This is a genomic window from Sinisalibacter aestuarii (assembly GCF_027923545.1).
In the GTDB taxonomy this organism is placed as follows: Bacteria; Pseudomonadota; Alphaproteobacteria; order Rhodobacterales; family Rhodobacteraceae; genus Sinisalibacter; species Sinisalibacter aestuarii.
Genome location: NZ_BROH01000005.1, coordinates 1 through 57,671, shown reverse-complemented (window position 1 = coordinate 57,671; position 57,671 = coordinate 1). Strand labels below are relative to the sequence as shown.

Below are 57,671 nucleotides of genomic sequence, written 5' to 3'. Positions count from 1 at the left end.
CCAATGTCCGGTGCCTGGCAGTTTGGCCTGTTTGGCATTGGGAAACAGCGCTTTGATCCGGGGCCGGTGCTCGGGGCGGACATAGTCGCTCTCGGCCCCGGCGAGAAACAGGGCGGGGCCGTCGAATTGCCCGCCGATCTCGGGGAAAGAGAGCACGGTGTCGAGTTCGCGGTCGAGCACCTCGAGGTTCAGCTTCCAGCGTTTGGCCTTCACGTCGAGCGATTGCAGCAGGAAGGCGCGGATCGCCTCGGTGGGGATATCGGCGGCAAGCGCGCGGTCGGCTTCGCCGCGCGTGGTAATCGCCGCAAGATCCAGCCCGCGCATCGCCGCGATCAGCCCCCGGTGGCTGTCGCCATGAGTGTAGGGCACCGGCGCGATATCGGCCACCAGCAGCCGGCGCACCAGCGCGGGCCGGGTTAGCGCCAGCACCATCGCCGATTTGCCGCCCATCGAATGCCCGATCACATCGGCTTCGCCGCCGATGGCGCCGATCACCCCGGCCAGATCCTCGGCCATTTCGGGGTAGGTCTGGCTTTCGGCGCGGGGCGAATCGCCATGGTTGCGCAGATCGGCGGTGACCACGCGCCGCGTTTCCGACAGGCGCTTGGCGATCACGCCCCAGTTGCGGCCGGAGCCAAACAGGCCGTGGACGATGAGGATGGGCGGGCGGCTGGCATCGGTGCCGAAGGATTGTGTCGCAAGCATGGGCGCAAGATGGGGGCAGAGCCGTTGAGCCGCAAGCCGCGATCGCTTAGTCTCGCAGCGTTCGGGGGAACGGTAATGGATTTGCAGGCGCGCGCCGACCGTTTGGCGCACTTGATCGAAGAGCGGCTCGACATCCGCGGCACGGGGCTTTCGGCCAAGCTTGGCCGAGGTGGGCGGCGCTTGCCGCGCGCGGTGCGCGACGCGGGCGAACAGCTCTTGCTTGCGCAGCGCATGGCCGCCACGCCGAAGCTGGCCCGCCAGATCGACTATGACCGGATCGCCGCCGCCTGCGACGTGGCCGAGCGTATGCTGGGCCGGATCGACCCCTGGGAGCGGCGCACCACCTTTGCGGTCAACTGGCTTGCGGGCAATGCCTTCAACCTGATCGTGGTGGCGGCACTGGCGCTGGCGGTGATTGTCTGGCGCGGGCTGATGTAAGCGCGCCGCCGCCTCAGCCTTTCGGCAGGGTCGGCGCGCTCCTGTCGAGTGCCAGTTCCGCCTCGGAAAAGCGCCACGGTCCGCGCACGCCGGGCACACCTTCGGGCATGATCTTCAGCCCCCGCGCCACCACCTGCGGGTCGGCGAAGGTATCGGCGATCTCGTTGATCGGGCCGCCGGGCACGCCGGCCTGTTCCAGCGCGGCGAGCAGTGGCGCGCGCTGCCATGCCGCCGTGGCTTCCGCGATGATCCCCATCAGCATCTCGCGGTTTTCGATCCGCAGGGCGTTGCTGGCGAAGAGCGGGTTGCCGGCAAGGCTCTCCATGCCGAGCAGGGTGGCGAGCGCGCGGAATTGCCTGTCGTTTCCCACCGCGACGATCACGTGGCCATCGGCCACCGGCACCACCTCATAGGGCACCAGATTGGGGTGGGCGTTGCCCATCCGGCCGGGGCTCTGGCCGGTTGCGAGGTAGTTCATCGCCTGGTTGGCCAGAAGCGCGGTGGCGCTGTCGAGCAATGACAGATCGACGCGCTGCCCGCGCCCGGTGCGGTGGCGTTGCTCGACGGCGGCGAGAATGCCGATGGTGGCGTAAAGCCCGGTGACCACATCCGTCACCGCCACGCCCACCTTCATCGGCTGGCCCCCGGCCTCGCCGGTGATCGACATCAGCCCCGACAGGCCCTGAATGATGAAGTCGTAGCCCGGCTGGTTGGCGCGCGGCCCGTCCTGCCCGAAGCCGGTGATCGAGCAATAGATCAGCCGCGGGTTCAGCGCCTTCAGGCTGTCGTAATCCAGCCCGTATTTCACCAGCCCGCCGACCTTGAAATTTTCGATCAGGATATCCGCATCCGCCACCAGCGCGCGCACTTTCTCCTGCCCTTCGGGGGTGGAAAAATCGGCCACCACGGCGCTTTTGCCCCGGTTCGCGGCGTAGAAATAGGCGGCGGTCCTGTCGCCCTCGCGCTCGATCCAGGGCGGACCCCAGCGGCGGGTATCGTCGCCCTCGGGGCTTTCGACCTTCACCACCTCGGCGCCCAGATCGGCCAGCGCCTGCCCGGCCCACGGCCCGGCGAGGATGCGGGCGAGTTCGACCACCTTGAGGCCTTCGAGCGGTTTCATGGGCGTTTCCTCACAGATAGGGCGGCGTGCAGGCCGAGATGATGCGGGCCGGCGTATCGCCGATATTGCGGAAGCGGTGCGGCGCGCGGCTGTCGAACAGATAGGCATCGCCGGGGCCGAGCACGGCGCGCTCGCCGCCCACACTCACCTCGATCTCGCCCGCCACCACGATGCCGCCCTCATTGGCCTCGTGGTCGAGCATCGCCTCGCCGGTATCGGCCCCCGGCGCATAGGTCTCCGACAGGATCTGCAGCCCGTGCGCCAGCGCATCGCCGACCTGCGCGATGGCCACCCCGTCGCCAAGCTGGCCGGTCAGGTCGGTCAACTCCCCGGCGCGGAAGAAGACCCGCTGCGCCGGCGCCTCGTCGGGGGCGAAAAAGGCCGACATGGTGATGCCAAGTCCGCCGAGAATGCGCCGGAGCGAGGCGACCGAGGGCGAGGAGCGCCCGGTTTCGATCATCGAGATCTGCCCGTGCGGCACGCCCGCCCGCTCGGCCAGCTGGCGCTGGCTCAGCCCGGCCTGCTGGCGCAGCGTCTTCAGCCGCCCGCCCACGTCGAATTCGTCGTTCATCCCGCGCCTCGCCTCGATGTTGCGCAAATTTCTCCTAGCATTGCTCAGAATATTGCGCAATACCGGGGGCGACACAGGCGACGGAGATTCACATGACCCACGAGCTACCTGCCAGGAGCCGCCCCGAACTGTCCGGTTTCGACTGGGAAGATCCGTTCCGGCTCGACAGCCAGCTTGCGGAAGACGAGCGCATGATCCGCGACTCGGCCCGCGCCTATGCGCAGGAAAAGCTGGCCCCCCGCGTGATCTCGGCCTTCGAGAACGAAGAGACCGACCCGGCGATCTTCCGCGAAATGGGCGGGATGGGCCTGCTCGGCGTGACCGTGCCGGAGGAATATGGCGGGCTCGGAGGCTCTTACGTGAGTTACGGGTTGGTGGCGCGAGAGGTCGAGCGCGTCGATTCGGGCTACCGCTCGATGATGTCGGTACAGTCGAGCCTGGTGATGTATCCGATCTATGCCTATGGCTCGGAAGAGCAGCGCCGCAAATACCTGCCCGGCCTCGCCTCGGGCGAACTCATCGGCTGCTTCGGCCTGACCGAGCCGGATGCCGGCTCCGATCCCGGCGGCATGAAGACCCGCGCCGAGAAAACCGCCACCGGCTACCGGCTCACCGGCACCAAGATGTGGATTTCCAACGCGCCGATCGCGGATGTGTTCGTGGTCTGGGCCAGGTCAGACGCGCATGGCGGCAAGATCCGTGGCTTCGTGCTGGAAAAGGGCATGGCGGGCCTGTCGGCGCCGAAGATCCAGAACAAGCTTTCGCTGCGGGCCTCGGTCACTGGCGAGATCGTGATGGAGGGAGTCGAGCTGGGAGAGGACGCGCTTCTGCCCAATGTCGAAGGGCTGAAAGGCCCCTTCGGCTGCCTCAACCGCGCCCGCTACGGCATCTCCTGGGGCGTGCTCGGGGCGGCCGAATTCTGCTGGCATGCCGCCCGGCAATACGGACTCGACCGGCACCAGTTCGGCAAACCGCTGGCGGGCACGCAGCTGTTCCAGAAAAAGCTCGCCGATATGCAGACCGAGATCGCGCTGGGCCTGCAAGGCTCGCTCCGCGTGGGCCGCCTGATGGACGAGGGCAATGCCGCGCCCGAGATGATCAGCCTGATGAAGCGCAACAACTGCGGCAAGGCGCTCGACGTGGCCCGCAACGCCCGCGACATGCACGGCGGCAACGGCATTTCCGGCGAGTTCCAGGTGATCCGCCACATGATCAACCTCGAAACGGTCAACACCTACGAGGGCACCCACGACGTGCACGCGCTGATCCTCGGCCGGGCACAGACCGGGCTGCAGGCGTTCTTCTGATCCTTGTCGGATTCACGCATTTTCCGTAGCGGGCGGGCCTGATCCGCGGGTCCGCCTTGCCTTTTTCCGGCAATCACTCCTGCCCCGGCACGCCCCAATAGGCGGCAAGCTCGACCATCAGCGCATATTCGCTGCGCAGCTTGTAGCCGTCTTCCGTGCCCGCGACATAGGCGATGAAATCGAGCTTGTCGTCACGCACCGCCTGCGCCGCCACATCGTCGGGCATCACCACGGTCTGGCCATAGACCTCGCGGTGGGTGAAGCCGAGTTCCGGCATCCCGTAATCCACAAGCCCGGTGCAGGCGAAGCTCTCGGCGGTCGGGTCGATCCCGAGCGTGAAGTTGAAGGGCTTGCCCATCACCGAGAACATCCGCGCGAAAGCCGCGCGCTTCTCGCTGGCCGAAAGCCTGGGCCGCATCAGCAGAACCTGATCCGTCTCGAACGCCTTGTGCGGCTCGATCAGGTGCACGTCGGGCCAGGCGGCCTCCATCAGCGTCTTGCCGGCACGGATATCGTCGCGATAGGGGACGAGCGCGGGGTGGCTCCACAGCCCGGCGGCGCGCAACTCGCCCTCGGTGCCGATATAGACCAGCGAATGCGAGAACCGCCCGGGCATCAGCCGCCCGATCTGATAGGAATGGTTGGAGATGAGCAGGATGTCGAACGGATCGAGCCGGCGCACGATATCGGCATGGGCCGCCGTCTTGCCCGTGAGCAGGCCGGGATATTCGCTTTCCTCGTAATCGCCATAGACGAGTTGCGAGGCGGTGGGGCCGAGCGCATTGCCGAGGGTGAGCGCAAGCTCGGTCAGGCCCGGCGGATAGAACTTTTCCGGATCGGCGCAGCATTCGAACGTGGCCGGGTCCATATTCTTGGCCGCGGTGGTGAAATCGGGCGTCACATAGGCGTAGGAACAGGCCGAAAGCGCGCCGAAGGCGAGCAATACAGCCGCCCGGCGCGGCCCGTGACCGATCTGTCTGGCAAATGCCATTCCCGTTGTCCCCTGCAACGCACCTCACCACCAAGTCTAGCGGTTTGCGCCGCCTCTGCCAACAATCAGACGGGTGGTGGCCCCCAGAAGGCGGCGATGTCCTGCATCGCGCCGCGTGGCCCTTCGACCACGTAGCCGCCGCCCTCGACGCCGCGCACATGCTCGACGAAGCTCAGCCCCTCGCCGCGGATACCTTGCGCCACCATGCTGTCGGGCATCACCGCCGGGCGGCCGTAGGACACGGTTTCCTCGAATTGGATCCAGGGCATCGCATAGGCGATCAGCTCGGTGCAGGCGAGGGTATCGGTAGTGCGGCTGTCGAACCAGTAATCGAAGGGTACGCCCAGCTTCGACACGCCCCGCCGCGCCGCCTCGCGGCGCTGGCCGGGGCTGAGCCTGGGCCGCAGGATCGCCACCGAGTCGGTCTGCAAAAGCGTGGCCGGGTCGATCAGGCGGACCTCGGGGCGGAAAGCTTCGAGAAAGATCTGGCCCGCCCGGATCTGGTCATGCAGCGGCACGAAGGCGGGATCGTTCCACAGCCCCGCCGCGCGCAGCTCGCGCTCGGTGCCGAGATAGATCGCCGAATGGGTGAAGCGGCCGGGCACGAAGCGGCCGCCGATATAGGTCTTGTTGGCGAAGAGCAGCAGATCGAGCGGGCGGGCGGTGTCGACGATATGCTGGTGCGCCTCGGTCTTGCCGGTGAGCGTGCCGGGAATGTCGCCATCGTCGAGCGGGTTCAGCTCCAGCGCCACCGGGGCGATGGCGAGGCTCAGATTGGCGACGGCCTCGGGCCAGCGCTCGGGATCGTGACAACAGGTGAAGCTCTTCGGATCGGCATCCGCGGGCAAGCCGGCGAAATCGCGATGCACCTGCGGCAGCCCGAGATTGCTGCACCCGGCCAGCAGCACGCCGGCGAGCAGGGCGGCGGCCGCGCGCCGGATGCCGGGCAGACGGTCGACGCCTGCGCGCCACGCGCCGAGCCCGGCGGGATCGCGGGAGCGCAGTGCCCTGGTACTCAGCTCCACCTCTGCGATGGTCTGAGAGCGGGTTGCGGTGTGTGGCGGCACCCGGTCGGGGGGCGGAACAGCGGGCATGGATCGGTCCTCGTGATCTGGCCTATCTCAACAAAGCCCCGGCGCGGGCGCAATCGGGAAATGGCTCGACAAGCTTTCATGCCTTCGGCGAGAGTATTTTCGCCAAGAAAAAGGAGCGGCGCGATGAAACCGGAAAAACCCGAGCACGCGGCGCCCGCCGATGCCGAGGCGCGCCGCGCCATGGCGCCGGTGATCGTCTACCCGCCCGAAACCCTCCCCGCGCCCGATCTCGCACTTTACCGTGCCGCGCGGGCAGGGGCGGCGAAGCGGGGCGAGGTGCTGGTGCCGCCGCGCGATGCGCGCGCCTTCGAGGTGGCGGCGGGGCAGTTTGCGCGCATCAGCGCGGTCGGGGGGCCGCAGGTGGGCGATCTCAACCTGTGGAGCGCCCATGACCTTTCGGAGCGGTTCTATTCCGGCAAGACCCGCGCCCTTCACGGCACGCATCTGTCCACCGGCGACCGGATGTGGTCGTCCTTCCCGCATCTGCGCCCGATGGCGACCATCGTGGCCGATACGCTGGACTGGTACGGGATCGACGCAGATGGCGGCTCGGTGCATGATGTGATCGGCACCCGTTGCGATCCCTATACAAACTGCCTGCTCACCGGCGATCCCTACCATTATTGCTGCCATTCGAACCTGACCCGGGCGCTCGCCGATCACCGGCACCTGCCGCTCGCCGAGGCGGAGGCGCAGGTGCATGACGTGCTGAACGTGTTCATGTGCACCGGCTTCACCCGCGATACGGGGCAGTATTTCATGAAGGCGAGCCCGGTCAGGTCCGGCGATTATCTGGAGATCTTCGCCGAGATCGACCTGATCGGCGCGCTGTCCGCCTGCCCGGGCGGCGATTGCTCGGCGGGGCATTCGTCGGACGCGGCGGCCTGCTATCCGCTGCTGGTGGAGATCTTCGCGCCGCGGGCCGGGGCGCTCGATGGCTGGGAACCGCCGAAGCCGAACGGCTACGACCGCTCACATGGCCGCTGACCCTTCCTCTTCTCTGTTCGGGAAATACCTTCGGGGGGTCCGGGGGGCAGACAGCCCCCCGGCGGGTCGGATTGCCGACAGGCAATCCGAAATCAGCAATACCGCTCGATCCCGACGAGTTGCTGGTAGGCATAGCGGTCGCCCATCGCCCAGCCCACCGGAAGGATACGTTCCAGCTCGGCGCGGTCGTCGTCGCTGAAGACGATCTCGTCGGCCCCGGCCCAGGCGGCGAGGTGCGCCGGCGCGCGGGTGGCGGGGATCGGGATCAGGTGGTCGCCCTGTTGCAGCGTCCAGGCAATCGCCGTGGCCGCCGTGGTCCAGCCCCGTTCGGCGGAGAAGGCGCGCAGCTCGCGGACATACTCCATGTTGTGGCGGAAGTTGCGGCCCGAGAAGCGCGGGTTGGCCCTGCGGAAATCCTTGTCGCCGAAGGTGCCCGGGTCGAGGTCGACATCCGAGAATATCCCGCGCCCGAGCGGCGAGAAGGGCACGAAGGCGGTGCCCAGTTCGGCGCAGGCCTGAATCATCCCGAGCTCGGGCAGGCGGGTCCAGAGCGAGTATTCCGACTGCACCGCGTCGACATGGCCGACAGCCGCGGCGAGCCGCAGCGAGGCGGGCGAGATCTCCGAATAGCCGATGGCGCCGATCAGCCCTTCCTTCTTCAGCTTCAGCAATGTCTCGGTGACCGTCTCGATCGGGATCGACCAGTCGCGGCGGTGAATGTAGTAGAGCGCCACATTGTCGACGCCAAGCCGCTTCATCGACGCTTCCAGCTCGCCGCGCAGATAGGCCTCGGAATTGTCCGCGGTGCCGCGGGGCGCGCCGATCACGATGCCGCCTTTGGTGGCGATCTTGAAGCGCTTGCCGCGGTCGGCCTGCCATGCACCGATCACCTCTTCCGAGATATGGGGGCCGTAGATGTTGGAGGTGTCGAGAAAGTCGATCCCCAGCGCCCAGGCGGCATCGAGCGTGGCGAAGCTTTCTTCCTGCCCGGTCGCGCCGTAGAAGCCGCCGAAGCTCATGCATCCGAGGCCGATAGCCGAGACCTCCGGGCCGTTGCGGCCCAGCTTGCGTTTTTTCATTGAGTTTCTCCTCAGATGACGAATTCGCCGTCTTTCATGATCGGGTGGCGGCTGCCATCGGCGCCGAGGCCGGTTACGGATATGTCCGGGCCGCCGATCATCACATCGTGGTGGATCTTGCTCGCGTTCATCCCCGCCGCCTCACGGTCGGCGCCCGGGGCGAGGTTCATCGCATAGGCGTTGCCGAAGGCGATGTGGCAGGCGGCGTTCTCGTCGAACAGCGTGTTGAAATAGAGCACGCCCGAGCGGGCGATGGGCGAGCTTTCGGGCACCAGCGCCACTTCGCCAAGGCGGCTCGCGCCCTCGTCGGTGGTGAACCAGGTACGGGCGACCTCGGCATTCGTCTCGGCCTCGATCTTCACCGCCTTGCCGCCGGCAAACTCCACCACCAGCCCTTCGACGATGGTGCCATTGATCACCGAGGGTTTGGTGAAGACGGCGCGGCCATCGGCCCGGCCCCGGTCGGGCATCGAGAAGATCTCTTCGGTTGGCAGGTTCGGCGCATAGGCGGTGCCGTTGTCCAGCGCCAGCCCGCCGCCGGCCCAGACATGGCCTTTCGCAAGGCCGAGGGTGAGATCGGTGCCGCCGCCTTCGAAATGCAGCGCGTCGAGGCTGAGCCCCTGCAGATGCGCCTTGCGGGCGTCGAGCGTTTCGAACGCCTTGCGCCAGGCGGCTTCCGGATCGTCATGGTCGAGCCGCAGCGCGGTGAAGACATGGCCCCAGAGCTTGTCCACCGCCTCGGCCTCGGGCAAATCGGGGAAGACCTGCCTGGCCCAGCCGGGGGTGACGAAGGGGACGATGTTCCAGTTCGTCACGCCGGAGGTGATCGCGTCGATGAACGGCTTGGCGGCCCGGGAGGTGGCGGTGTTGACCCGGGCGACGTGATCGGGGTTCTGCCCGGCAAGCAGGCCGGGCGTGGCGCCGGCGATGGCGAGCCGGGCGGCGCCGTTGGTCAGCGCCTTGCCCATCGCCTCGTAGAGCCAGCCGGGGGCATAGTCGAAGGCGGCCTCGGTGCCGTGGGTGTAGCGCGCCAGCGTGCTGGCATCGTCGGCATAGAGCGCGAGCACGTTGGAGGCCCCGGCCTCGTAGGCGGCGCGGGTGATCCGGCGCACGAGGTCGATCGCGCCGATATCGGCGGTGAGCACCAGTTCCTGCCCCGGCTTCAGGCCGAGCCCGAAGGCGACGGAAAGCTGGGCGAGACGGTCGAGTTGGGTTTCGAAGGTCATGGAATCCTCAGGTGAAGGCGGCGTGGAGCGCGATGTCGATCATGTCGCCGAAGCTTTGTTCGCGCTGGTCGCTGGGCAGGCTTTCGTGGGTGATGAGATGGTCGGAGATGGTGAGCACGGCAAGCGCGCGCACGCCATGGCGGGCGGCGAGGATGTAAAGCTCGGCGGCCTCCATCTCGACGGCAAGCACGCCGTGGCGGATCATCTGTTCGTCGAGATCGGGGCGCTCGGCGTAGAATACGTCTGACGAATAGATCCCGCCCACATGGGTCGGTACGCCCTTGGCCCGCGCGGCGTCATGGGCGGCGGCGAGCAGCCCGTAATCGGCCACCGGCGCATAGTTCAACTCGCGGAAGAACCCCGTCGACGGGGTGGCGATGGTGGACGAGGTCATGGCCAGCACCACGTCGCGCACCTTGATGTGTTCCTGCATCGCGCCCGCCGAGCCGACGCGGATCAGCGTTTTCGCGCCGTAATCGCGGATCAGTTCGTTGGCGTAGATCGACAGGCTCGGCATCCCCATGCCCGATCCCTGAATGGTGACGCGGTTGCCCTTCCAGCTGCCGGTAAAGCCCAGCATCCCCCGGGTTTCATTCACCAGTTCGGCATCGTCGAGGAATGTCTCGGCGGCCCATTTCGCGCGGTAGGGATCGCCCGGCATCAGCACGGTTTCGGCGATCTGGCCGGGTTTCGCTCCGATATGAATGGTCATGGGATGCCCCTCTCCTGTTGCTGTCCCGGCTCTTTATCGCGCCAGCGTCGGGCGGAGGGCAAGGGGGGGCTGACAAACGGAATGGGCGCGGCGCGTTGAATTCCGCGCTGCGCCCATATTTTCCTGCTCCGGGACAGGATCAGATTTTCAGATCGTCCTTCACGCCGCCGGCCTCGATATGCGCGACCATCCAGTTTGGCGCCCGGCCCCGGCCCGACCAGGTATCACCGGCATTGTCGGGGTTGCGGTATTTCGGCGCGACCTTGGCGCGGCCATCGCCGTTATTCGCGGCTTTTGCCTTTGCCGGTTTTTTCGGTGCGGCCGGTTTTTTCGGCGCGGCGGGGGCGCTGGCTTTCGCGGTCAGCTCGTCGAGAGAATATCCGTGCGCCTTGGCCGCTTTTTCCGCCGCTTTCAGGGCTTCTTTTTTCTCGGTCTCGGTGAGGCGGTCCAACGCCTTGTCGATATCCGCGCGCAGGCGTTCAAGCTGGCGGCGGTTAAGCCCTTTGAGGTCGACTTTCATGTTGGCTCCATGGTGATGGCTGCTGAATAACATCTTTTTTGCGTCGCCACTTTATCAAAACTAAAAATTATTTGAAAGGGATTCAGGTAATCCGGAATCAGAATTGAAATAAACCGCGCATCGTGATTGCCCGAAAACTCCGGCGGGGTTGTGGACCCGTTCAGTAGATCACGCGAAAATCCGGCGGCGCTTCGGCCGGGTCGGCGCGTTCGGTGGTCACACGGGTCACGCGCGCATGGATCGGACCGTCATGCAGGGCGCGCACCATCTGCGCCACGCTCTCGGTATCGCCCGCGATAAGCGCGCTCACCGAGCCATCGGCCTCGTTGCGCACCCAGCCCGTCAGGCCAAGCGCGCGGGCGCGGCCTTTCGTCCAGGCGCGAAACGCCACGCCCTGCACCCGGCCCTCGACGTGGGCGCGCAGGGCGGTATCGGCCAGCCCCTCCATTATTCCGCCGCCTTTGCCCTCGGATCGGCGAGGGCGACGATATCGGCCATGATCGTGTTCAGCTCGAAATCCTTGGGCGTGTATACTTTCGCCACACCCATCGCCACGAGCCGCGCGGCGTCGTCTTCGGGAATAATCCCGCCCGCGACCACCGGAACATGGCCCAGCCCCGCCGCGCGCATCCGCTCCATCAGCTCTTCGATCAGCGGAATATGCGAGCCGGACAGGATCGACAGGCCCACCACATGCGCGCCGTCGCGCCTGGCGCTTTCCACGATTTCTTCCGGCGTGAGGCGGATACCCTCATAGGTGATGTCCATTCCGCAATCGCGGGCGCGGGCGGCGATCTGTTCGGCGCCGTTGGAATGGCCGTCGAGCCCCGGCTTGCCGACAACGAATTTGAGCCGCCGCCCCAGCGCATCCGAGACGGCATCGACGCGGGCGCGAATATCGTCGAGCCCCTCGGTGCGGTTCGACGGGTTCTTGCTGACGCCGGTGGGGCCGCGATACTGGCCGAAGGTGGCGCGCACCGCATCGCCCCATTCGCCGGTGGTGGCCCCGGCCCTGGCGGCGGCAATCGAGGCGGGCATGACATTCCCGCCCGATTGCGCCACGCGGCGCAACTCGTCGAGCGCGGCCTGAACGGCCGCCTCGTCGCGCGCGGCCCGCCAGGCTTCGAGCCGGGCGATCTGATCGGCCTCGGCCTGCGGGTCGGCGACCATGATCGCTTCGGGGCCGGAGGTGAGCGGCGAGGGGGCGTGTTCGGTCCATTTATTCACACCGACCACGGTGGTCTGCCCGGCTTCGATCCGGGCAATCCGCTCGGCATTCGATTCCACCAGGCGCGATTTCATATATTCAATCGCGTCCATCGCCCCGCCCATCGCGTCGATCTGGGCCAGCTCGGCGCGGGCGCCGGCTTTCAGCTCTTCGACCTTGCGCTCGATGGCCGGGTTGCCGTCGAAGATATCGTCGTATTCCAGCAGGTCGGTCTCGAAGGCGAGGATCTGCTGCATCCGAAGCGACCATTGCTGGTCCCACGGGCGCGGCAGGCCGAGCGCCTCGTTCCAGGCGGGCAATTGCACCGCGCGGGCGCGGGCGTTCTTGCTGAGCGTCACCGCCAGCATCTCCAGCAGAATACGATAAACGTTATTCTCCGGCTGCTGTTCGGTGAGGCCAAGCGAGTTGACCTGCACGCCATAGCGGAAGCGGCGGAATTTCGGGTCTTCCACGCCGTAGCGTTCGGCGGTGATCTCGTCCCACAACTCGACGAAAGCGCGCATCTTGCTCATTTCGGTGATGAAACGGATGCCGGCATTCACGAAGAACGAAATCCGCCCGACCATTTCGGGGAAATGCTCGGCGGGCACCTTTTGGCGCAGATCGTCGAGCACGGTCGTGGCGGTGGCCAGCGCGAAGGCCAGCTCTTCCTCCGGCGTCGCGCCCGCTTCCTGCAAATGGTAGGAACAGATATTCATCGGGTTCCATTTCGGCAGGTGCTCGCGGGTATAGGCCGCGACATCGGTGATCATCCGCAGCGAGGGCTGCGGCGGGCAGACATAGGTGCCGCGCGACAGGTATTCCTTGATCAGATCGTTCTGCACCGTGCCTTGCAGCCCTGAGATATCCGCTCCCTGCTCCTCGGCCACCGCGATATAGAGCGCCAGCAACCAGGGGGCGGTGGCGTTGATCGTCATCGAGGTATTCATCCGGTCGAGCGGAATATCCTCGAACAGCATCCGCATATCGCCCAGATGCGCCACCGGTACGCCGACCTTGCCCACCTCGCCGCGCGCGAGCGTGTGGTCGCTGTCATAGCCGGTCTGCGTCGGCAGGTCGAAGGCGACCGAAAGGCCGGTCTGCCCTTTGGCAAGGTTGGTGCGGTAGAGCGCGTTGGAGGCCCTGGCCGTGGAATGGCCCGCATAGGTGCGGAAGAGCCACGGCCGATCGGCTTGGCGATCGGCCCCGGAGGCAAGCCGATCGGCTTGGCGATCGGCCCCGGAGGCAAGCCGGTCGGCTTGGCGATCGGCCCCTGATACATGCCGATCGGCTTGGCGGTCGCGGGGCGGGGTCTCGGAAGGCATGGCGCACTCGGTTTATGTTGCAGTGCAGCATTTCTGCCGGAAGCAACAAAATTACGCAAGGCCGAATTGATCGGGAATTTCCTTGCGCCGCCGCTTGCCGAGACCCCGCGCGATCTTATTCGCTATAGGTCCAGGTGATGCCGCCGCAGACATCGACGCCGAATTTTTCCAGCACGTCGCCGTCGATGAACTCGGCGCGGAAATCGAAGAAGCAGCCATTGCCCGCGCCGTCGAGGTTGATCGTCGAGGTATAGCCCGAGGGGATCTGCTTGGAGACCAGCCGGTCGGGCCCCCAGGAATTGGTGTTGGTCGGCGAGGCATACCAGCGGTAGAGGATCACCGAGGTCTGGTTGCGGATCTTGACCCACTTGTCGGCGCTGGCCGCGCCGGTGGACGAAACCAGCGCCACGGCGAAGACGGCGGCGGCGATCAGGCTGTTGAACAGGTTTTTCATCTTGTCCCTCTTGAATATTTTTTTGAATTCGGGTGCCGGGGCGCGGCCCACCGCGCTGTATCCGGCGTTTGTCTCAGGTGTATGACGGCGCGGGGCCGCCCTCAATTGTAGGTGAATGTGCCGATCTCGCAGACATTCACGCCGAATTTTTCCAGCACGTCGCCATCGTCGAATTCCGCGCGCAGGTCGAAGATGCAATAGCCGGTGCCGTCATCGAAATTGACCGTCACCGAATTGCCCGAGGGCAAGACGCTGTTGCCGAGAATATCTTCCTGCCAGCTATTGGCATCGGTATGCGAGCCGTAGAAATGAATGATCGTGTAGCCGGTGTTGTTCACGATCCGAACCCGTCGGTCGAGGTTGTCGGCGCTGGCCGCGCCGGCCAGGCCAAATATCACCAGCGCGATGGCGAGCACCGCACGAACCTTTGAATAAACCATTGAAATCCCTTTCCCCTATTCATTCGAATCAAGTTTAGCCCAAGCTCATGAGAAGGCGAAACATTTTCCTGATTGCACCGCCTGCATCACCGCTTTGGCTGGACGCGGCGCGGATTTGGTGAGACGTTGCGCGGCATGAACCGCATGGTGTCCCTCCCGCTCTGGGCGCTTGTCCTGATCCTCGCTTTCGCGGCCGTCACCTTCGCGTCGCATTTCCTGTTCCCCTCGGTGCGCTGGTTTTTCCGCAAACGGGCCGAGCGGGCGGTGGCCGAGCTCAACCGGCGGCTCACCCGGCCCATCGAGCCGTTCAAGCTCGCGCGCCGGCACGACATGATCCAGCGGCTGATCTACGATCCGAAAGTGGCCGAGGCGATTTCGGCCTATGCCCGCGACGAGGGCGTGCCGGAAGAGGTGGGCTTCGAACAGGCCCGCCGCTATGCCCGCGAGATCGTGCCGCGCTTTTCGGCCTTTGCCTATTTCGGCTTCGCGATCTGGCTCGCCAAGCGTATCTCGCGCGGGTTCTACCGGGTGCGCCTGGGCGCTTTCGACGAGGCGGGGCTGGAAAAGATCGACCCCGAAGCCACCGTGGTTTTCGTCATGAACCACCGCTCGAATATCGACTATGTGCTCGTCACCTGGCTGGCGGCCGAGCGGTCGCACCTGTCCTACGCGGTGGGGGAATGGGCGCGGGCCTGGCCGCTCTCGGCGCTGATCCGGGCAATGGGGGCCTATTTCATCCGCCGCCGGTCGAAGAACGCGCTCTATCGCCGGGTGCTGTCGCGCTATGTCCAGATCGCCACGGCGGGCGGGACGACACAGGCGATGTTTCCCGAGGGCGGGCTCAGCCTTAACGGCGCGGTCGGCGTGCCGCGCATGGGCCTGCTCAACTACATGGTCGACGGTTTCGTGCCGGGGCAGGGGCGCGATGTGGTCTTCATTCCCGTTGCGCTCAACTATGACCGGGTGATCGAAGACCGGGTGCTGGTGGCCGCCGATATTTCGGGCGAGCGCAAATTCCGGCTGCGCTGGCGCGATGCGGCGCGGCATATCGGCAAGCATCTGTGGCAGCGCCTCACCGGCAAGTTTCACCGCTTCGGCTATGCCAGCGTGAGCTTCGGCCAGCCGCTCTCGCTTGCCGACTTTCTCACCGGCAATCCACAGGTGGCCGGGGCGCCGACGGGGCTGCTCGCGCGCACGCTGATGGCGCGCATCCGGGCGGTGGTGCCGGTGCTGCCCGTGCCGGTCGTGGCGGCGGTTCTGCTGGAGCAGGATGGCCGCACACACGCCGAAATCGCCGACCGCTTCGCCGCGCTGGTGGCCGACATGGAGGCGCATGGCGCCCATATTCACATGCCGCGCGGTGATCTCGATTATGCCGTCGAGGTGGGGCTGCGCCTGCTGGAGCTGCGCCGGATCATCTCCGGCGATGACGGGCAGTACCGCATCAACCCGCCGGACAGGGCGCTGCTGACCTTCTACGCCAATTCCATCGCCCATCTGTCGGAGGCGATCCCGACGCCGGAGGCCGTGGTTTCGCCGGAGACGGAGGTATTGCCTGACGTTACGTCAAGCACGACATAAAGTTTCAAAATCTTCGCAACTACTGTTGCAATCTTGCGGGCTCGTTCGTAATGCTGCAGTAGCAGCCGCGATTCTGCATCGCGGCAAATGACTCGGACCAGCATGAGGAATCCCCCGATGGCCCTCGATACGACCCCGGCGAACGCCGATTACGACGCGCCCAAGAAAGACCTCTACGAGATCGGTGAAATGCCGCCGATGGGCCATGTGCCGAAGCAGATGTATGCCTGGGCGATCCGCCGCGAACGCCACGGCGAGCCGGATAAGGCGATGCAGGTCGAGGTGGTGGACGTGCCCGAGATCGACACCCACGAGGTGCTGGTGCTGGTGATGGCCGCGGGCGTCAACTACAACGGCATCTGGGCTGCGCTGGGCGAGCCGGTATCGACCTTCGACGTGCACAAGGCGCCCTATCATATCGCCGGCTCCGATGCGTCGGGGATCGTCTGGAAGGTCGGCTCCAAGGTGAAAAGCTGGAAGGTGGGCGACGAGGTGGTCATCCACTGCAACCAGGACGATGGCGACGACGAGGAAACCAATGGCGGCGACCCGATGTTCTCGCCCACCCAGCGGATCTGGGGCTACGAAACCCCCGACGGATCCTTCGCCCAGTTCACCCGGGTGCAGGCCCAGCAGCTTCTGCCGCGCCCCAAACACCTGACCTGGGAGGAAAGCGCCTGCTACACGCTCACGCTGGCCACCGCCTACCGGATGCTCTTCGGCCACCACCCGCATGAGCTGAAGCCGGGGCAAAACGTGCTGGTCTGGGGCGCCTCGGGCGGGCTTGGCTCCTTCGCCATCCAGCTTATCAACACGGCGGGCGGCAACGCCATCGGCGTGATCTCGGACGAGTCGAAACGCGATTTCGTCATGGGTCTGGGCGCGAAGGGCGTGATCAACCGCAACGATTTCAAATGCTGGGGCCAATTGCCCAAGGTCAATTCGCAGGAATACAAGGACTGGTTCGGCGAGGTGCGCAAGTTCGGCAAGGCGATCTGGGATATCACCGGCAAGGGTGTGAACGTCGATATGGTGTTCGAGCATCCGGGCGAGGCCACCTTCCCGGTTTCCACATTCATCGTGAAGCGCGGTGGCATGGTGGTGATCTGCGCCGGCACCTCGGGCTTCAACCTGACGATGGACGCCCGCTATGTCTGGATGCACCAGAAGCGCATTCAGGGCTCGCATTTCGCCCATCTCAAGCAGGCGGCGGCGGCCAACCGGCTGATGGTGGAACGGCGGATCGACCCGGCGATGTCGGAGGTCTTTACATGGGAGGACATCCCCGAGGCCCATATGCGGATGCGGCGCAACCAGCACAAGCCCGGCAACATGGCGGTGCTGGTGCAGGCCCCCACCACCGGCCTGCGCACGCTGGACGACGTGCTGGAGGCCGGCCCCGCCGCCTGATCCGGCAAAGACACCGCATTGCGATTGGGGGCTCCGCCATGCGGGGCCCCTTTTCGTTCCGGTTTTCATCAAATTTTAATTGGTTCGCCTTCTGGTTGTTCCTGTCCTGTTCTGCCCCGGTATGCGCCGGGCCGATGCGCGGATCCGGGCCTGTCAGGGCTGGGAGTCCGCGAATGGGGCGACAAGGGGATACATGCTATGGTTGTATTCTGCTGTGGAGAAGGGGGAGCCTCATATGGCGCAGGATTGGATCGTTGATGTCTTGGCCGATCTCAGGGCCTATGCCGAGATGGGCGGGCTGCCCGCCACCGCCGCCAGCCTGGAGGATGCCATGCTCATCGCATTGGCCGAAACCGCGTCAATCGCCCCGGCAGGCGAGGCCGACGAGGGCACCGCCCCGCGCGATCCCGGCACGAACAAGGTGACCTGGCTGTTTACCGGCCGGGGCTGACCGATCGGGCGTGAAGCGCCTTTCCCCCGGCCTGCGCGCAGGCTAGGGTCGCGCGCATGACTGCCCCTGCGCTGACCTTTTCCGAAGACCAGGCCGAGGCCCATGACCGCCTGGCCGAGTTGCTGCGCGGCGCGGGCGTCGATATCGACGAGGGCACGCTGCTGCCCGCCGCCGACAGGCGCGAACAGGTGATGGCTGTGGTCGGCAAGGCGGGGTCGGGCAAGACGCTGCTTCTGGCCGAGTTCACCAAGGCGCTGACCGAGGCGGGTGTCGATATCGTGTCGGGCGACTGGGAGGGCAAGCGGCGCAAGGACCGGCGCACGCTGGCCATTCTCGCGCCGACCAACAAGGCAGCGAGCGTGCTGCGCAACCGTGGCGTGCCGGCGACCACGATTCACCGCATCCTCTACACCCCGGTCTATGCGCCGGAATATGAAGCGCTTGCCGAATGGCTCGCCGGACAGGGCGAGAAGCCCGAGGTCGAGGGGCTGACCGATCTGGCGCTGGAGCGCGCCTATGCCTTCTATCAGGCGCAGAAGTCGATCCCGGGCGCGCTCGCGGCGGCGGGGTTGCGCGGCTCGGATTTCATCGCCGGCTGGAAGCGGCGCGAAGATCCGCTCGATATCGGTTTCGTCGACGAAAGCTCGATGCTCGATGAAAAGCAGTTCGACGATCTGAAGGAGATCTTTCCCACGCTGGTTCTGTTCGGCGACCCGGCGCAGCTTGCCCCCGTCGGCCAGTCCGGCGAGATGGTGTTCGACAGCTTCCCCGATCCGCGCAAATGCGAGCTGCACCGTATCCACCGGCAAGAGACCGACAGCCCGATCCTGGACCTCGCCCATGCTTTGGGCGACGAAAGTCTGACCTTCGATACCTTCGAACGGATGATCGAAGACGCCGCCCGGCGCGATGACCGGGTGGTGGTCGCGCCGCGCGCCGATGCCGATCTGATGGCGCGCTCGCCGGTGCTGGTCTGGCGCAACGTCACCCGCATTCGCCTGATCCATGCCTTCCGCGCCGCCCATGGCGCGCCGGAGCATGAGCTCTTGCCCGGTGAGCCGCTGATCTGTGACGGCATCGAGCTGCCGCTCAAGCACCGCAAGCGGCGCATCGAACTGGAGGCGAAGGGTCTGATCAAGGGCGCGCAAGTGGTCTATCTCGGGCCGGGCCGCAAGCCGGGCTTTTCGCGGCTGCATGTCGTCGGGGCGGAAGATCCGCGCATCTCGGTGGCCTCCATCGTCAAGATCGAGAAGCCGGGAGAGGAAGAGCCGTTCATTCCCTTCGCGGCCACGATGGGCGCCGCCTTCCTGCATGGTGCGGCGGTGACGATCCACAAGGCGCAGGGCTCGCAATGGCCCGAGGTGCAGGTATTCGCGCCCGATCTCTATGCCGCTGCCCGGGCGGGCCGGATCGAGGCGGGCATTCCGCTGTGGAAGCGGCTCGCCTATGTGGCGATCACCCGGGCGGAAACGCGGCTGCATTGGGTCACCCGCTATGCCCTTGCCCGCCCGCAGGCGGTGCTGGGCACCTCCGACCTCGTGGTCGCCGCCGCGCCGCTGGAACTGGAGCGCCAGAGCGATGGCGCATAGCATCCTCATCACCGGCGCCAGCGCCGGGATCGGCCGCGCGGTGGCCGAACGGTTTCTCGCCGAGGGCTGGTGGGTGGGCCTCGTCGCCCGCCGCGCGGCCCTGCTCGAAGAGGTGGCGGCGGGCCACGCGCGCGCCGTGGTGCTGCCGGCGGATGTGACCGATGCGGCGGCGGTCGATCGGGTCTTCGCGGCGTTTGCGGCGCGGGCAGGGCGGCTTGACGTGGTGTTCAACAATGCCGGCATCTTCACCCCCGCCGCGCCGATTGATGAAATCCCGCTGGAGGATTGGCGCAGGGCGCTGGCGGTGAATCTCGACGCGATGTTCCTCTGCGCCCGCGCCGCCTTCGGCCAGATGCGGCGGCAGAACCCGCAGGGCGGGCGGATCATCAACAACGGTTCGCTCTCGGCCCATTCGCCGCGCGAAGGCTCGGCCAGCTACACGACGACGAAACATGCGATCACCGGGCTGACCAAGACCCTGTCGCTCGATGGCCGCCCGTTCGGCATCGCTGCGGGCCAGATCGACATCGGCAATGCCCGCACTGAACTGTTGCAGGGCATCATCGACCGCGCCGTGGCGGCGGGCGAGACGCCGCCGCCGGTGATGGACGTGAAAGAGGTGGTCGACGCGGTCTGGCTGATGGCGACCCTGCCACCGGAGGCCAACGTGCCCTTCATGACGATCATGGCGACGACGATGCCCTATATCGGGCGCGGCTAGGGCGCGGGTGGCCCTGCCCGCAGATGCAGGCCCGACGCGGGAGGCGGGCAGCGTTAAGCAAATGTAAACGTCCAGGAGGGCCTGGGAATTTCCCTTTGTTTTTCCGTGCGCTACGGGGGCTCTCCATATCCACTTATCCGGATAAGTGGAGGCGGGGCCGGTTGGTGGCGGATACCGGCATGACCGGCGGTGACCAGGCCTTGTATCGGGCGGGGACAGGCGCGGTTGGCTCCGCTTGCGGACGCTCGTCCGGCAGGCGAAATGCGTTAATCAAATGTGAACGTCCACGTGAATGCGCGAATTTCCTTATGGATTTCGGTGCTTTATGGATGCGCTCCATATCCACTTATCCGGATAAGTGGAGACATGGCCGGTTGATGACGGATACCCGGATGACCGGCGGCGACAAAATCCACTTCTCCGGATAAGTGGACCTCCGCTCAGGCGCTTCGGCAGCCCTGCCGCCCGGCAGGTCTCGCCCTAGATCGCCCGCAACCCCGGTGCGCCCGCCGTGAACCGACCGATTGCCGCCGCGTCGTGCCCGGCTGCCCGCAGCGCCGCGACGAGCGCGCCGGCCTCTGCCGCCGCCACCGCCGCGAGAAAGCCCCCGGCGGTCTGCGGATCGTGCAGCAGCGCCCCGCGCGCGCCCTCCGCCCCGGCCACGGGCGCGGCGGCGCGGTTGGCCTCCCAGATCGACGAGCGGTGCCCGGCCTCGGCCAGCGCCAGCGCGCCGGGGTAGAGCGGCACGGCGTCTGCCTCGATCTCGCCCGCCACGCCCGAGGCTGTGCAGATCGCCCACATATGCCCGGCGAGGCCAAAGCCGGTCACGTCGGTCATCGCATGGGCATGGGGGGCGAGCAGCGCGGCGGCGTCGCCTTGGGGGCGTGCCATCGCGGTGAGCATTGCCGCCACGTCGCGCCCGTCGGCCTGGCCCAGCATCTCGGCGGCGAGGAGCGTGCCGGTGCCGATCGGGCGGGTCAGGATCGCAACGTCTCCCGGCCTTGCGCCCGCATTGGTGATCGCGGCGCCCGTGACCAGCCCGGTGATGGTAAAGCCCAGCGTCATCTCGGCCCCCATCGTGGAATGGCCGCCGACGATTTCGGCCCCGGCGGCGCCGAACACCTCCTGCGCCGCGCGCATCACCTCGCCCATGCTGCGCGCCTGCAGCGGCTGGGCCATGCGCGGCAGGATCACGCTCGCCAGCGCGGCCTGCGGCGCGGCGCCCATCGCCCAGACATCGCCAAGCGCGTGCACGGCGGCGATCTTCGCCAGCAGATAGGGATCATCGGTGAAGGCGCGCAGATGATCGGTGGTGATCACCTGCTTCGCCCCGCCCAAAGCCAGCACCGCCGCATCGTCGCCCGGCCCGGTCAGTACATCCGCCCGGCCGATGGCGGGCAGCCCGGCCAGCGCGGCGCTCAGCGTGCCCGGCCCGACCTTCGAGCCGCAACCGGCGCAGAGCGGTTTGTGCTCGCCGGCCAGCTCCGCCGCCACCCCATCGGTCAGCGCGCGCGGCAGCTTATCGGGCGTCATCTGCGGCAGTTCCTGAAACATCCTCATGAACTTCGTGTCGATCCGGTTTTTCCAGCGCCAGAGCAGCGGGCCAGAGATCGTCCGGCCCCATTTTTCCGCCAGAGCCGATTTTTGCCCGAGCGAGACCAGCTTCAGGTAATCCTTCTGCGGGCGATAGGCCTTGGTCTTGCCGCTGCCGGCGAGCACCGCGCGCAGGTTGTGCAGCAAAACCGGCGCTTCCCGCACGGCATAGACCCCGGCCTTCGGGCGCGGCGCATGGGTGAGATGGGCACAGTCGCCGGCGGCGAACAGATCCCAATGCCCGTCCACGCGCAGATGGCTGTCGACCGTCACGAAACCCTCTTCGGTGAGCGGCAGGGGGCTGCCGGCAAGCCAGCCATGGGCGTTGGCCCCGGCGGTGCCCAGCGTGAAGCGCGAGCGGATCACCTCGCCATCGGCCAGCTCCACCCCGTCCGCATGGATGCGCACCACCTCCGCCCGGGTGTGGATCGCCACGCCATATTCTGCCATCGCCGTGCGCAGCCGCCGCGTGGTTTCGGGGTTTCTGCCGGCAATCTCCGGCCCGGCCTCGATGATCGCCACCCGCGCCGCCGGGCCGACCGCCGCGCGCAAGGCATGGGCCGAGGCCAGCGCCAGCTCCACCCCGGCCACGCCCGCGCCGATCACCGCCACGTCCGGCGCCACCTCGCCTGCCTGCGCCGCGGCGAGAAAATCGCGCCAGCGGCTTGTATACGTGTCGAGCGGCTTGGCCCCGAGCGCGTGCTCGGTGAAACCGGGGATCACGGGCATCTCGGTATGAATGCCGATATTGATCGAGGCCACGTCATAGCCGATCTCGCCATGGCCAGCGACGGTGACCACCTTCGCCACCGGGTCGATCGCCGTGGCCGCGCCCAGCACCAGCCGGGCGCCGGCGAAGCGGGTGAGCTTCACCAGGTCGATATCCAGCGCCTCGCGGCTGTAATGCCCCGCGATATGGCCCGGCAACATGCCCGAATAGGGCGCGGTGGGACCGGGGTTGATCAGCGTCACCCGCGTGCCTTCGAGCGGCGTCATCCCCCACATCCGCGCCACCAGCGCGTGGGTATGGCCGCCGCCGATCAGCACCAGGTCGCGGGTGAGGGGGAGGGGCATCTGCATCATGGCCTTCTCAGACTGTATCTGCTTGTTCGCGTCAGCAAGTAGCGTAGTTTGGGCGGAAATTGCATGTTTGCGACTGCCATATTGCGAAAATGGTTCCGATGATGGTTGGTCTACATCACGGCGCGGAGTGGCAACATGAAAGGAGCCACAGTTCGTTGCCAAAGAAATGGGGATAAAACGACAGATATGTCCAGAACGTTGTACTTGCATATCGGGGCCCACAAGACAGGCACGACCGCCGTTCAAATGGCATGCCACGAATCCTTGTCGGCTCTGCGGCGAAGTGGGTGGGATTTCGCCTTTCGGCCCGGTTCCCCTCTGAATTGGGGATTTGTATTCCGCTTCGATCAACACGCTGATTGCCCGTTTAGTATTCGACCGCAAGGATTGAAGGATATGCGCGCGGCGCTGGACTCCAAATACGAGAACGTGATTCTTTCCGCTGAAGACTTGTTTTTTCTGGACGAGCCGGAAATCCGACCATTCGCTGGGATAGTTTATGATCTATTTGATAATATCGTTATCGTTGCCTATCTGCGGCGCCAAGATGAACTGGCGGCTTCGCACAAGGCGCAGGGTGCGAAGACGATCCAGTCGGCGTGGGTATTTGGGTTTGAGGCAGATCCGCTCCCTGCGCTCAATTCCCAAGTCATTGGATATCTAGATTTTGACTCAAAGCTTGCAGCATGGGCTTCAGCGTTTCCAAATGCTCAACTGCGCGTACATGAGTATCGTCGTGACCGCCTTGTGAATGGAGATATTGTTGCCGATTTTGCTGAGATTCTGAACATCGATCTTTGTCACACGCAGGATGATGTAAACGCAGCACTCGGTGCCAACCAGATCAAATTGATCTATAATCTCCGCCAACGGGGAGTAGGCCAGCGTTTTGTCAAACGAATCCATCGGGACGGCGTGCTTACCGCAGACCATCACAAGTTTTTGCCCACACACAACCAGGCGCGCGAATTCTATGCGGCGTTCAAGAACTCTAATCAGGCGCTAGAAGAAAGACTGCAAGGATTTGAATTTCACGACGATTTCTCGCGCTATCCAGATGTGCTTGTGAATACAGGTTTTGGTGAGTACGAGCGAGAGAACCTGTACCGCATATTGTCGAGCATATCGAAGACAAACCCTGAAGACCTTGCCCGTAGGCTGATTGAACTGGAGGGCCGGGTTAGAAAGAGATCGCTATTTGCGATGTTGAAACCCGAAATTCTCGGCGCCGATTTGGCTGATGAGCTGATTTCGATAGCGTCTGATTTGGATCCCCGCGCGCACGATGTGGAGCGGGCCAAGCGCAAAGCCAAGGCCAGACATTCCGGATTTCTTTCGCGTATCAAGACTAAGGTGCAACATATCAAAGCGCGCTGGTCGTGAATCTCGCCAGCGCGGGTTGAACGTGACGGTTGCCATGCAGCAGCCGGGCTGTACCGCCGTTCAATTCGTTCAGTCTGTATTGAACGTACCGATAGAATCGTCTATCGGGTGCGCCATGAGCAGCGCGCGCGAACTATTCATCGAACAGATGGGATTGTTTTCCCAGACCGAGGGCGCCCCCCGTATCGCGGGGCAGATCCTCGGCTATCTGATCGTCGAGGGCGCGCCGCGCACACTGACCCAGATGACACAGGCGCTGAAGATTTCCAAGGGCTCGGCCAGCACGAATGCCCGGCTGCTGGAACAGCGCGGGCTTGTGCACAGGGTTTCGGCGCTGGGCCAGCGTCAGGATGGGTTTGCGGCCGTGGATGAGCCGGGGCTGCACACGCTGAGCATCATGGCCGAGCGCTTTCGCGCCAGTGCCGATGCGATCGAGACGATTGCGGTCGATTTCCCCGACGACGAGGCCGCCGCGCGCGGCCGGGTCGAAAACCTGGCGCGGTTCCACCGTGAAAGTGCCCAGTTTCTGGATGAATGGAGGGCAAGGCTCTGCGGCAGACGCAAGCCCGCCCACAACATATACAAAGAAGAGTGACCAGATGAGCAAGGATGAGGCCAAGCCCGATTGGGCGATGAGCAAGCGCGAACGCGAAAATGCCGCCCGTGTGGCCGCGGGCCAGCCGCCGAAAAAGCGGCGGCGCTGGATTTTCTGGCTGATCGTGCTGGTGGTGCTTGTCGCCGGGGCCGGCTGGTTCGTGCAGAGCGGCCAGTTTGCCGAGATGCAGGCCCAGCGTGCCGCCGCCGAGGCCGAGGCGCAGGCCGAAGCCGATGCCCGCGCGGCGCGTGCCGCGATCATCCAGCTTGCGCCTTTCGAGGTGACCGCGGTCGCCCCCTCGACGCTGGTGGAGACGCTGAAGATCACCGGCTCGCTCGCGCCGGCGCGGCAGGTGCATATCTCGTCGGAGGTGACGGCGCGGGTTGAATCCGTGGCGGTGCGCGAGGGCGAGCGGGTGGAGCTTGGCGATGTGCTGGTGCGCTTCGACACCGAGGCGCTCGACATCGCGCTCACCCAGGCCAGGGCAAATGCCGAGGCGACGCGGGTGCAGCTTGAGAAGGCCCGCACCGATTTCGAACGGACGCAGGATCTCGTCGAGCGTGGTCTTTCGGCGAGCAACACGCTGACCGCCGTCCGCTCGGCGCTCGATCAGCTCACCGCCACCCTGGCGGCGCAGGATACGCTCGTCGCCTCGGCTCAGCGCTCGCGCGACAATGCGCTGGTGCGTGCACCGTTCAGCGGCGTGGTTTCGGTCCGCGCGGTCGATCCCGGCGAATTCGCCGCCACCGGGTCGGCGCTGGTGACGCTGGTCGATCTCACCTCGCTCGAAGTCGAAGCCAATGCGCCGGTGGCCTATGCCCCCGACCTTGCGCCGGGGCTCGATGTGGACCTGACGGTGGAAGGCTTCGGTGATCGCGTGTTCAGGGGCAAGGTCGAGCGGGTGAGCCCGGTCGCGCTCGAAGGCAGCCGGATGCTGCCCGTCTATGTGGCGCTGGAGAACGAAACCGGCGAGCTGCGCGGCGGCATGTTCGCCTCGGGCCGGATCGTGCTGGAGGCCCGCGCCGACGGGATCGGCGTACCGGCGGGTGCGCTGCGCCACGATGCCGAGGGCGCCCATGTGATCGTGGTGGCCGGAGACAAGGTTGAGCGGCGCGCCGTCGAGGTGGGGCGCAGCTGGGACGCGGGCGCGGTGATCGAGATCGCCTCCGGCCTTGAGCCGGGCGATATGGTGGTCACCGAGCCGCTGCCGGAACTGCAGCCGGGCGACACGGTGGAACTTGTGGAGATCGGCCAATGATCCTTACCCGTATTTCCGTCAGCCAGCCCGTTTTTGCCACCATGGTGATGATCGCCATGGTGGTGATCGGCGCCTTCTCCTATTCCCGTCTGCCGATCGAGCAATTGCCCGATGTGGATTTTCCGGTCGTGGCCGTGGTCACCTCCTACCCCGGCGCGTCGCCCGAGGCGGTGGAAAGCGACATCATCGAACCGATCGAGGATGCGGTATCGACGCTCGCCGGGATCGACTCGATCGAGAGCACGGCGCTCACCGGCTCGTCGATCGTGATCATCATTTTCGACCTTGAGGTCGAATCCGCCCAGGCCGCCCAGGAAGTGCGCGACAAGGTCGCCCAGATTTCCGGGACGCTGCCCGACAATGCCGACGATCCGCAGATCCTGCGCTTCGATCCGGGCGAATTGCCGGTGATGTCGGTCGGCATCAGTTCGGATACGCTCGATATCGGCGCGCTCACCGAGATCACCGAAGACGTGATCGCCAAGCGCCTCGCCAATATCAAGGGCGTCGGGCGGGCCTCGGTCGTCGGCGGACGATCCGGCGAAGTGCATGTGGATATCGACCCGGACCGGCTGACCGCCCTGGCTGTCGGTGTGTCGGAGGTGACCACGGCGCTGGCCTCGGAAAACCAGGACTTGCCCGCAGGCGCGATCACCGACGAGCGCGAGAGCACCTCGGTGCAGGTCGAAGGCAAGATCGCGAGCATCCGCGACTTTCAGGACGTGATCGTCACCCGCCGGGGCGGCCAGCCGATCCGGCTGGGCGATATCGCCGCCGTCGAGGCGCGGCTGGCGGAGCGCAGCTCCGTCGCCATGCTCAACGGCGAAGACGCGCTGGCCATCGACGTGGTCAAGACGCAAGGCGCCAACACCGTCTCGGTGGCTGAAGACATCGAGGCGGTGATCGCCGAAATGAACGATGACGATGCGCTGGCCGATATCAAGATCGAGATCCTGCGCAACAATGCCGAGCCGGTGGTCGAAAGCTTCCATTCGGTTCAGAGCATGATCCTCGAAGGGGCGGCGCTGGCGACCTTTATCGTGTTCCTGTTCCTCAATTCCTGGCGTTCCACGGTCATCACCGGGCTCACGCTGCCGATTTCGATCATCGGCACGATGACGGCGATCTACTTCCTCGGCTTCACGCTCAACATGATGAGCCTCATGGCGCTTTCGCTGGCCGTCGGCATCTTGATCGACGATGCGATCGTGGTGCGCGAAAACATCATGCGGCACCTGCATATGGGCAAGAGCCACCGGCGCGCGGCGCTGGAAGGCACCAACGAAATCGGCCTTGCCGTGCTTGCCACCACCTTGTCCATCGTCGCCGTGTTCCTGCCGGTGGCCTTCATGGAGGGCATCCTCGGGCGGTTCTTCCTGCAATTCGGCGTCACCGTCTCGGTTGCGGTGCTGATTTCGCTCTTCGTGTCCTTCACGCTGGACCCGATGATGTCGTCGGTCTGGTACGATCCCTCGGTGGATCCGAAGGTGAAGCGCGGGCCGATCGGGCGCGCGGTCGAGAAGTTCGACGAATTCTTCGTCTGGCTCGGCAACCGCTACGTTGCGCTTCTGAAAGTCGCGCTGCGGTTCCGCAAATCGACCCTGCTCGTGGCCTTCCTCGCCTTCGCGGGTGGCATAGGCATCTTCTCGCAGGTCGGCGGCGAGTTCGTTCCGCCCGCCGATACCGGTGAGTTCCAGGTCGAAATGTCGACCCCGGTCGGCACCTCCATCGAACGCACGGCGGAGAAGATCGCCCAGGTCGACGCGCTGCTGCGCTCCGAGCTGCCGGAGGTGCTGGGCACCTATGCGACGATCAACTCCGGCACCACCAGCGGCGACAACAATGCCACTATCGTGGTGCGCCTCGTGCCCTCGGATGAACGCGAGCGCACCCCGAACGAGCTGACCGCGCCCGCCCGCCAGGTGCTCAAGTCGATCCCCGGCGCGACCTTCGTCATCGGCTCGTCGAACGGCATGGGTCCGGCGATGCAGCCGGTCGACGTGGCGATCTACGGGCCGAACCTCGATGTGCTCGCCCAGCTTGCGGCGGAGCTGAAGGCGAAGCTCAGCGAAGTCGAGGGGCTGGCCGATGTCGCGACCACGCTCGACGATCCGCAGCCCACGCTCGGCATCCGCATCGACCGCGATACGGCGTCGGACCTTGGCGTCTCGCTTGCCTCGGTGGGCAATACGCTGAAGCCGATGCTCGGCGGCCAGACCGTTTCGGAATGGACCTCGCCGCAGGGCGACAGCCTTGACGTGGTGGTCCGCCTGCCGGCCGCCGCGCGCAATGACGCCACCGCGCTCGGCGCGCTGCCCATCGCCCAGGCGGGCGGCGGCACGATCCGGCTCGATCAGGTGGCCGAAGTGGTGCAATCGGAAGGCCCCGGCGAGATCAACCGCATCGACCGCGACCGCGCGGTGCGGGTGACCGCGAGCCTCGACGGCGTGACCATCGGCGCGGTCACCGCGCAGGTGCAGGCGGCGATGGATGCGTTGGACGTGCCGCTGGGCTACCGCGTGGCAACCGGCGGCGAGGGGCAGGATATGGCGGATTCGCTGGTGGCCGCCGCCGCCGCGCTCGGGCTTGCGGTGATCTTCATCTATCTCGTGCTCGCCTCGCAATTCGGCTCGTTCCTGCAGCCCTTCGCGATCATGTCGTCGTTGCCGCTGGCGCTGATCGGGGTGGCGATCGGCCTGCTGATCTTCGGCTCGACGATCAACATCTTCTCGATCATCGGTTTCATCATGCTGATGGGTCTGGTGACCAAGAACGCGATCCTGCTGGTGGACAATGCCAATCACCATGTGAAGGCGGGCGACAATCTGTGGAACGCGCTGGTGATCGCCGGGCGCACCCGCTTCCGCCCCATCGTGATGACCACGCTGGCGATGATCTTCGGGATGTTGCCGCTGGCGCTCAACCTGCATGGCGGCTCGGGGCAGAACGCCTCGATGGCCCATGCGGTGATCGGCGGGCTGATCTCGTCGTCGTTGCTGACGCTGGTGGTGGTGCCGGTGCTGCTGACCTATGTCGACGGTTTCGGCAAGAGGGTCTCGCGGCTGATGCCGGCGGCGCCCGACGAAGGCCACGGCGAGCAGCCGGCGGAATAACCGGCGCGGCCCGGCTCAGGCCGGGCTGCCCAGCATTCTGGCGATGGCGGTCAGGATCACCCCGTTGGTGTTGACATCGCTGTAGCCCGGCGTCGGCGCGTCGGTGGCGGTGTAGACGCCGCTGGCAAAGCCCGTGGGCAGCGCGCCATGCGCCCGGATATAGGCCAGCAACCGGTCGCTGTAGGGATGCGGATGGGCGGCGGCCCAGAGAAAGGCGGCCTTGCCCGTCACCATCCATACCGCGTCGCGAAAGTTCGCCGTGTGTTCGGCGCCGCCCGGATCGAGCGAGATCACATCCCAGCGTTTCGGCCCGGTGTGATCCACCCGCAGGCCCTGATAGGTGAACCAGGGCGGCCGCTCCATCGGCCCCTCGGACGGCGCGCAGAGCTGGCCGGTTTCGCCGGTGCGCGCGATCTGGGCGGCGAAGAGCACGTCGCGCAGCACCTGCGAGGGCCGGTCGAGCCCCAGCTCCACCGCTTCGAGCAACAGCGGTTCGGCCCCGAACGGCCCGATTTCGCCCACACGGGTGAGCAGATGCATCCAGGCATCGGCCTCGGTCGTGCCGTCGCGGTAGATGTCGTATTGCGAGGCGACGGAATAGCCCCAGAGCCCGAGCGCGTGCTTGATGTAGCTCGTGCAATGCGTGTCATCGACCGGGACCGGCACGCCGCGCCCGATGGAATGGGCCACGCCATCGGCCAGCACCGCCCCGAACTCCCAGCCCGCGACCAGCGCGCGCAGCTCGCTGTCGCCATCGGGCGAGAGCCGGTCGAGCGCCTTCAGCGCCGAGAGCAGCCGGGCGGTGTCGCAGATATTGAAGTCCGACGAGCCGCGCCAGGGCGCGCCGATGTCGAAGGTGGCGCGCGGCAGGCGCGGCGCGGTCAGGGTGCTGGCGGCGAGCGCGGCGAGCAGCTTGCCGCGCCAGGTGGCGAAGTCGTCCGGAGTGACCAGCCCGAGACGATAGGCTGCGACATTGGCGAAGATCGCCGAGCCGGCATCCCATTGGGTCATCTCGTCATGCTCGGTGCCCGGCTCGCCCTCGGGCGTGAAGGCGACGGTGGTGGCCGGCAGGCCGGTCCGGCTGTTTGTGGTGGCCTCGAAATAGGCCCAGGCCCGGCGCGCATCGGCCATCAGCGCGGCGCGGGCCGGGGCATCGGGCGCCGGTGCGGGGCGGGCGGCGATGGCCGGGGCGGCGCTGCGGGTGGCGCGCATGGTTTCGCTCAGCGCGTCGGCGGCGCGGATCAGGGTCGTGTATTCCGCCATGTCGACGAGCCGCGTGCCGGCAAGCTCGGCCAGCCGCCGCAGCGCCACCAGCGCGGCGTTGCGCAGGGCGGGCAGGGCGAGGGCCTCTGTGTCGATGGCGACGATCGGGTCTTCGGCCAGCGCCAGCCCGGCCATCATCGCCTCGATATCCTGTGCGGCACGCACCGGGTAGACCGGGCCGAGATGGGTAAGCCCGGTGCCGTCGATCCCGCGAAAGGCGGGCGGCGCGGCCCCGGTTGCGGCGGCGATCCCGGCGGCGGCGAGGGCCGGGGCGGCTGCCGGGTTTTCGGGTGTCACCGCGGCGCAGAGCCGCCCGCGCGCCGCCCCGATTATCGCGGGATCGGCGCCGTCGAGGCGGATCACATCGGCTGGCCCCAGCGTTTCGGGCGCATCGCGGGCGACCGAATAGGCGATCCCTGCCGCGCGCAACGCCGCCTCCATCGCCACGAGCGACGGCTCTTGCGGCGTCGCGCCCGGCGGCGGATCGAGCCGTATCCCGACCAGCCGCTGATAATGCCCGGTATGGCGCGCGGCGAGTTCCGATGGCGCGAGCGGCACCGCATGGCCCGCCGCGATCCGCTCTGCCACGGCTTTGGCCAGCATGCGCGCGAGCTCCGCCACCTCCGCCGCCGGGCCGGCGAGATCGAGATACAGCGTGGCGTGAACCTGAGCGGGGTCTTCCACCGCCTGTGTGAGAAAGGCGCGCGCCGCCTCCTGTGCGCCCGCTCCTGCCCGCACCAGATGCCCGCCCCGCGCGGCGGCCACACGGCCGGGGTGGCTCTCGACCCAGCCCGGTGCGCTCTCCTCGGGGACCAGATAGGCATAGCGCAGCCCCGGCGGGCTCAACCCCGCGAGCGCGAGCGGCCCGCCCGGGTCCGGCCCGGCCAGGGCCCACGGCGCGCCCGTGCCGGTCAGCCCGGCGGCAAGCGCGGCGCGGGCATCGGAGAGGCGGCGGGCCTGGAAATAGCGGGTGAGGGTGAGCGCATCGGCAGACCAGAGCAGCGGCTCCACACCCGTCCCGGGGCGAAAGGGCAGGGCCGCGCCGCTGGCATATCCCACCGGGATGCCCTGGCGCGCGAAGCTGTCCAGCGCCTCGCCGCGCGGCCCGGCGCCGGCGCTGCCATCGCGGTCGAGCAGGATCACGACGAGGGTCGTCGCCGCGCCCTGCTGCGCCGTTGAAGGCGCGGTGCCGGCCAGCGCCGCCGCCGCGCCGCCCGCCAGTGTCTGTAATATCACTCTGCGCCGAAATCTCATCGCTGCGGCCCGGCCCTTTCTTGTGATTGACGACTATTTAGCATATCTTAGGGACTGAAAAGGGTATCTTTCTGGCCGGTTCGGCTATCTTACGGACCGGAACGCGGGGGCGGGAAGCGATTTCTTCCGAGGTCATCGGGGAAGCGCTTTTGCGAGGGGTAGGACATGTCTCGCAGGACGAGACAGAGACCTGTTGGCCGCGCGCCGGAGGCGGAGCGCAAGGGGGCGCAGGTATTCTCTGATCCATATCAGCGACGGCGGCGCGCTCTGATCGCGGCGATGGCGGCCGTTTTGAGCGCCGCGCTCACCTGGCTGGCGTTTTTCCTGGCCAGCCTCTATCTGGTCGACGATCTGCCGGGGCCGGTCCTTGCCCATGCCGCCGAGGATGTGCCGGCCTCGGTCTCGGCGGCGCCGCAGCCGGGCGATCTGCGGGGCGGCATCGTGCCGGAGGGGCGGGGCGGCCCCTATCCGCCGCTCGCCGCGCAGGCGGATGCCGAGAACGTCGTCGAATTGCCGACCGGAAGCGTCTGGGCCTTTTTGCCGTTCGTGCCTGAAAGCGCCTATGCCTCGCTTGCGAGCGGCGCGCGCCAGATCGACGTGCTGCTGGCCGAGTGGTACCGGCTCGACGGGCCGCAATCCGAGCTCGTCGCGCTGAACCGCACGACCGAAAGCCAGGAATATGCCGCCCGCACCATCGCCCGCGAGCGTCCGCGCCTGCAGGTGATGCCGGTTGTCACGATATTGCCCGGCGCGCTGCCCGCGCCGGACGATGGCGCCGGGCTCGAAACGCTGGCCCTGCACCTCGCGGATACCGCGGCGCGGGACCGGGCCGCCGGCCTTTGCCTGATGCCCGATGGGATCGGCGCGGGTGAGATCGCGGTGCTTGGCCGGCTCATCGCCCGGCTCGATGCGGCACTGGCCACCGCGGGGCGGGAGAGCTGCCTGGTGACCGAGCCGGCGGACGGGCTGATCGCGGACGCCGACTTCGCCCGGCTGGCCGATCATGTGGTGTTGAAAACCTTCTCGACGCCCTGGATCGGCGATGCGACCGGCCCGCTCGCGGCGCAGGGCTGGTTTGACGAGACCGTCGCGGCGGCGCTGGAGGCTGTCGGGCGCGACCGGCTTGTCGTCATGCTCGGTTCCTTCGCGGGCGACTGGTCGCGCGGTGCGGCGGCGCCCGAGATCCTGTCGCTTGCCGAGGCGTGGCGGCGGGTGGTGCAGTTTGACGGCACGCTGGATTTTCCGCCCGACGCGGCCAATCTGCGGATGCGCTACACCGACCAGAGCGGCGCGGCGCATGAGGTCTGGGCGCTCGACGCGGCCAGCGCCTTCAACCAGCTCGCCACGCTCGCGGCGCTCGATCTTCACCGGGTCGGGCTTTGGGCGCTCGGGCGCGAAGACCCGTCGATCTGGCCGCTGCTCGGCGCGCGCTACGTCACCCCGGAGCTTGTGGCGACCTACATCTCGCGCGTCGATCTCTCGGACTTCGTCGCCTATATGGGGCAGGGGCCGTTTCAGGAGCTGGCCGCCGCCGCGCAGGTGGGCACCCGGTACGTGGTGCTCGACCCTTCGGGCCAGCGGATCGCAGGCGAGGGCTTCGCGCCGCCCGCGACGCCGGTGACACTGCGCCGCTTTGGCCGTGTCGAACCCGATCAGATCGTGCTGACCTTCGATGACGGGCCGGACCCTGTTCACACCGCCGCATTGCTCGACGTGCTGCGCGACCGTGAGGCGCCGGCAACCTTCTTCGTGGTCGGGGCCGGCGCGCTCAGCCACCCCGACCTGATCCAGCGGATGTATGACGAGGGCCATGAGATCGGGTCGCACACCTTCCTGCATCCGGCGCTCGATGGCGTGCCGCCGCTGCGCACGCAGTTCGAGCTGAATGCGGTGCAGCGGCTGCTTGCCGCGCAGATCGGGCATGGTACGGTCCTGTTCCGCAATCCCTATGGCCGCGGCGAGGGGCCGGTGACCGGCGACAGCGCCGCGCCGATGGCAACGCTGACCGATGCGGGCTACCTGATCGTGGGCAGCGACCTGGTGCCGCCCGACTGGCTCGGCCTCGACGCCGCCGGGATCGTGGATTACGTGAGCCACGAGCTGGCGACCAATGGCGGCAATGTCATCGTGATGCATGATGGCGGCGGCGACCGCAGCGCGACGGTCGACGCGGTGGGGCCGCTGATCGACAGGCTGCGCGCCGATGGCTACCGGATCGTCGGCCTGGCCGATCTTCTGGGCGTCACCCGTGATCAGCTGATGCCCCCGGCTTTTGGGCCGGCAACGATGTTTGACCGGATTTCCTTTGGCCTGCTCGGCATTGCGGGCGGCTGGCTGGCGGCGGTGTTCTGGGTGGTGGTGGTGGCCGGGCTGCTGCGCGCGCTGGTGCTGCTGGCGCTGGCCCATCTGCGCCGCCCGCATCGGGCGCCCCGGCCGGGTGCCGGAACGGTGCCGCCGGTGACGGTGCTGATCCCGGCCTTCAACGAGGAAGAGACGATCCTGCGCTGCATCGGGTCGGTTTTCGCGTCGGACTATCCGGATCTGCGGGTGATCGTCATCGACGACGGCTCGACCGACCACACCTATCAGAAGGTGGCCGAGGTCGCGCGTGACGAATACCGGCTGACGGTGATCTATGAGCCCAATGGCGGCAAGTGGAAGGCGCTCGATACAGCTTACCGCGTGCTGCAGACCGATATCGTCGTCGCCATCGACGCCGACAGCATGATCGCGCCCGATGCGATCTCGCGGCTCGTGCGCCATTTCGACGATCCGAAGATCGGCGCGGTGGCGGGCCGGGTGCAGGTGGGCAACCGGCGTGGCCTGCTGACCCAGCTTCAGGCGCTGGAATATCTCACCGCCCAGAACATCGACCGCCGCGCGCTCGAATGTCTCGGTGCGATGCTGGTGGTGCCGGGAGCGATCGGGGCCTGGCGCGCCGACGCGGTGATCGCGGCGGGGCTCTATTCGCCCGAGACCGTGACCGAAGACGCCGACCTGACCGTCTCGGTGCTGCGCGCGGGCTACCGGGTGATTTACGAGCCCGCGGCCTATGCCGTAACGGAGGCCCCCGAAACCGTGCGCGCCTTCCTCACCCAGCGGCTGCGCTGGACTTTCGGGATGCTTCAGACCGCGGTGAAGCACCTTGGCGGTGCCCTGCGCCAGCGTAAGGCGGTCGGGTTTGTCGCCTTGCCCGATCTGCTCGTCGTCGGCTTCGGCCTGTCGGTCCTTGCGCCGATTGCCGATCTCGTGCTGCTCTCCACATTGGCCGATCTCGGGATCGACTGGCTCCTTGGCCGGCCAATGCCGGTGGTGGATGTGCGCCCCTACATGCTGGCGGGCTATGCATTGTTGCCGCTGATGGACGTGGTGGCGATCCTGCTGGCCATGCGGCTCGACCGCAGCGCGCCGCTCTGGCTCGTGGTGCTGTTCCCGGTGCAACGGTTCTTCTACCGGCAATTGCTCTATGTCACCGTCTGGCGGGCGCTTGGCCGTGCGGCCTTTGGCCGTCTCGCGAGCTGGGGCAAGCTTGCCCGCACCGGCACCGCACGCCTGCCGGGGCGCCACAAGTCTCCCGCCGAATAGCTCGCGCAGACATCAAAAGGCCGGGCGCAAGGCCCGGCCCGTCCGTTTGGATCGGCGATGCGGCGGTCAGAACACCCGGCAGCCGCTGTCCACCACTTCGCCCGGCGCGACCGGGTAATCGGGGCCGGGATTGATCACCAGCGTCTGCAAGCGGGTGATCCGGTTGGCGCAGGCGGTGGCAACCTGCACCGAGGCGCTGGCGCCGCCCAGATAAAGGTCGAGCCACGGGTGCCCGTTCTTGCCGGAGTGGCAGGGGCCATTCTGCGGCTGCGCGCCGTCGCCGCAGACATCTTCGACGATGGCGTATTTCCGCAGCGACTCGATGTAGAACTTCGTGCCGGCGGGAAAGTCGAGCGTCTGGCGCGAGCCGACGATGCTGTGGCCCACGGCGATGGTGATCGGGTCTTTGAAGGTGCCGGTGCCACCGGCGCGGCGATGGACGACCGGGCGCGCGATGGCGGCGGAGCCCGGCGGCGTGTTGTCCCAGTAGGTATAGCCGGTCAGGAACGCGGTGAAGCGCTGTTCCCCCTTGGTGGACACGACGGTATCGGCGCCGGCGCCACCGGCGAAAGACGAAAGCGCTGCGACAAACGCGCCGAGCAGCCCGGCGCGGGCACGGTTCCCGAATAGCATGTACCTGCCTCCTTGGTATACGGATCCCCCCACCGGCCTCTTGAGAGGGCCGGGTGAGTGCCAGATTACTTGCACAATGAGGCGCGGCGATGGAACAGCTGCGGCAGAACGGTGCCCGGATCGGCAAGGGCTTGCCGATCCGCCCCGCTCAGTAGGCGTCGCAGGTCTCGGCCATTTCGCCCGGGGCGACCGGGTAGCCGGGCGCGGGATTGACCACGACCGACTGCATCGAGGTGATTTTCATCGCGCAGGCATTGGCCGCGCGGGCGGAGGTATTTTCGCCGCCGATATAGAGATCGAGATGCGGATTGCCGGCCCGGCCCTTGCCGCAGGCGCCGCACAGGTCTTCGACCACCGCGTATTTGCGCAGGTCTTCGAGATAGAACCGCGTGCCCGGCGCATAGTGCCAGCCGGCATGGCCCCGGCCCACGGCGATGGTGATCGGGTCTTCATAGGTGCCGGTGCCGCCGGCCTCGTCATGGACGGTCGGGCGGGCGATGGCGGCCGAGCCCGGCGGGGTGTTGTCCCAGAAGGTATAGCCGGTGATCCAGGCGTCGATCCGCTGTTCGTTCTTCGTCGAGATGATGGTGTTGGCGTTCGCCATGCCGAGGCCGAGCACGAGCACAAGCGCAGCCCCGAGGGTGCCGCGCACCCCGCGTGTGAGAAAAGACATATCTGCCCCCAGAATCTGTTTTGCCTGAAATGCAGGCACGACGGGGCTTGGTACGAGGATTCACCTCCGACACCATGGTTGCGGCGCGGATTCGCGATTTTCGGCAGAACATCGCCGAACCCGTGCAGGCCAGGGCGGGAGTCGGCGGAATCGGTTCGCCTCCAGGGAGAATAACCGACCACGGAGTCGAAAAAACTTGATCGGAGAGGCGTTCCGTGGCCAAGTTCGGGAGACTCAGGCCCCGGCGCGGGCCGAGTTCTTCCCGAATCCCCCCGCAAGATTTATATTGCTAATAACTGTTATGCGGCATAACTATATGCGCGGCTGCTCGCGTCATATCGCCGCAAAAATCCGCCCGGATGCGGAGATTCTGGTGGAGCAAAGAGGCAATATATGGCAAAAGAAGCACTATAATGCCAAAAAGCTTGGTCAACAGGGAGGAAAATCAATGACCAAACGCAAGACGATTCTCGGCATGGCCGCCGGGGTGGCGATCTCGGCGCTCGCGGCCGGGGGCGCTTTCGCCCAGGAAGTCACGCTGAAACTGCACCAGTTCCTGCCGGCGCAGGCCAATGTGCCGCGCCTCGTGCTCGATGTCTGGGCCGACAATGTCGAGAAAGACTCGGATGGCCGTATCAAGGTCGAGCGCTATGCCGCGATGGCGCTGGGCGGCACGCCGCCGGAGCTGATGGACCAGGCGATCGACGGCATCGCCGATGTGGTCTGGACCGTGGTCGGCTACACGCCGGGCCGCTACCGCACCACCGAGGTGTTCGAGCTGCCCTTCATGGTGACCGATGCCCGCGAAGCCTCCTGCGCCTACAGCAAGATGTTCGACGAGCATATGAAGGACGGCGAGTTCTCCGATCTGCACATCGTCGGCACCTGGGTGCACGGCCCGGGCATGTTCCACACCAACAAGCCGGTGGCCAAGCCCGAAGACCTTCAGGGCATGAAGATCCGCGGTGGTTCGGTGCTGGTGAACAAGCTGCTTGAGCGCGTCGGCGCCACCCCGGTGGGGATGCCGGTGCCGGCCGTGTCGGAGGGCCTGTCGAAAGGCGTGATCGACGGCACCACCATTCCGTGGGAAGTGACCGAGTCGCTCAAGGTGCCGGAGCTGGTGCATAACCACACCGAATTCGAAGGCCCGGCGCTGTACAACCTGACCTTCGTGCTGGCCATGAACCAGGACACCTACAATGGCCTGCCGGACGATCTGAAAGCCGTCATCGACGCCAATGCCGGCCTGTCGTTCTCGGTCTTCGCCGGTGGCACCCAGGCCGATGCCGATGGCCCGGCCCGTCAGGTCGCCGTCGATCTCGGCAACAACATCATCACCGTCTCGGAAGAAGATGCCAAGGCGTGGGATGCGATCGTCAACCCGATCTATGAGGAATGGGTTGCCGAGATGGGCGCCGAAGGCAAAGACGGCCAGGCGCTGATCGACGAGGCGCGCGCGCTGATGGCGCAGTGCGGCGCCGACATGGCGTCGATCGACACCTACGGCGCTCACTGAGCCGATCCGGTGCGGCGGGGCAGGCCCCGCCGCGCCATTCCCGCCGCCCGGCAGGGGCGCGGACCCGGACGCAGGCAGGGAGCCTCCAGGGGATATCATGCATCGTTTCTTCCTAGGATTTTCGAGGCTGATGGCGATTGCCGGTGGCTTCGTCCTCAGCATCCTCGTGGCCATCGTGGTGCTGTCGATCATCGGGCGCGAGCTCAACGCATTCCTGCACGGCGATTTCGCGCAAGGGGCGTTCAAGGGCCTCGCCGACTGGATGCTCGGCGTGCAAGTGCCGGGGATCTGGGGGCCGATCAAGCTCGGCCCGTTCAACGGCGATTACGAGATCGTCGAGGCGGGCATCGCCTTTTCGATTTTCGCCTTTCTGCCGCTGGCGCAGATCACCGGGGCGCATGCGACGGTCGATGTGTTTACCTCGCTGTTGCCCGACCGCCCCAACCGGGTGCTGAGGGCGATCAGCGAGCTGGCCTTCGCCATCGTCCTGATCATCATCGCGGTGCAGCTCTGGCAGGGCACCGTCAGCAAGTTCGAGCGGCACCAGACCACGTTCCTGCTGCAATTCCCGGTCTGGTGGGCCTATGCCGCCAGCCTTGTCGGCGCGATCGCGGCGGCGATCGTCTCAGTCTACGTGGCGCTGATGCGCCTGATCGAAAGCGTGATCGGGCACCGGGTGATGCCTGCGGGTGAAGGAGCGGACCATTGAGCAATATCGAGATCGGCCTGTGGTCCTTCCCGGTCCTGATGCTGGCCATTTTTCTGCGCGTGCCGATCGGCCTGGCGATGTTTCTCGCCGGGTTCCTCGGCCTCGGCATCATCAATGACGGCTTCAGCATCGCGCTGGCCAAGCTGAAAACCGAGACCTTCACCACGTTCAGCTCCTATTCGCTCTCCATCGTGCCGATGTTTCTGCTGATGGGCCATTTCGCCACCATCGGCGGCATGAGTCAGGCATTGTTCAAGGCCGCCGAAGGCTGGCTCGGCCACCGCCGCGGAGGTGTGGCCATGGCCGCCATCGGTGCCTGCGCGGGCTTCGGCGCGATATGCGGCTCGTCGCTGGCCACGGCGGCCACGATGGGGCGCACCGCGCTGCCGGAGCTGCGCAAATACGGCTATTCCGGCGGCTTCTCGACCGCCACGCTCGCCGCCGGCGGCACGCTCGGCATTCTCATCCCGCCCTCGGTGGTGCTGGTGATCTATGCCATCCTTGCCGAGCAGAACATCGCCAAGCTCTTCCTCGCGGCGATCATCCCCGGCCTGCTGGCGGCTTTGGGCTATGTCATCACCATCTCGATCTATGTCCGGCTCAACCCCGACAGCGCCGGGGTGAAAGAGGCGGTGCCCTACGGCGAACGCTTCCGCGCGCTGATCGACGTCTGGCCGGTTCTGCTGGTCTTCGCGCTTGTCGTGGGCGGCATCTATGGCGGGCTGTTCACCCCCACCGAAGGCGCGGCGGTGGGCGCGCTCGGCACCGGGCTGATCGCCTTCGCCAACAAGGGGCTGAACCTCAAGGAGCTGCTCGGCTCTTTCACCGCCACCGCCCGCTCGACCGCGATGATCTTTTTCATCGTGCTCGGCGCGGCCTTCTATAACGGCTTCCTCGCCGTCACCCAGGTGCCGCAGACCATGGCCGACTGGGTGGTGACGCAAGGGTTCAGCCCGTGGACGGTGTTGCTCATCATCCTGGTGTTTTACCTGCTGCTGGGCTGCCTGATGGACAGCCTGTCGATGATCCTGCTGACCATCCCGATCTTCTACCCGATCATCTCGGTGCTGGATTTCGGGCTGGTGGATTTCACCCAGATGCAGCTTGCCGAGGCGCGCGACATCATTGCCATGGGCGTGCCCGAGGGCATCGCGCCAGACATGCTGGCCAGTATCCAGGCGGCGCTGGCCGAGGGCGTGCAGCTCACCCAGGAACAGGCGCGCGCGCTGGGCGTGACCATCTCCGAGGGCCGCGCCAACATGATCGGCGTCGAGCGCACCGCGATCTGGTTTGGCGTGCTGGTGCTGATCGTGGTCGAGGTCGGTCTGATCACCCCGCCGGTGGGGATGATCCTGTTCATCATCAACGCGATGGACCGCACCACCCCGATCGTCGAGACCTATAAGGGTGTGCTCTACTTCATCACCTCCGACATGATCCGGGTGGCGCTGCTCCTGCTCTTCCCGGGGATCACGCTCTTCCTGATAACCTGAAACGGCCCCGCGCCACTGGCGCGGGGCTTTATTGCGGCATATAGATATGAAAGATAACTATTGTAGTTTGAAACGATCTCGCCGGATCGACAAGGACCTGACGAATGACTGATACCATCCTCCAGATTGCGGTTTCGGATGACGGCATCGCCACGCTGGTGATGAACCGGCCGGGCAAGCGCAACGCGATGAACGACGAGCTTCTTGCCGCGCTCGACGCCTTCTTTTCCGCCCCGCCCGCCGCGGTGAAGGCGGTGGTGCTGACCGGGACCGAGGGGCATTACTGCTCGGGTCTGGACCTGGCTGAGCACAAGGAGCGCAACGCCGAGGAAACGATGCGCCATTCGCGTGGCTGGCACGCGATCATGGACAAGATCCAGTTCGGCGGGCTGCCGGTGGTCTCGGCGATGTTCGGCGCGGTGATCGGCGGCGGGCTGGAGCTGGCCACCTCGACCCATGTGCGCATTGCCGAGCCGTCGGCGATCTTCCAGCTTCCCGAGGGCAAGCGCGGCATCTTCGTCGGTGGCGGCGCGAGCGTGCGGGTCGGCAAGATCCTCGGCGCCGACCGGCTGATCGAGATGATGCTGACCGGGCGCAAATACAACTCAGATGAGGGGCTTGCGCTCGGGCTGACCCATTACGCGGTGGGCGAGGGCGAGGCGCTGGCGATGGCGCAGGATCTGGCCCGGCGGATCGCCGCCAACGCGCCGCTTTCGAATTACATCATGATCCAGGCCATCGCCCGGATCGAAGACATGTCGAAGGCCGACGGGTTCTTCACCGAGAGCCTCTGCGCGGCGCTCACCCAGACCAGCCCCGATGCCGTCGAGGGGTTGCAGGCCTTTCTGCAAAAACGTGACCCCAGCTTCAGGTGACTGTCATGGCTGAAGATTCCGCCCCCCACGGCACCGCGCCGATCCAGCCCGAAAGCGTGTCCGACGCCACGCTGCGCGGGCTGATCGGCTATTCGATGAAGCGCGCCTTCATGGTGATCCGCGCCGATCTGGCCCGCACGCTGGAGCCGTTCGAGCTGCGGATGATGACCTTCACGGCGCTCACGCTGGTGGCCGACAATCCCGGCCTCAGCCAGTCGCAACTGGCGCAGGCGATGGCGGTGGAGCGGCCCAACCTCGTGGTGATCGTCGACGAGCTGGAAACGCGCGGCCTGATCACCCGCGACCGCGTGCCGACCGACCGGCGCACCTATGCGCTGCACATCACCTCGGAGGGGGCGCAATTGCTGGCGCGGGCCACGCGGGCCGTGCACCAGCATGAAAACGGGATCATGGGTAAGCTCACCGCCGAGGAGGAGGCGGCGCTTATCGCCACGCTGAAGCGGATCGAAGCATCGGGAGGGAGATCTTGATGGACCAGAAATATCGCCCCCATAGCGCCCGGCTCACGCCCCGCGCCGATGGCAGCCTGCTGTACACCTCGGGCCATGAGATGAGCCCCGTTGCCGCGACCACCGGCGAATGGCTGCATCGCTGGGCCGACGAGGCACCGCTGCGCACCTTCCTCGCCGAACGCTACGGTGCGGGCTGGCACGAGGTGAGCTATGGCCAGGCGCTGGAACAGGTCCGCGCCATCGGTCAGGCGCTGGTGGCGCGCGGGCTTGGGGAAGAGACGCCGGTGCTGGTGATGTCGGGCAACGGGGTGGATCACGCTTTGCTCGCGCTTGCCGGGCAATATGTCGGCGTGCCGGTGGTGCCGGTGGCCGAGCAATATGCGCTGATCCACGGCGCGCATGGCCGTCTGCGCCACGCGATCGAGCTGACCCGGCCGAAGATGGCCTATGTGGTCGATGCCGACCAATATGCCGAGGCGCTCGCGCTTGAGGCGCTCGACGGGATCGAACTGGTCGCCTCGCGCCCCGGCAAGAACGCTTCCGTCACGCCCTTTGCCGAGCTTCTCAGGGGCGACGCCACGGTGGATGTCGACGCGGCCCATGCGAAGGTGGGGCCCGACAGTGTGGTCAAGATCCTGCTGACCTCCGGCTCCACCTCGGCGCCCAAGGGCGTGCCCACCACCCATCGGATGATGTGCGCCAACCAGGCCCAGATCGCCGATGCGCTGCCCTTCCTCACCGACCGGCCGCCGGTGCTGGTGGACTGGCTGCCGTGGAACCACGTCTTTGGCGGGTCGCATAATTTCAATATCGTGCTCGCCAATGGCGGCACGCTCTATATCGACGATGGCAAGCCGGTGCCGGCGCTGATCAACCGCACGCTGGAAAACCTGTCGATGGTCTCGCCCACGGCAAGCTTCAACGTGCCGGTGGGCTTTGCGCAGGTGCTCGACGCGCTGAAGAAGGACGAGGCGCTGCGCCGGACCTACTTCAAGGAACTCGACATGATCTTCTACGCCGGCGCCTCGCTGCCGCAGGATGTCTGGCAGGGGCTGGAGGCGCTGGCGCGCGAGGTGCGGGGCGCTGTGCCGCTGATGAATTCGTCCTGGGGCCTGACCGAAACGGCCCCCGCCACGCTCATCCAGCACCAGCCGACCGACCGCTCCGGCATTGTCGGCGTGCCGATGACCGGGACCGAGATCAAGCTCATCCCCGGCGAGGACGATCCCGACCGCTACGAGGTGCGCGCACGCGGGCCGAACCTGTTCACCGGCTATCTCAACGATGCGGAAAAGACCGCCGAGGCGTTCGACGAGGAGGGCTTCTTCCGCACTGGTGACGCGATGAAATTCGTCGTCCCCGGCCAGCCCGGGATGGGGCTTAAATTCGATGGCCGGATCAGCGAGGATTTCAAGCTGCTCACCGGCACCTGGGTGCGCGCCGCGCAGCTCCGGCTCGATATGCTCGTCCAGATCGGCCCGCTGGCGCAGGATATCGTGGTGACCGGCGCCGACCGCCGGCAGATCGGCATCCTGATCTTTCCGAACATGGCCGAGATCGAGAAGGAGGGCTTCAGCCCCGAAAACCTCGACGGAGCGCTGAGCTGCCGCATGCTCAAGGGCGAGATCGCCCGCCGCCTTGCCGAGCGGGCGCGCGAAGTGTCGGGTTCGTCCAGCCATGTGGGCCGGGCGCTGGTGCTGGCCGAGCCGCCCGACATGGGCGCGGGTGAGATGACGGCCAAGGGCAACCTCAATTATCGCAAGGTGCTCGACCGCCGCAAAGCCCTGCTCGACCGGCTCTATGACGATGCCGATCCGGCCACCATCACAATCTGACCCCGCCCGCCCGGTTGCGGGCGCGCCTATTCCCGAGGGAGACGTTCATGGTTGATATCGCCAAGGTCCGCGCGATCGACATTCACACCCACGCCGAAGAGCCCTGCGGCTGCCATGCCGATGACGGCTATGACGATCTGCAATCGACGATGGCAAAGTATTTCGGCGCCCCCTGGGAGCATCCGCCCACGGTGCCGCAAACCGCCCAGCATTACCGCGAGCAGAATATCGCGGCGGTGATCTTCCCCGTCGACGCCGAGCGCGAGACCGGCTACCGGCGCTACAAGAACGAGGAAGTGGCGGAGCTTGCCGCCGAGAATGACGATGTGCTGATCCCCTTCGCCTCGATCGACCCGTGGAAGGGCAAGATGGGCGTGCGCGAGGCGCGGCGGCTGGTGCGTGACTTCGGCATCAAAGGCTTCAAGTTCCACCCGACGATGCAGGGCTTCTACCCGAACGACCGGATGGCCTATCCGCTCTACGAGGCGATCCAGGACGAAGGCGCGGTGGCGCTGTTCCATACCGGGCAAACCGGGGTCGGGTCGGGGATGCCGGGCGGCAACGGGATGCGGCTGAAATATTCCAACCCGATGTATATGGACGATATCGCGGTCGACTTTCCCGATCTGAAGATCATCCTCGCCCATCCCTCCTTTCCGTGGCAGGAGGAGGCGCTGAGCGTGGCGACGCATAAGCCCAACGTCTATATCGACCTGTCGGGATGGAGCCCGAAATACTTTCCGCCGATCCTGGTGAAATATGCCAATTCGCTGTTGAAGAAGAAGGTGCTGTTCGGCTCCGACTGGCCGATGATCAGCCCGGAGAAATGGCTGGCAGCCTTCGAGCAGATCGACATCAAGGACGAGATCCGCCCCGATATCCTGAAAAACAACGCGGCGAAGCTGCTGGGGTTTGTTGAATGAAGCCCTTCGCCGCCCCCGTCGATGACATCCTGTTTTCGCTCACCCATGTCGCGGGGGCGCCCCGGCTGGCGGAGTATGACGGCGAACTGGTGGCCGAGCTTGCCGGCCATTTCGCGGCCTTCGCAGAGGGGGTGATCGCCCCCATCGACGAGCCGGGCGACCGCGAAGGCGCCCGGCTGGAACAGGGCCGGGTGCGCCTGCCGGCGGGCTACAAGGCGGCGTTCGACGCCTTCGTCGACCAGGGCTGGCCGGGGCTGACCGCGCCGGAGGCGTTTGGCGGGCAGGGGCTTGGCGGCGTGGTCGGCGCGGTGGTGTCGGAGATCGAGACCGGCGCGAGCCAGGCGTTCAACATGCTGGTGAACCTCACCCCCGGCGCGATCCGCACGCTCATGGCCTATGCCAGCGACGACCAGAAAGCCCGCTTCATCCCGCCGATGGCGGAAGGCCGCTGGCTTGGCACGATGTGCCTGACCGAGCCGGGCGCGGGCTCCGACCTCGGGCGTGTGCGCACGCGGGCGGCGCGGGACGGCGCGGGGTGGAAAATCTCGGGCGAGAAAATCTTCATCTCCGGTGGCGATCAGGATTTGTCGGAGCGGATTTTGCACCTCGTCCTTGCCCGCACCGGCGCGGCGGAGGAGGGCGTGAAAGGGCTGTCGCTCTTCGCCTGCACCTCCGAACTGGCCGATGGCAGCCGCAACCCGATCCGGGTGACGCGGATCGAGGAAAAGATGGGCCTGCACGCCCAGCCTACCTGCCAACTTGCTTTCGACGGCGCCGAAGGCGAGTTGATCGGCGCCGAGGGCGAGGGGCTGAAGGCGATGTTCACGCTGATGAACCACGCCCGGATTGACGTGGCGCTGCAGGGCGTGGCCCATGCCGCCCGTGCCCATGACATTGCCAGCGCCTATGCCGCCGAGCGGGTGCAGGGGCGTGGGTCGGACGGGCCGGTGAGCATCGACCGGCACGGCGATGTGCGCCGGATGCTCGACGAGATTGATGCCGCGGCACTGGGCGGGCGGGCGATGACCCATCTTGCACTGGTGACGCTGGAGACGGGCGACGATCCCTGGCTGGTGGAGTTCCTCACCCCGGTGATCAAGGCGCATTGCTCCGAAGCGGGCATCCGCGCCGCCGAGACCGCCATGCAGGTGCTGGGCGGCTACGGCTATCTTGAGGAATACCGGCTGAGTCAGATCTACCGCGATGCGCGGATCATCGCCATCTACGAGGGCACCAACGGCATTCACGCCATGGCGCTGGCCGGGCGGCTGATCCGGCTGGAAAACGGCGCGGCCTTCGATGCCTTCGCCCGCTTCGTGGAGGGCTGTGCGCAAAGCCCCGGCCTTGCGCGCGCCTATGCCGCCTGGCAGGCGGCGCGCGCGCATCTGGAGGCGGGGGCCGATCCCGGCCCTGTCGCCATGCCGTTCCTGCGGCTCACCGCCCGGGTGCTGGAACAGGCGGTCTGGACCCGGATTGCCGCCGCCGCCGATCACCACCCCGATCCGGCACGCATCGCCCGTGTTGCCGCGCTGGTGGCGCGGCAGGCGGCAAGGGCCGAGGCCGATCTGGCGGAAATCACCGGCATCTGACGACTTCTCCTGGTGGTGTGCAGAAAAATGCACATCGCTGGAATTCCGGTTGCGTCATCGCGTCGTATGTGCACTATAAAGCATAAGACGACTCGCCGCGCGACAGGGAGGAGACATGTCCGCCGAAGCCTTTTCGATGCTCCTGTCGGGCATCGCCGCGCGCCTTGAGGGCGTGCCGCTCGATGACGACATGGCCGCGTTTCTCAATGCCGAATATCCCGCCGATGGGGCGGAGTTTCAGGAGCTTGCCCGGCTCTGCGCCGAGGGCGAGCGCGAGGGCTGGCTGATGAGCCGCGAGGCGGGCGGCATCAAGTTTGGCCGCGCGATCAAGCCCGGCGGGGCCACCGGGCATTTCTCCGTCGATGTGGTGCGGATGAAAGAGGTCAAAGGCCCCCATCATCTGCACCCCGAAGGCGAGATTGGCGCTGTGATCCCGATCGAGGGTGCCCCGCATTTCGATGCCTTCGCGCCCGGCTGGTATGTCTACCCGCCCGGCTCCGACCATCACCCGACCGTCTCGGGCGGCGATGCCTATGTGGTCTACCTGCTTCCGGAGGGTGCAATCGAATTTACCGGGCGCTAGCCCGGCCATCACAACGGGACACGCAGGCACAGACCAGCGGCCCGGTCAGGGAGGACAAGATGGACAACGAAAACGCCGCGATCTGGTTTGTCGACCGGCATCTCGAAGAGGGCCGCGCCGGCAAGACTGCCTTTCGCGAGGCCGATGGCGAGAAACGCGCGATCACCTATGGCCAGCTTGCCGGGGAAACGGCGCGCTTTGCCGGGGCCCTGCAGCGCCACGGCGTGCGCCGCGAAGAGCGGGTGGCGATGATCGTGCGTGACCAGATCGAATTTCCGGTGGTGTTCTGGGGCGCGCTCAAGGCCGGGGCGATTCCGGTGCCGCTGAACACGCTCCTGTCGGGCCAGGTCTACGAGGCGATCCTGAACGACAGCCGCGCCTCGATCCTCGTCGTGTCCGAACAGCTCTGGGGGGTGGTGAAACCGGCGATCGACGGCAACCGCTTCCTGCGCGCCGTGCTGGTGATCGGCGGCGCGCCCGAGGGCACCGAGAGCTACACCACCTTCGTCAAGGACGCCCCCGCCATCGAAGCCGCCGAGGCGCATTCGGACGAACTGGCGTTCTGGCTCTATTCCTCCGGCTCCACCGGCACGCCCAAGGGGGTGCGCCATGTGCACGGCTCGCTGCGCGCGACCGCCGAAACCTTCGGCGCGCAGGTGCTCGGTGTTCGCGAAGACGATACGGTGTTTTCCGTCGCCAAGATGTTCTTCGCCTACGGGCTGGGCAACGCGATGTCGTTCCCGATGGCGGCGGGGGCGACGACGGTGATCTATTCCGGCCGCCCGACGCCTGAGAGCGTGTTCCGGATCATGGCCGTGGAGAAGCCGACGATCTTTTGCGGCGTGCCGACGCTCTATGCCGCGCTGGTGGCAGAGCAGGAAAAGGCGGGCACGGCGCCGGTGCACAATATCCGGCTCTGCACCTCGGCGGGCGAGGCACTACCGCGCGAGATCGGCGAGCGCTGGGAACGGCTCTGGCGGGCCGAGATCGTCGACGGTGTCGGCTCTACCGAGATGCTGCATATCTTCCTCTCCAACCGGCCCGGCGATATCCATTACGGCACCTCCGGCGTGGCGGTGCCCGGCTATGAGGTACGGCTGGTCGATGAGCACGACGAAGACGTGGCCGAAGGCGAGGTGGGCGAATTGCTCGTGCGCGGGCCGTCCTCCGCCGAGGGCTACTGGAACCGCCGCCACAAGTCGCAATCCACCTTTCAGGGCCATTGGACGCGCACCGGCGACAAATACGAGCGCACCGCCGAGGGCCGCTACGTCTATTGCGGGCGCACCGATGACATGTTCAAGGTTTCCGGCATCTGGGTGAGCCCCTTCGAGGTGGAGCAGGCGCTGGTCGAACACCCGGCGGTGCTGGAAGCCGCCGTGGTGGCGCGCGCCGATGAGAAGGATCTGGTGAAGCCCGCGGCCTTCATCGTGCTGAAAGACGGCATCGCCGCGCCCACGCCCGATGAATTGAAGGACTTCGTCAAGGACAAGATCGGGATGTGGAAATATCCCCGCTGGGTCGAGGTGGTGGAGGAACTGCCGAAAACGGCCACCGGCAAGATCCAGCGCTTCAAGCTGCGCGAGGCGGGCTGATGGCGCAATGGGCCGCAACGGGCAGGCTGGAGGCAGGCGGCAAGCGGCTGGACTATGCCTGCTGGGGGCCGCCGCCCGGCGCGGCGCCCACGCTGGTGATGCTGCATGAAGGGCTGGGCTGCGTGGCGCTCTGGCGCGACGTGCCGGCCCGGCTGGCGCAGGCGACGGGCTTTGGCGTGATGGCTTATTCCCGCGCCGGCTACGGCCAGTCCGACCCTGCCGATCTGCCGCGCCCGCTCGATTACATGACCCGCGAGGCGGTGGATGTGTTGCCTGACGTGCTCGACGGCCTCGGCATCGGGCGCTGCGTGCTGCTCGGCCATTCCGACGGCGCGACCATCGCCGCCGAATATGCCGGGCGGGTCCCGGACCACAGGGTGCGCGGGCTGGTGCTGATCGCGCCGCATTTCTTCACCGAAGAGACGGGGCTCGCCGAGATCGCCGATGCTCGCCGCGCCTATGTGACAACCGAGTTGCGCGGCAGGATGGCGAAGTATCACCGCGACCCCGACAATGCCTTTTTCGGCTGGAATGACGCCTGGCTCGCCGAGGGGTTCAAGGCATGGAATGTGGGCGAGGTGATCGACTATTGGCGCATTCCCTGCCTTGTGGTGCAGGGCGAGGCCGACCAATACGGCACGCTGGCGCAGGTCCGCGAGGTGGAAACCCGCAGCTATGCGCCGGTGGAGACCGCAATCATCGCGGGCGCGCATCACGCGCCGCATCTGGAAAAGCCCGGGGAAACGCTGGCCGCGATCGCCGAATTCTGCGCCCGGCTGGAACGGATCGAGGCGGCGGAGCCGGAGCTGTGATCCCGCATATCCCCGGCAAAACCCCGCGCCCGACCGCGCCGGTCCGTCCCGGGCTGGACGAGGGCAGGGCGCTCTATGCAAAGGGGTTCTTCTGGGAGGCGCATGAGGCCTGGGAGCCGGTCTGGCTTGCCGCCGCCCCGAATTCGCGCGAGCGGGCCTTCCTTCAGGGGATCATCCAGCTTGCCAATGCGCGGCTGAAGCTGGCGATGGGCCGCCACGAGGCGGCGGCCCGCATCGTGGCGCGCGCCGGCGAGCACCTGGATGCGGCGGGCCTGCCGGGCGCGGGCAGGTGCGGCCAGGATTGGGCGCAGGGTGAATTGATGGAGATCAGGGCGATTCTTGAACATGGATATATGCATTATAATGCAATATCTTCACAACGCTAGAATGCTAGAATCCTGGCATCGTCCTGAAATATAGGGAAAACAATTTAGCATTATAATGCATGATAGTGTTGCGAATGACCGAATGCCGCACTATACTGCATGGGCGCTACAGGGAGTGAGACCGTGACCAAGCTCATCAATTTCCAGACCGACCCATCGACCTACCGCCACTGGAAGGTGGGTTACGATGGCCCCGTCGCCACCGTCACCATGGATGTGGACGAAAACGGCGGCCTGTTCGACGGCTACCAGCTCAAGCTCAATTCCTACGATCTCGGCGTCGATATCGAGCTTTACGACATCACCCAGCGGATGCGGTTCGAGCATCCGGAGGTGAAGGTGGTGGTGATGAAATCGGGCAAGGACAAGGTGTTCTGCGCCGGCGCCAATATCCGGATGCTCGGCGGTGCGAGCCATGCTCACAAGGTCAACTTCTGCAAATTCACCAATGAAACGCGCAACACCTTCGAGGCCGCAGAGGACGATTCGGGCCAGAAGTGGATCGCGGCGGTGAAGGGGGCCTGCGCGGGCGGCGGATACGAGCTGGCGCTGGCCTGCAATCACATCATGCTGACCGACGACAGCTCTTCCTCCGTCGCGCTGCCCGAGGTGCCGCTGCTGGCGGTGCTTCCGGGCACCGGCGGCCTCACCCGGGTGACCGACAAGCGCAAGGTGCGCCGTGACCGGGCCGATGTGTTCTGCTCGATCGAGGAAGGCATCCGTGGCCAGCGGGCGAAGGAGTGGCGGCTGGTCGACGAGGTCATCCCGAATTCGAAATTCGATGCCACCGTTGCCGAGCGCGCGCAGGAATTCGCCGCCGCCTCGGCCAAGCCGGACGTGGCCGGGGGCATCTCCCTCACGCCGCTCGCCCGCAAGATCGACGAGGCGGCTGTGCACTACTCGCTGGTCGAGGTCGAGATCGACCGCGCCGGGCACAAGGCCACGATCACCCTGTCCGGCCCCGAGGGCGATGCGCCCGCGAGCATGGACGAGGTGGTGGCTGAGGGCGATCAGTTCTACCTGCTCCGGCTCGCCCGCGAGCTTGACGATGCGATCCTGCATCTGCGGCTCAACGAGCGCGAGGAAGGGCTGATCGTGTTCCGCTCGCAGGGCGATGCCGACCGGGTGAAAGCGCATGAAGACCTGCTGCTCGCCAATGCCGATCACTGGCTGGCCAACGAGATCCTGAAATACTGGAAGCGCGTGCTGAAGCGGATCGACATGACCTCGCGCAGCCTCGTTGCGCTGGTCGAGCACGGCTCCTGTTTTGCCGGGGTTCTGGCCGAGATCCTGTTCGCCGTCGACCGCTCCTACATGATGGAAGACGAGTTCGAGGGCGATAACCGGCCGCTCGCCACGATCCTGCTGAACGGCAGCAATTTCGGCACCTACCCGATGGCCAACGATCTCTCGCGCCTCGCCACCCGCTTCCTCGGCGAACCCGAGGCGGTCGAGGAAGCGCGCGGGAAGGTCGGCGAGCCACTGGAGGCCGACGAGGCCGATGCGCTGGGCCTCGTCACCTACATCCTCGACGATATCGACTGGGACGACGAGATCCGCATCTTCATCGAAGAGCGCGCCTCGTTCTCGCCCGACGCGATGACGGGGATGGAAGCCAATCTGCGCTTCGCCGGCCCCGAAACGATGGAAACCCGCATCTTCGGCCGCCTCACCGCCTGGCAGAACTGGATTTTCAACCGGCCCAACGCCACCGGCCCCGAGGGCGCGCTGCAACGCTACGGCTCCGGCATCCGTGGCAACTACAACATGGAGCGCGTCTGACGGCGCGACAGGGAGGACAACATGCACGACTTGATGAACGTTTCCTACGACACCCAGATCCCCAACAACGTTGGCCTTTCGTCCGACAAGCGGGTGCTGAAGGCGCTGGAAAAATGGCATCCCGGCTACATCAACTGGTGGAACGATCTGATCCCCGACAAGTTCCAGCAATCGCTCGTCTACCTGCGCACCGCCGTCTCGGTCGACCCGAAGGGCTGGGCCAAGTTCGATTACGTCAAGATGCCCGACTACCGCTGGGGCGTGCTGCTTGCGCCGCAGGTGGAGGGGCGCACCATTCCCTGTGGCGAACATGCGGGCGAACCGGCCTGGCAGGAAGTGCCGGGCGAATACCGCAACCTGATGAAGCGCCTGATCGTGATCCAGGGCGATACCGAGCCGGCCTCGGTCGAGCAGCAGCGCTTTCTCGCGATCACCGCCCCCTCGCTTTATGACATGCGCAACCTGTTCCAGGTCAATGTCGAGGAGGGCCGCCACCTCTGGGCGATGGTCTATCTGCTGCACAAGTATTTCGGCCGCGACGGGCGCGAAGAGGCCGACGATCTGCTGCGCCGCTCCTCGGGCAGCGAGGAAGCGCCCCGGATGCTCGGCGCCTTCAACGAGGAAACGCCCGACTGGCTGTCCTTCTTCATGTTCACCTATTTCACCGACCGCGACGGCAAGATGCAGCTCGAAAGCCTCGCGCAATCGGGCTTCGATCCGCTCAGCCGCACCTGCCGCTTCATGCTCACCGAGGAAGCGCACCACATGTTCGTGGGCGAAACCGGGGTGGGCCGCACTATCGAGCGCACCTGCCAGGTGATGAAGGAAAACGGCATCGACGATCCCTACGATACCGACCGCATCCGCGCCCTCGGCGTGATCGACCTGCCGCTGATCCAGAAAAAGCTGAACCTGCACTACACCCTGTCGCTCGATCTGTTCGGCCAGGAAGTCTCGACCAACGCCGCCAATGCCTTCAACGCAGGCATCAAGGGCCGCTACCAGGAGCACCGGCTGGACGACGACCACAAGCTGACGAACGACACTTACACGGTGTGGGATTTCGAAGACGGCCAGGTGGTGCGCAAGGAGGTGCCTGCGCTCACCGCGATCAACATGCGCCTGCGCGACGATTATACGCGCGATGCCGCCGGCGGTGTGGGCCGCTGGAACAAGATCATCGAAAAGGCCGGGATCGACTTCGAGCTCAAGCTGCCGCACGAGGCGTTCAACCGCAAGATCGGCGTTTTCTCCGACAAGCTGTTCGATCCGGACGGCACGCTGCTTTCCGGCGCCGATTACGATGCCGGCGAGAAGGGCTGGCTGCCGACCCATGCCGATGGCGATTTCATCCAGTCGCTCATGGTGCAGGTGACCGAGCCTGGCAAATATGCGGGCTGGATCGCGCCGCCGAAAGTGGGGATCGACAACAAGCCCGGCGACTTCGAATATGTGAAGCTCGCCATGGCGTGATCGCCGCTTCATCGTGGCGATACTGGCCCGGAAGGGCCGGGGGGCGGCCCCCCGGCTCATCCGTCAGACCGGGAGGACGACATGCAGGTAAAACGCGAAATCGGCCATGCGCCCCGCTCCCATGCGCTTGCGGGCGAGGTCTCGGCGCTTTCGGGCGGCTGCGTCGGCTGCAAATCCTGCACCGGCCTCTGCACCGCTCTGATCGAGGCGCTCTATCTGCCCGGGATCGTTCTGAAGGAGAAAGAGGCGTGACCAGGCCGCTCAAGCAACATCTGATCGACCCGGAGATCTGCATCCGCTGCTATACCTGCGAGATGACCTGCCCGGTCGAGGCGATCACCCATGACGACATGAACGTGGTGGTCGACGCCTCCAAATGCGAGTTCTGCATGGATTGCATCCCGGTCTGCCCGACCGGCTCGATCGACGAATGGCGGGTCGTCACCGCGCCCTATTCGCTCGACGATCAGTTTGCCTGGGACGAGCTCCCGGCTCAGGAGGAGCTGGGCGAGGGCGGCGAGGCCGAAACCGGGCTTGAGGCGCTCGATGACGCGATGGCGGCGCTGCTGGCCGAGGCCCATGCCGGCGCCGGCGGCAAGGCGAAGGCCCCGGCCACCGCCTCCAAGCCCACGGTCAACCTCTACACGCTCGGCAAGCCCGCCACCGCGAAGGTCACGGGTAATTTCCGCCTCACCGCCGACGGGTCCGACAACGATGTGCGCCACATCATCCTCGATTTCGGCGGCCAGCCGATGCCGGTGCTGGAAGGCCAGTCGATCGGGATCATCCCGCCGGGAACGGACGACGCGGGCAAGGCGCATCTGCCGCGGCTCTATTCGGTCTCGTCCCCCCGCGATGGCGAGCGGCCCAATTACAACAACCTCTCGCTCACGGTGAAGCGCGAGCCGCAGGGGCTGTGCTCCAATTATGTCTGCGATCTCAGGCCCGGCGACGAGGTGCAGGTGACCGGCCCGTTCGGCGCCACCTTCCTGCTGCCCTCCGACCCGGAGGCCGAGCTTCTGATGATCTGCACCGGCACCGGCTCAGCCCCGTTCCGTGGCTTCACCATGCGCCGCCAGCGCGAGATACCGCGCAACACCGGCAAGCTCACCCTCGTCTTCGGCGCCCGCCGCCCCGAGGAGCTGCCCTATTTCGGCCCGCTGAAGAAGGTGCCCGAGGATTTCATGCACAAGCTCTTCGCCTTCTCCCGGCTCGACGGAGAGCCGAAGCATTACGTGCAGGACAAGCTGCGCGACGAGAGGGAGCGGGTGGCGGCCCTGCTGCAAAGCCCGAAGGCGCATGTTTATATCTGCGGGCTGAAGGAGATGGAGCAGGGGGTGGAGGAAGCCTTCCGCGATATCGCGCGCGGTGTGGGGCTGGACTGGGCGGCGCTGCGCGATACGATGCGCGACGACGGGCGCTACCACGTCGAAACCTACTGATCCGCCCCGGAGCCCGACATGGACTATACCCACGAAATCCGCGTGAGCTGGGGCGATTGCGACCCGGCCCGGATCGCCTACACCGCCCGCATCCCGGCCTGGGCGCTGGAGGCGATCAACGGGTTCTGGGAGCATGTGCTCGATGGCGACGGCTGGTACCAGATGGAGCTGGATCGCGGTTTCGGCACCCCCTTCGTGCATATGGAGATGGATTTCCGCAGCCCCGTCACCCCGCGCCACCGGCTCGCCTGCACGGTCATCCCCGAACGGCTCGGCGAAAGCTCGATCACCTTCCGCGTGACGGGCAGGCAGGATGGTGCACTGTGCTTCGAGGGCAGCTTTGTCTGCGTCTTCATCGTCGCCGGCAGCCTCGAAAAACGCAGCGTGCCGGACGAGGTGCGCGCCGTGGTCGGGCCGCGGATCGCCGCCGCCGGTTGATGCACTATTGTGCGCCTTTTCCATTGAGGGCGGGGCGCGGCGGGCGTAGGATTGCTGCATTATTGTTCAGACGTCAGGCAGGGTATGGCCGAGATCACAAATTTCAGGGGCGACGTGCAGGAAACGCGCAGCGAGGCCGAGGAGGAAGTGGCCCGCATCATCGCCCGCGTCGGTGAACGGGTGCGCCATGCGCGCGACCGCAAAGGCATTCCGCGCCGCGTGCTGTCGGAAAAATCGGGCGTCTCGCCGCGCTATCTCGCCCAGCTCGAAGCGGGCGAGGGCAATATCTCGATCGGGCTTCTGAGCCGTGTCGCCCATGCGCTCGATCACAGGATCGAATGGCTGGTGGGCGAGGACGACCCCTGGTCGTCCGACGCGCTGCGCATCGCCGAACTGTTCCGCAGCGCCGACAGCGCCACCCAGGCCCGTGTGCGCGCGGCGCTCGCGCCCGATCCGGCAGAGACGGCGCGGGCCAACCGCATCTGCCTCGTGGGCCTGCGCGGCGCGGGCAAATCCACGCTGGGCCGCCGCGCCGGTGCGGCGCTCGGCCTGCCCTTCGTCGAGCTCAACCGCGAGATCGAAGAGCAATCGGGCATGCCGGTGGACGAGCTGATGGCGCTTTACGGTCAGGAGGGCTATCGCCGCCTCGAAGCGCAGGCGATCAGCCGCGTGATCGCCACCCATGAGGCGATGATCCTCGCCGTGGCCGGGGGCATCGTCGCCGAACCGGAGACCTATGCCCGGCTTCTCGATCATTTTCATACGATCTGGGTCAAGGCCACGCCGGCCGAGCACATGGCCCGGGTCCGCGAACAGGGCGATACGCGGCCGATGGCGGGCAACCCGGAGGCGATGGAGCAGCTCAAGTCGATCCTCACCGCCCGCGAGGCGCTCTATGACCGGGCGCTGGCGCGGCTCGACACGTCGGGCCGCAGCGAAGACGAGAGCCTTGCCGATCTGCTCGCCCTGATCGAACGCCATCATTTTCTCGACTGACCCGTTCTTCTTCGTTCCGCAAATACCTCGGGGGGTCCGGGGGGCAGCGCCCCCCGGCCTCGCCGCCAGACCACCGGAGGATCCATGCCTGTCACCACCCGCCGCGATGGCGCCACCGCCTATGTCACCCTCGATTTCCCGCCCGTGAACGCGATTGGTCGCGAGACCCGGCAGGGCCTGCTGGACGCGCTCGGCTGGATCGCGGGCGAGCCGGGGCTGGAGCGGGTGATCCTCTCCGGTGCGGGCCGGGCCTTTGCCGCCGGGGCGGATGCGCGCGAATTCGACGGGCCGGCGCTGGAGCCGCATCTGCCCGAGGTGATCGCCGGGATCGAAGCCTGCGCGGTGCCCTGGATTGCCGCGATCCACGGGCCGGCGCTCGGCGGCGGATGCGAGCTGGCGCTGGCCTGCCGCTACCGGATCGCCGCCCCCGGCGCGCAGATCGGCCTGCCGGAAGTCACCCTTGGCGTGGTGCCCGGCGCGGGCGGCACCCAGCGCCTGCCGCGCCTTGTGGGCCTTGCAAGCGCGCTCGACATGATCGCCACCGGCAAGCCCGCCCCGGCGGCGCTGGCACTGGAGATCGGGCTGGTGGACGAGCTGGCCGAGGATCCGCTCTTTGCCGCCGCCGAGATCAACCACGAACGCCTTTCCACCCGCGTGGCGCTCGGCGATCTGCCGGGGCCGGACGCGGACGATGCGGCGGTATCGGCGGCACAGGCCCAGGCGGAAAAACGGATGCGCGGCCAGACCGCGCCGCTGCGCGCGATCGACCTCGTGGCCGCGTCCGCCACCACACCGCTCGCCGAGGCACAACAGGCGGAGCGCGCCGCCTTCCTTGAGCTGCGCCAGGGGGCACAGGCAAAGGCGCTGCGCCACATCTTCTTTGCCGAACGCGCGACGAAGGCGCCGGACGGGCTGAAGGCGGCGGCCCCGGTCGACGTGAAGAGAGCCGTGGTGGTCGGTGGCGGCACGATGGGGGCGGGCATCGCCTATGCGCTGCTCAATGCCGGGATCGCCGTCACGCTGCTGGAGACGGACGCCGAGGGCGTTGCCCGCGCCGGGGCCAATGTGGAACGGATCATCGCCGCCGCGCTGACGCGCGGGCTGATCGACCCGGCTAAAGCCGAGGCAAGCCGCGCCGCCTTCACCGCCACCGTGGATTACGGGCAGGCGGCGGATGCCGACATCGCCATCGAGGCGGCCTTCGAGAGCATGGAGGTGAAGCAGCAGGTCTTCGGCAAGCTGGAGGCGGCGATGCGCCCCGGCGCGGTGCTCGCCACCAACACCTCCTATCTCGACGTGAACGACATCGCTGCCGTTCTGGCTGACCCGACCCGGCTCGTCGGCCTGCATTTCTTCGCCCCGGCCCATATCATGAAGCTTCTGGAGATCGTGCGCGGCGCGGCCAGCTCCGACACCGCACTCGCCACCGGCTTTGCGCTTGCCAGGCGGCTGCGGAAGCTGCCGGTGCTTGCCGGCGTCTGCGACGGGTTCATCGGCAACCGCATCCTCGCGCGCTACCGCGAGGCGGCGGATACTGTGATGATGGACAGCGCGAATCCCTGGGAGATCGACGAGGCGATGGTGGCGTTCGGCTACCCGATGGGTCCCTACGAAGCGCAGGACCTGTCCGGGCTCGACATCGCTCATGCCAATCGCCGCCGCCAGGACGCCACCCGCGACCCGGCCCGCCGCTACATCCCCATCGCCGACCGGATGGTGGAGGAGGGCCGGCTGGGCAAGAAGGTGGGCGTGGGCTGGTACCGCTACCCCGGCGGCGGCGGCAAGGTGGTCGACCCGCTGGTCGAAGACCTCGCCCGCGAAGAGGCGCATTTTGCCGGGGTCACGCGGCGCGACATCTCGCAGGACGAGATCCGCGAGCGGCTGGTGCTGGCGATGATCAACGAGGCGGCGGCGATCCTCGATGAAGGGATTGCGCAATCGGCGGCGGATATCGACGTGGTGACGGTGGCCGGTTACGGCTTTCCACGCTGGCGCGGCGGTCTGATGCACCATGCCGACACGCTGGGCGCGTCCGCGATCCTCGCCCGGCTGCGCAGCTTCGCGGAGGAGGATCCGGTGGCGTGGAAACCGGCCGCGCTGATCGAGCGGCTGGCGGCGGAGGGCAAAAGCTTTGCCGGGGCGTGAGGTGCGTTGGGCTGTGCAGACGGGTGTGACCTGGCTTCTATTCAGGTTTCGGTAACCGCTGCGGATATCCGGCGGCACAATAAAAGGTATTTACAAACATTGGATTAGCCCCATTTTCACCGGAAAACCGGAAAACCGGAAAACCGGAAAACCGGAAAACCGGAAAACCGGAAAACCGGAAAACCGGAAAACCGGAAAACCGGAAAACCGGAAAACCGGAAAACCGGAAAACCGGAAAACCGGAA

50 protein-coding genes (1 of these 50 running past the window's edge) are annotated in these 57,671 nt (G+C 66.4%); 32 read left to right on the top strand and 18 right to left on the bottom strand.

Annotated features, from left to right (window positions below):
• Positions 1-705: the 5' portion of an alpha/beta fold hydrolase gene (locus tag QMG28_RS09890; protein WP_281842112.1), read on the bottom strand. Its footprint begins 60 nt before the window's first position; only the first 705 of its 765 coding nucleotides appear in the window; it begins with the start codon at positions 703-705; its stop codon lies beyond the left edge, outside the window.
• A gap of 75 nt (positions 706-780) precedes the next feature.
• Here QMG28_RS09890 and QMG28_RS09885 point away from each other — a divergent pair, with 75 nt between their 5' ends.
• Entirely contained in the window at positions 781-1,143 is a 363-nt protein-coding gene (locus QMG28_RS09885; protein WP_281842111.1) for a hypothetical protein, read from the top strand.
• Between the two features lie 13 nt (positions 1,144-1,156).
• Here QMG28_RS09885 and QMG28_RS09880 read toward each other — a convergent pair whose 3' ends face one another.
• The gene (locus QMG28_RS09880; protein ID WP_281842110.1) at positions 1,157-2,263 is read right to left on the bottom strand and encodes a CaiB/BaiF CoA transferase family protein; all 1,107 of its coding nucleotides are present in this window, start codon (positions 2,261-2,263) and stop codon (positions 1,157-1,159) included.
• Positions 2,264-2,273: 10 nt separating this feature from the next.
• On the bottom strand, positions 2,274-2,834 hold the full coding sequence (locus tag QMG28_RS09875; protein ID WP_281842109.1) for a cupin domain-containing protein: 561 nt from the start codon (positions 2,832-2,834) through the stop codon (positions 2,274-2,276).
• A 92-nt stretch (positions 2,835-2,926) separates the two neighbouring features.
• Between QMG28_RS09875 and QMG28_RS09870 the strand changes: the two genes are divergently transcribed.
• Positions 2,927-4,141, top strand: a complete 1,215-nt coding sequence (locus tag QMG28_RS09870) for an acyl-CoA dehydrogenase (RefSeq protein WP_281842108.1) — start codon at positions 2,927-2,929, stop codon at positions 4,139-4,141.
• A gap of 73 nt (positions 4,142-4,214) precedes the next feature.
• Here QMG28_RS09870 and QMG28_RS09865 read toward each other — a convergent pair whose 3' ends face one another.
• Entirely contained in the window at positions 4,215-5,132 is a 918-nt protein-coding gene (locus tag QMG28_RS09865; protein ID WP_281842107.1) for a hypothetical protein, read from the bottom strand.
• 65 nt (positions 5,133-5,197) lie between these two features.
• Positions 5,198-6,226, bottom strand: a complete 1,029-nt coding sequence (locus QMG28_RS09860; protein ID WP_281842106.1) for a YiiX/YebB-like N1pC/P60 family cysteine hydrolase — start codon at positions 6,224-6,226, stop codon at positions 5,198-5,200.
• Positions 6,227-6,349: 123 nt separating this feature from the next.
• Here QMG28_RS09860 and QMG28_RS09855 point away from each other — a divergent pair, with 123 nt between their 5' ends.
• Positions 6,350-7,213: an urea carboxylase-associated family protein gene (locus tag QMG28_RS09855; RefSeq protein ID WP_281842105.1), complete on the top strand. Its 864-nt coding sequence runs from the start codon at positions 6,350-6,352 to the stop codon at positions 7,211-7,213.
• A gap of 92 nt (positions 7,214-7,305) precedes the next feature.
• Here QMG28_RS09855 and QMG28_RS09850 read toward each other — a convergent pair whose 3' ends face one another.
• From QMG28_RS09850 to QMG28_RS09815, 8 genes are all read right to left on the bottom strand, one after another.
• Positions 7,306-8,292: an aldo/keto reductase gene (locus tag QMG28_RS09850; RefSeq protein ID WP_281842104.1), complete on the bottom strand. Its 987-nt coding sequence runs from the start codon at positions 8,290-8,292 to the stop codon at positions 7,306-7,308.
• Positions 8,293-8,303: 11 nt separating this feature from the next.
• The gene (locus tag QMG28_RS09845; protein ID WP_281842103.1) at positions 8,304-9,518 is read right to left on the bottom strand and encodes an aminopeptidase; all 1,215 of its coding nucleotides are present in this window, start codon (positions 9,516-9,518) and stop codon (positions 8,304-8,306) included.
• Between the two features lie 7 nt (positions 9,519-9,525).
• Entirely contained in the window at positions 9,526-10,230 is a 705-nt protein-coding gene (gene deoD, locus QMG28_RS09840) for a purine-nucleoside phosphorylase (protein WP_281842102.1), read from the bottom strand.
• 139 nt (positions 10,231-10,369) lie between these two features.
• Positions 10,370-10,750, bottom strand: a complete 381-nt coding sequence (locus QMG28_RS09835) for an H-NS histone family protein (RefSeq protein ID WP_281842101.1) — start codon at positions 10,748-10,750, stop codon at positions 10,370-10,372.
• A 160-nt stretch (positions 10,751-10,910) separates the two neighbouring features.
• On the bottom strand, positions 10,911-11,198 hold the full coding sequence (locus QMG28_RS09830; protein WP_281842099.1) for an acylphosphatase: 288 nt from the start codon (positions 11,196-11,198) through the stop codon (positions 10,911-10,913).
• Complete coding sequence (locus QMG28_RS09825; RefSeq protein ID WP_281842098.1) at positions 11,198-13,282, bottom strand: protein meaA; 2,085 nt, start codon at positions 13,280-13,282, stop codon at positions 11,198-11,200. Before QMG28_RS09825 ends, QMG28_RS09830 begins: the two co-directional genes overlap by 1 nt.
• A 115-nt stretch (positions 13,283-13,397) precedes the next feature.
• Positions 13,398-13,736, bottom strand: coding sequence for a hypothetical protein (locus tag QMG28_RS09820; protein WP_281842097.1), 339 nt, complete (start codon positions 13,734-13,736; stop codon positions 13,398-13,400).
• Between the two features lie 101 nt (positions 13,737-13,837).
• Positions 13,838-14,176: a hypothetical protein gene (locus QMG28_RS09815; RefSeq protein WP_281842096.1), complete on the bottom strand. Its 339-nt coding sequence runs from the start codon at positions 14,174-14,176 to the stop codon at positions 13,838-13,840.
• A gap of 135 nt (positions 14,177-14,311) precedes the next feature.
• Between QMG28_RS09815 and QMG28_RS09810 the strand changes: the two genes are divergently transcribed.
• From QMG28_RS09810 to QMG28_RS09790, 5 genes are all read left to right on the top strand, one after another.
• Positions 14,312-15,757 carry a 1-acyl-sn-glycerol-3-phosphate acyltransferase gene (locus QMG28_RS09810; RefSeq protein WP_281842095.1) on the top strand — a complete coding sequence of 482 codons (1,446 nt, stop codon included), beginning with the start codon at positions 14,312-14,314 and terminating at the stop codon, positions 15,755-15,757.
• Between the two features lie 117 nt (positions 15,758-15,874).
• Positions 15,875-17,167 carry a crotonyl-CoA carboxylase/reductase gene (gene ccrA, locus QMG28_RS09805; protein ID WP_281842094.1) on the top strand — a complete coding sequence of 431 codons (1,293 nt, stop codon included), beginning with the start codon at positions 15,875-15,877 and terminating at the stop codon, positions 17,165-17,167.
• A gap of 235 nt (positions 17,168-17,402) precedes the next feature.
• Positions 17,403-17,618, top strand: a complete 216-nt coding sequence (locus QMG28_RS09800; protein WP_281842093.1) for a hypothetical protein — start codon at positions 17,403-17,405, stop codon at positions 17,616-17,618.
• A 56-nt stretch (positions 17,619-17,674) separates the two neighbouring features.
• Positions 17,675-19,207 (top strand): ATP-dependent DNA helicase, encoded by a 1,533-nt coding sequence (locus QMG28_RS09795; RefSeq protein WP_281842092.1) that lies wholly within the window; start codon positions 17,675-17,677, stop codon positions 19,205-19,207.
• Positions 19,197-19,928 (top strand): SDR family oxidoreductase, encoded by a 732-nt coding sequence (locus QMG28_RS09790; RefSeq protein ID WP_281842091.1) that lies wholly within the window; start codon positions 19,197-19,199, stop codon positions 19,926-19,928. Before QMG28_RS09795 ends, QMG28_RS09790 begins: the two co-directional genes overlap by 11 nt.
• 480 nt (positions 19,929-20,408) lie before the next feature.
• Here QMG28_RS09790 and selD read toward each other — a convergent pair whose 3' ends face one another.
• Positions 20,409-22,601, bottom strand: coding sequence for a selenide, water dikinase SelD (selD, locus tag QMG28_RS09785; RefSeq protein WP_281842089.1), 2,193 nt, complete (start codon positions 22,599-22,601; stop codon positions 20,409-20,411).
• Positions 22,602-23,000: 399 nt separating this feature from the next.
• On the opposite strand from selD, the gene QMG28_RS09780 reads away from it, so the two are divergent.
• From QMG28_RS09780 to QMG28_RS09765, 4 genes are read left to right on the top strand one after another with little or no spacing between them, the layout of a single operon-like run.
• Positions 23,001-23,987, top strand: a complete 987-nt coding sequence (locus QMG28_RS09780; RefSeq protein WP_281842088.1) for a hypothetical protein — start codon at positions 23,001-23,003, stop codon at positions 23,985-23,987.
• A gap of 22 nt (positions 23,988-24,009) precedes the next feature.
• Positions 24,010-24,582 (top strand): GbsR/MarR family transcriptional regulator, encoded by a 573-nt coding sequence (locus QMG28_RS09775; RefSeq protein WP_281842086.1) that lies wholly within the window; start codon positions 24,010-24,012, stop codon positions 24,580-24,582.
• 4 nt (positions 24,583-24,586) lie between these two features.
• Positions 24,587-25,840: an efflux RND transporter periplasmic adaptor subunit gene (locus QMG28_RS09770; protein WP_281842084.1), complete on the top strand. Its 1,254-nt coding sequence runs from the start codon at positions 24,587-24,589 to the stop codon at positions 25,838-25,840.
• Positions 25,837-28,953, top strand: a complete 3,117-nt coding sequence (locus tag QMG28_RS09765) for an efflux RND transporter permease subunit (RefSeq protein ID WP_281842082.1) — start codon at positions 25,837-25,839, stop codon at positions 28,951-28,953. The genes QMG28_RS09770 and QMG28_RS09765 overlap by 4 nt, the downstream gene beginning before the upstream one ends.
• 15 nt (positions 28,954-28,968) lie before the next feature.
• On the opposite strand, the gene QMG28_RS09760 is transcribed toward QMG28_RS09765, so the two are convergent.
• Complete coding sequence (locus QMG28_RS09760; protein WP_281842081.1) at positions 28,969-31,452, bottom strand: DUF3131 domain-containing protein; 2,484 nt, start codon at positions 31,450-31,452, stop codon at positions 28,969-28,971.
• 297 nt (positions 31,453-31,749) lie between these two features.
• Here QMG28_RS09760 and QMG28_RS09755 point away from each other — a divergent pair, with 297 nt between their 5' ends.
• On the top strand, positions 31,750-35,055 hold the full coding sequence (locus tag QMG28_RS09755) for a glycosyltransferase (RefSeq protein WP_281842079.1): 3,306 nt from the start codon (positions 31,750-31,752) through the stop codon (positions 35,053-35,055).
• 66 nt (positions 35,056-35,121) lie between these two features.
• Here QMG28_RS09755 and QMG28_RS09750 read toward each other — a convergent pair whose 3' ends face one another.
• Positions 35,122-35,688: a hypothetical protein gene (locus QMG28_RS09750; protein WP_281842077.1), complete on the bottom strand. Its 567-nt coding sequence runs from the start codon at positions 35,686-35,688 to the stop codon at positions 35,122-35,124.
• Positions 35,689-35,836: 148 nt separating this feature from the next.
• The gene (locus QMG28_RS09745) at positions 35,837-36,361 is read right to left on the bottom strand and encodes a hypothetical protein (protein ID WP_281842075.1); all 525 of its coding nucleotides are present in this window, start codon (positions 36,359-36,361) and stop codon (positions 35,837-35,839) included.
• 448 nt (positions 36,362-36,809) lie between these two features.
• On the opposite strand from QMG28_RS09745, the gene QMG28_RS09740 reads away from it, so the two are divergent.
• The 19 genes from QMG28_RS09740 (at position 36,810) to QMG28_RS09650 (ending at position 57,426) form a co-directional block, all read left to right on the top strand.
• Positions 36,810-37,877, top strand: coding sequence for a TRAP transporter substrate-binding protein (locus tag QMG28_RS09740; protein WP_281842074.1), 1,068 nt, complete (start codon positions 36,810-36,812; stop codon positions 37,875-37,877).
• Between the two features lie 97 nt (positions 37,878-37,974).
• Complete coding sequence (locus tag QMG28_RS09735) at positions 37,975-38,586, top strand: TRAP transporter small permease (protein WP_281842072.1); 612 nt, start codon at positions 37,975-37,977, stop codon at positions 38,584-38,586.
• Positions 38,583-40,079 carry a TRAP transporter large permease gene (locus tag QMG28_RS09730; RefSeq protein WP_281842071.1) on the top strand — a complete coding sequence of 499 codons (1,497 nt, stop codon included), beginning with the start codon at positions 38,583-38,585 and terminating at the stop codon, positions 40,077-40,079. The genes QMG28_RS09735 and QMG28_RS09730 overlap by 4 nt, the downstream gene beginning before the upstream one ends.
• A 104-nt stretch (positions 40,080-40,183) precedes the next feature.
• On the top strand, positions 40,184-40,954 hold the full coding sequence (locus tag QMG28_RS09725; protein ID WP_281842070.1) for a crotonase/enoyl-CoA hydratase family protein: 771 nt from the start codon (positions 40,184-40,186) through the stop codon (positions 40,952-40,954).
• 5 nt (positions 40,955-40,959) lie between these two features.
• On the top strand, positions 40,960-41,445 hold the full coding sequence (locus QMG28_RS09720) for a MarR family winged helix-turn-helix transcriptional regulator (protein WP_281842069.1): 486 nt from the start codon (positions 40,960-40,962) through the stop codon (positions 41,443-41,445).
• Positions 41,445-43,262, top strand: a complete 1,818-nt coding sequence (locus QMG28_RS09715; RefSeq protein ID WP_281842068.1) for a feruloyl-CoA synthase — start codon at positions 41,445-41,447, stop codon at positions 43,260-43,262. Before QMG28_RS09720 ends, QMG28_RS09715 begins: the two co-directional genes overlap by 1 nt.
• Before the next feature lie 47 nt (positions 43,263-43,309).
• On the top strand, positions 43,310-44,185 hold the full coding sequence (locus QMG28_RS09710; RefSeq protein WP_281842067.1) for an amidohydrolase family protein: 876 nt from the start codon (positions 43,310-43,312) through the stop codon (positions 44,183-44,185).
• Positions 44,182-45,774, top strand: a complete 1,593-nt coding sequence (locus QMG28_RS09705) for an acyl-CoA dehydrogenase family protein (protein ID WP_281842065.1) — start codon at positions 44,182-44,184, stop codon at positions 45,772-45,774. Before QMG28_RS09710 ends, QMG28_RS09705 begins: the two co-directional genes overlap by 4 nt.
• Positions 45,775-45,889: 115 nt before the next feature.
• Positions 45,890-46,357 (top strand): 4-hydroxylaminobenzoate lyase, encoded by a 468-nt coding sequence (locus QMG28_RS09700; protein WP_281842064.1) that lies wholly within the window; start codon positions 45,890-45,892, stop codon positions 46,355-46,357.
• Positions 46,358-46,416: 59 nt separating this feature from the next.
• Positions 46,417-47,952: a benzoate-CoA ligase family protein gene (locus QMG28_RS09695; RefSeq protein WP_281842063.1), complete on the top strand. Its 1,536-nt coding sequence runs from the start codon at positions 46,417-46,419 to the stop codon at positions 47,950-47,952.
• Positions 47,952-48,764, top strand: a complete 813-nt coding sequence (locus QMG28_RS09690) for an alpha/beta fold hydrolase (protein ID WP_281842062.1) — start codon at positions 47,952-47,954, stop codon at positions 48,762-48,764. Before QMG28_RS09695 ends, QMG28_RS09690 begins: the two co-directional genes overlap by 1 nt.
• Positions 48,761-49,150 carry a DUF309 domain-containing protein gene (locus QMG28_RS09685; protein ID WP_281842061.1) on the top strand — a complete coding sequence of 130 codons (390 nt, stop codon included), beginning with the start codon at positions 48,761-48,763 and terminating at the stop codon, positions 49,148-49,150. The genes QMG28_RS09690 and QMG28_RS09685 overlap by 4 nt, the downstream gene beginning before the upstream one ends.
• A 123-nt stretch (positions 49,151-49,273) precedes the next feature.
• Entirely contained in the window at positions 49,274-50,932 is a 1,659-nt protein-coding gene (boxC, locus tag QMG28_RS09680; RefSeq protein WP_281842060.1) for a 2,3-epoxybenzoyl-CoA dihydrolase, read from the top strand.
• Between the two features lie 21 nt (positions 50,933-50,953).
• Positions 50,954-52,405 (top strand): benzoyl-CoA 2,3-epoxidase subunit BoxB, encoded by a 1,452-nt coding sequence (boxB, locus tag QMG28_RS09675; RefSeq protein ID WP_281842059.1) that lies wholly within the window; start codon positions 50,954-50,956, stop codon positions 52,403-52,405.
• Positions 52,406-52,486: 81 nt separating this feature from the next.
• Positions 52,487-52,657 carry a hypothetical protein gene (locus tag QMG28_RS09670; protein WP_281842058.1) on the top strand — a complete coding sequence of 57 codons (171 nt, stop codon included), beginning with the start codon at positions 52,487-52,489 and terminating at the stop codon, positions 52,655-52,657.
• Entirely contained in the window at positions 52,654-53,847 is a 1,194-nt protein-coding gene (gene boxA / locus QMG28_RS09665; RefSeq protein ID WP_281842057.1) for a benzoyl-CoA 2,3-epoxidase subunit BoxA, read from the top strand. Before QMG28_RS09670 ends, boxA begins: the two co-directional genes overlap by 4 nt.
• An 18-nt stretch (positions 53,848-53,865) precedes the next feature.
• A complete protein-coding gene (locus QMG28_RS09660) occupies positions 53,866-54,285 on the top strand; it encodes an acyl-CoA thioesterase (RefSeq protein WP_281842055.1) in 420 nt (139 codons plus the stop codon).
• 84 nt (positions 54,286-54,369) lie between these two features.
• Positions 54,370-55,281, top strand: a complete 912-nt coding sequence (locus QMG28_RS09655) for a helix-turn-helix transcriptional regulator (RefSeq protein ID WP_281842054.1) — start codon at positions 54,370-54,372, stop codon at positions 55,279-55,281.
• Between the two features lie 84 nt (positions 55,282-55,365).
• Positions 55,366-57,426 (top strand): 3-hydroxyacyl-CoA dehydrogenase NAD-binding domain-containing protein, encoded by a 2,061-nt coding sequence (locus tag QMG28_RS09650; protein ID WP_281842053.1) that lies wholly within the window; start codon positions 55,366-55,368, stop codon positions 57,424-57,426.
• 37 nt (positions 57,427-57,463) lie between these two features.
• Here the strand turns inward: QMG28_RS09650 and QMG28_RS09645 are convergent.
• Positions 57,464-57,671: hypothetical protein (locus tag QMG28_RS09645; protein ID WP_281842051.1), on the bottom strand; the 208-nt coding region annotated here is incomplete at its 5' end.

What these genes read in the sequence shown, in the direction of transcription:
- QMG28_RS09885 (WP_281842111.1), top strand. Translation starts at nt 781, where the DNA reads ATGGATTTGCAGGCGCGCGCCGACCGTTTGGCGCACTTGATCGAAGAG.
- QMG28_RS09880 (WP_281842110.1), bottom strand. Translation starts at nt 2,263, where the DNA reads ATGAAACCGCTCGAAGGCCTCAAGGTGGTCGAACTCGCCCGCATCCTC.
- QMG28_RS09875 (WP_281842109.1), bottom strand. Translation starts at nt 2,834, where the DNA reads ATGAACGACGAATTCGACGTGGGCGGGCGGCTGAAGACGCTGCGCCAG.
- QMG28_RS09870 (WP_281842108.1), top strand. Translation starts at nt 2,927, where the DNA reads ATGACCCACGAGCTACCTGCCAGGAGCCGCCCCGAACTGTCCGGTTTC.
- QMG28_RS09865 (WP_281842107.1), bottom strand. Translation starts at nt 5,132, where the DNA reads ATGGCATTTGCCAGACAGATCGGTCACGGGCCGCGCCGGGCGGCTGTA.
- QMG28_RS09860 (WP_281842106.1), bottom strand. Translation starts at nt 6,226, where the DNA reads ATGCCCGCTGTTCCGCCCCCCGACCGGGTGCCGCCACACACCGCAACC.
- QMG28_RS09855 (WP_281842105.1), top strand. Translation starts at nt 6,350, where the DNA reads ATGAAACCGGAAAAACCCGAGCACGCGGCGCCCGCCGATGCCGAGGCG.
- QMG28_RS09850 (WP_281842104.1), bottom strand. Translation starts at nt 8,292, where the DNA reads ATGAAAAAACGCAAGCTGGGCCGCAACGGCCCGGAGGTCTCGGCTATC.
- QMG28_RS09845 (WP_281842103.1), bottom strand. Translation starts at nt 9,518, where the DNA reads ATGACCTTCGAAACCCAACTCGACCGTCTCGCCCAGCTTTCCGTCGCC.
- deoD (WP_281842102.1), bottom strand. Translation starts at nt 10,230, where the DNA reads ATGACCATTCATATCGGAGCGAAACCCGGCCAGATCGCCGAAACCGTG.
- QMG28_RS09835 (WP_281842101.1), bottom strand. Translation starts at nt 10,750, where the DNA reads ATGAAAGTCGACCTCAAAGGGCTTAACCGCCGCCAGCTTGAACGCCTG.
- QMG28_RS09830 (WP_281842099.1), bottom strand. Translation starts at nt 11,198, where the DNA reads ATGGAGGGGCTGGCCGATACCGCCCTGCGCGCCCACGTCGAGGGCCGG.
- QMG28_RS09825 (WP_281842098.1), bottom strand. Translation starts at nt 13,282, where the DNA reads ATGCCTTCCGAGACCCCGCCCCGCGACCGCCAAGCCGATCGGCATGTA.
- QMG28_RS09820 (WP_281842097.1), bottom strand. Translation starts at nt 13,736, where the DNA reads ATGAAAAACCTGTTCAACAGCCTGATCGCCGCCGCCGTCTTCGCCGTG.
- QMG28_RS09815 (WP_281842096.1), bottom strand. Translation starts at nt 14,176, where the DNA reads ATGGTTTATTCAAAGGTTCGTGCGGTGCTCGCCATCGCGCTGGTGATA.
- QMG28_RS09810 (WP_281842095.1), top strand. Translation starts at nt 14,312, where the DNA reads ATGAACCGCATGGTGTCCCTCCCGCTCTGGGCGCTTGTCCTGATCCTC.
- ccrA (WP_281842094.1), top strand. Translation starts at nt 15,875, where the DNA reads ATGGCCCTCGATACGACCCCGGCGAACGCCGATTACGACGCGCCCAAG.
- QMG28_RS09800 (WP_281842093.1), top strand. Translation starts at nt 17,403, where the DNA reads ATGGCGCAGGATTGGATCGTTGATGTCTTGGCCGATCTCAGGGCCTAT.
- QMG28_RS09795 (WP_281842092.1), top strand. Translation starts at nt 17,675, where the DNA reads ATGACTGCCCCTGCGCTGACCTTTTCCGAAGACCAGGCCGAGGCCCAT.
- QMG28_RS09790 (WP_281842091.1), top strand. Translation starts at nt 19,197, where the DNA reads ATGGCGCATAGCATCCTCATCACCGGCGCCAGCGCCGGGATCGGCCGC.
- selD (WP_281842089.1), bottom strand. Translation starts at nt 22,601, where the DNA reads ATGCAGATGCCCCTCCCCCTCACCCGCGACCTGGTGCTGATCGGCGGC.
- QMG28_RS09780 (WP_281842088.1), top strand. Translation starts at nt 23,001, where the DNA reads ATGCGCGCGGCGCTGGACTCCAAATACGAGAACGTGATTCTTTCCGCT.
- QMG28_RS09770 (WP_281842084.1), top strand. Translation starts at nt 24,587, where the DNA reads ATGAGCAAGGATGAGGCCAAGCCCGATTGGGCGATGAGCAAGCGCGAA.
- QMG28_RS09765 (WP_281842082.1), top strand. Translation starts at nt 25,837, where the DNA reads ATGATCCTTACCCGTATTTCCGTCAGCCAGCCCGTTTTTGCCACCATG.
- QMG28_RS09755 (WP_281842079.1), top strand. Translation starts at nt 31,750, where the DNA reads ATGGCGGCCGTTTTGAGCGCCGCGCTCACCTGGCTGGCGTTTTTCCTG.
- QMG28_RS09750 (WP_281842077.1), bottom strand. Translation starts at nt 35,688, where the DNA reads ATGCTATTCGGGAACCGTGCCCGCGCCGGGCTGCTCGGCGCGTTTGTC.
- QMG28_RS09745 (WP_281842075.1), bottom strand. Translation starts at nt 36,361, where the DNA reads ATGTCTTTTCTCACACGCGGGGTGCGCGGCACCCTCGGGGCTGCGCTT.
- QMG28_RS09740 (WP_281842074.1), top strand. Translation starts at nt 36,810, where the DNA reads ATGACCAAACGCAAGACGATTCTCGGCATGGCCGCCGGGGTGGCGATC.
- QMG28_RS09735 (WP_281842072.1), top strand. Translation starts at nt 37,975, where the DNA reads ATGCATCGTTTCTTCCTAGGATTTTCGAGGCTGATGGCGATTGCCGGT.
- QMG28_RS09725 (WP_281842070.1), top strand. Translation starts at nt 40,184, where the DNA reads ATGACTGATACCATCCTCCAGATTGCGGTTTCGGATGACGGCATCGCC.
- QMG28_RS09720 (WP_281842069.1), top strand. Translation starts at nt 40,960, where the DNA reads ATGGCTGAAGATTCCGCCCCCCACGGCACCGCGCCGATCCAGCCCGAA.
- QMG28_RS09715 (WP_281842068.1), top strand. Translation starts at nt 41,445, where the DNA reads ATGGACCAGAAATATCGCCCCCATAGCGCCCGGCTCACGCCCCGCGCC.
- QMG28_RS09710 (WP_281842067.1), top strand. Translation starts at nt 43,310, where the DNA reads ATGGTTGATATCGCCAAGGTCCGCGCGATCGACATTCACACCCACGCC.
- QMG28_RS09705 (WP_281842065.1), top strand. Translation starts at nt 44,182, where the DNA reads ATGAAGCCCTTCGCCGCCCCCGTCGATGACATCCTGTTTTCGCTCACC.
- QMG28_RS09700 (WP_281842064.1), top strand. Translation starts at nt 45,890, where the DNA reads ATGTCCGCCGAAGCCTTTTCGATGCTCCTGTCGGGCATCGCCGCGCGC.
- QMG28_RS09695 (WP_281842063.1), top strand. Translation starts at nt 46,417, where the DNA reads ATGGACAACGAAAACGCCGCGATCTGGTTTGTCGACCGGCATCTCGAA.
- QMG28_RS09690 (WP_281842062.1), top strand. Translation starts at nt 47,952, where the DNA reads ATGGCGCAATGGGCCGCAACGGGCAGGCTGGAGGCAGGCGGCAAGCGG.
- boxB (WP_281842059.1), top strand. Translation starts at nt 50,954, where the DNA reads ATGCACGACTTGATGAACGTTTCCTACGACACCCAGATCCCCAACAAC.
- QMG28_RS09670 (WP_281842058.1), top strand. Translation starts at nt 52,487, where the DNA reads ATGCAGGTAAAACGCGAAATCGGCCATGCGCCCCGCTCCCATGCGCTT.
- QMG28_RS09660 (WP_281842055.1), top strand. Translation starts at nt 53,866, where the DNA reads ATGGACTATACCCACGAAATCCGCGTGAGCTGGGGCGATTGCGACCCG.
- QMG28_RS09655 (WP_281842054.1), top strand. Translation starts at nt 54,370, where the DNA reads ATGGCCGAGATCACAAATTTCAGGGGCGACGTGCAGGAAACGCGCAGC.
- QMG28_RS09650 (WP_281842053.1), top strand. Translation starts at nt 55,366, where the DNA reads ATGCCTGTCACCACCCGCCGCGATGGCGCCACCGCCTATGTCACCCTC.